At 70.2% G+C, this 57,671-nt stretch carries 46 protein-coding genes, 1 tRNA gene, 2 rRNA genes and 2 pseudogenes (2 of these 51 only partly in view); 15 read left to right on the top strand and 36 right to left on the bottom strand.

The annotated features are described in order from the left end of the window. The 6 genes from hflX to miaA form a co-directional block, all read right to left on the bottom strand. Nucleotides 1-1,493, bottom strand: partial view of a GTPase HflX gene (gene hflX / locus OHS57_RS28330; protein ID WP_041983474.1) — the 5' portion only. Its footprint begins 25 nt before the window's first position; the window shows 1,493 of its 1,518 coding nt (coding positions 1-1,493); the start codon lies at nucleotides 1,491-1,493; the stop codon falls past the left edge of the window. A 144-nt stretch (nucleotides 1,494-1,637) separates the two neighbouring features. Further along, entirely contained in the window at nucleotides 1,638-3,089 is a 1,452-nt protein-coding gene (locus tag OHS57_RS28325) for a M1 family metallopeptidase (protein ID WP_328583712.1), read from the bottom strand. 105 nt (nucleotides 3,090-3,194) lie between these two features. After that, nucleotides 3,195-5,270: a RelA/SpoT family protein gene (locus OHS57_RS28320; protein ID WP_041983478.1), complete on the bottom strand. Its 2,076-nt coding sequence runs from the start codon at nucleotides 5,268-5,270 to the stop codon at nucleotides 3,195-3,197. Nucleotides 5,271-5,407: 137 nt separating this feature from the next. Further along, nucleotides 5,408-6,319: a diaminopimelate epimerase gene (dapF, locus tag OHS57_RS28315; RefSeq protein ID WP_328583711.1), complete on the bottom strand. Its 912-nt coding sequence runs from the start codon at nucleotides 6,317-6,319 to the stop codon at nucleotides 5,408-5,410. Between the two features lie 35 nt (nucleotides 6,320-6,354). Further along, nucleotides 6,355-6,810, bottom strand: coding sequence for a hypothetical protein (locus OHS57_RS28310; RefSeq protein ID WP_041983481.1), 456 nt, complete (start codon nucleotides 6,808-6,810; stop codon nucleotides 6,355-6,357). A gap of 107 nt (nucleotides 6,811-6,917) precedes the next feature. Beyond that, the gene (gene miaA / locus OHS57_RS28305) at nucleotides 6,918-7,856 is read right to left on the bottom strand and encodes a tRNA (adenosine(37)-N6)-dimethylallyltransferase MiaA (RefSeq protein ID WP_041983484.1); all 939 of its coding nucleotides are present in this window, start codon (nucleotides 7,854-7,856) and stop codon (nucleotides 6,918-6,920) included. Nucleotides 7,857-8,016: 160 nt separating this feature from the next. On the opposite strand from miaA, the gene OHS57_RS28300 reads away from it, so the two are divergent. Beyond that, on the top strand, nucleotides 8,017-8,256 hold the full coding sequence (locus tag OHS57_RS28300) for an antitoxin (protein ID WP_041983486.1): 240 nt from the start codon (nucleotides 8,017-8,019) through the stop codon (nucleotides 8,254-8,256). A gap of 30 nt (nucleotides 8,257-8,286) precedes the next feature. On the opposite strand, the gene OHS57_RS28295 is transcribed toward OHS57_RS28300, so the two are convergent. After that, nucleotides 8,287-9,003, bottom strand: a complete 717-nt coding sequence (locus OHS57_RS28295) for a class III extradiol dioxygenase subunit B-like domain-containing protein (protein WP_328583710.1) — start codon at nucleotides 9,001-9,003, stop codon at nucleotides 8,287-8,289. 43 nt (nucleotides 9,004-9,046) lie between these two features. Next, nucleotides 9,047-10,537, bottom strand: coding sequence for a tRNA (N6-isopentenyl adenosine(37)-C2)-methylthiotransferase MiaB (miaB, locus tag OHS57_RS28290; RefSeq protein ID WP_328583709.1), 1,491 nt, complete (start codon nucleotides 10,535-10,537; stop codon nucleotides 9,047-9,049). A 77-nt stretch (nucleotides 10,538-10,614) separates the two neighbouring features. Here miaB and OHS57_RS28285 point away from each other — a divergent pair, with 77 nt between their 5' ends. Next, a complete protein-coding gene (locus tag OHS57_RS28285; RefSeq protein ID WP_041983493.1) occupies nucleotides 10,615-11,616 on the top strand; it encodes a TAXI family TRAP transporter solute-binding subunit in 1,002 nt (333 codons plus the stop codon). On the opposite strand, the gene OHS57_RS28280 is transcribed toward OHS57_RS28285, so the two are convergent. Together OHS57_RS28280 and OHS57_RS28275 are read right to left on the bottom strand one after the other, a co-directional pair. Next, nucleotides 11,606-12,997, bottom strand: coding sequence for a sensor histidine kinase (locus OHS57_RS28280; RefSeq protein ID WP_328583708.1), 1,392 nt, complete (start codon nucleotides 12,995-12,997; stop codon nucleotides 11,606-11,608). The two genes, OHS57_RS28285 and OHS57_RS28280, sit on opposite strands and share 11 nt — an antisense overlap. Before the next feature lie 6 nt (nucleotides 12,998-13,003). After that, a complete protein-coding gene (locus OHS57_RS28275; protein WP_041983498.1) occupies nucleotides 13,004-13,726 on the bottom strand; it encodes a response regulator transcription factor in 723 nt (240 codons plus the stop codon). Between the two features lie 256 nt (nucleotides 13,727-13,982). Here OHS57_RS28275 and OHS57_RS28270 point away from each other — a divergent pair, with 256 nt between their 5' ends. From OHS57_RS28270 to OHS57_RS28240, 8 genes are all read left to right on the top strand, one after another. Next, nucleotides 13,983-14,768: an amino acid ABC transporter ATP-binding protein gene (locus OHS57_RS28270; protein WP_041983501.1), complete on the top strand. Its 786-nt coding sequence runs from the start codon at nucleotides 13,983-13,985 to the stop codon at nucleotides 14,766-14,768. 86 nt (nucleotides 14,769-14,854) lie between these two features. Next, nucleotides 14,855-15,691, top strand: a complete 837-nt coding sequence (locus OHS57_RS28265; protein WP_041983503.1) for a glutamate ABC transporter substrate-binding protein — start codon at nucleotides 14,855-14,857, stop codon at nucleotides 15,689-15,691. A gap of 75 nt (nucleotides 15,692-15,766) precedes the next feature. Further along, complete coding sequence (locus OHS57_RS28260; protein WP_328583707.1) at nucleotides 15,767-16,441, top strand: amino acid ABC transporter permease; 675 nt, start codon at nucleotides 15,767-15,769, stop codon at nucleotides 16,439-16,441. Beyond that, the gene (locus tag OHS57_RS28255) at nucleotides 16,438-17,334 is read left to right on the top strand and encodes an amino acid ABC transporter permease (protein ID WP_041983509.1); all 897 of its coding nucleotides are present in this window, start codon (nucleotides 16,438-16,440) and stop codon (nucleotides 17,332-17,334) included. The genes OHS57_RS28260 and OHS57_RS28255 overlap by 4 nt, the downstream gene beginning before the upstream one ends. Nucleotides 17,335-17,498: 164 nt before the next feature. After that, nucleotides 17,499-19,109: an FAD-dependent monooxygenase gene (locus tag OHS57_RS28250; RefSeq protein ID WP_328583706.1), complete on the top strand. Its 1,611-nt coding sequence runs from the start codon at nucleotides 17,499-17,501 to the stop codon at nucleotides 19,107-19,109. A gap of 33 nt (nucleotides 19,110-19,142) precedes the next feature. After that, a complete protein-coding gene (locus OHS57_RS37805; protein WP_362549525.1) occupies nucleotides 19,143-19,229 on the top strand; it encodes a putative leader peptide in 87 nt (28 codons plus the stop codon). Between the two features lie 75 nt (nucleotides 19,230-19,304). After that, a complete protein-coding gene (locus OHS57_RS28245) occupies nucleotides 19,305-19,880 on the top strand; it encodes a cysteine dioxygenase (protein WP_078863870.1) in 576 nt (191 codons plus the stop codon). Beyond that, the gene (locus OHS57_RS28240; protein ID WP_328583705.1) at nucleotides 19,877-20,263 is read left to right on the top strand and encodes a rhodanese-like domain-containing protein; all 387 of its coding nucleotides are present in this window, start codon (nucleotides 19,877-19,879) and stop codon (nucleotides 20,261-20,263) included. The genes OHS57_RS28245 and OHS57_RS28240 overlap by 4 nt, the downstream gene beginning before the upstream one ends. 62 nt (nucleotides 20,264-20,325) lie before the next feature. Here OHS57_RS28240 and OHS57_RS28235 read toward each other — a convergent pair. From OHS57_RS28235 to OHS57_RS28190, 10 genes and pseudogenes are all read right to left on the bottom strand, one after another. After that, nucleotides 20,326-20,820: pseudogene (locus OHS57_RS28235) on the bottom strand (FtsX-like permease family protein); the annotation flags it as partial. A gap of 81 nt (nucleotides 20,821-20,901) precedes the next feature. Then, nucleotides 20,902-21,612: pseudogene (gene recX, locus OHS57_RS28230) on the bottom strand (recombination regulator RecX); the annotation flags it as partial. Beyond that, nucleotides 21,498-22,634, bottom strand: a complete 1,137-nt coding sequence (recA, locus tag OHS57_RS28225; protein WP_328583704.1) for a recombinase RecA — start codon at nucleotides 22,632-22,634, stop codon at nucleotides 21,498-21,500. The gene recA and the pseudogene recX, both read right to left, overlap by 115 nt. Nucleotides 22,635-22,827: 193 nt before the next feature. Further along, on the bottom strand, nucleotides 22,828-23,040 hold the full coding sequence (locus OHS57_RS28220; protein WP_041983520.1) for an EF-hand domain-containing protein: 213 nt from the start codon (nucleotides 23,038-23,040) through the stop codon (nucleotides 22,828-22,830). 46 nt (nucleotides 23,041-23,086) lie between these two features. Next, nucleotides 23,087-24,082 carry a dihydroxyacetone kinase subunit DhaK gene (dhaK, locus tag OHS57_RS28215; protein WP_041983521.1) on the bottom strand — a complete coding sequence of 332 codons (996 nt, stop codon included), beginning with the start codon at nucleotides 24,080-24,082 and terminating at the stop codon, nucleotides 23,087-23,089. 10 nt (nucleotides 24,083-24,092) lie between these two features. Beyond that, nucleotides 24,093-24,746 (bottom strand): dihydroxyacetone kinase subunit DhaL, encoded by a 654-nt coding sequence (dhaL, locus tag OHS57_RS28210; RefSeq protein WP_328583703.1) that lies wholly within the window; start codon nucleotides 24,744-24,746, stop codon nucleotides 24,093-24,095. After that, nucleotides 24,724-25,554: an HAD-IA family hydrolase gene (locus OHS57_RS28205; protein ID WP_041983523.1), complete on the bottom strand. Its 831-nt coding sequence runs from the start codon at nucleotides 25,552-25,554 to the stop codon at nucleotides 24,724-24,726. Before OHS57_RS28205 ends, dhaL begins: the two co-directional genes overlap by 23 nt. Nucleotides 25,555-25,559: 5 nt before the next feature. Continuing rightward, entirely contained in the window at nucleotides 25,560-26,420 is an 861-nt protein-coding gene (locus OHS57_RS28200; protein ID WP_052456977.1) for a class II fructose-bisphosphate aldolase, read from the bottom strand. Between the two features lie 101 nt (nucleotides 26,421-26,521). Further along, nucleotides 26,522-27,766: an AI-2E family transporter gene (locus OHS57_RS28195; protein ID WP_052456978.1), complete on the bottom strand. Its 1,245-nt coding sequence runs from the start codon at nucleotides 27,764-27,766 to the stop codon at nucleotides 26,522-26,524. Between the two features lie 72 nt (nucleotides 27,767-27,838). Then, on the bottom strand, nucleotides 27,839-28,033 hold the full coding sequence (locus OHS57_RS28190; protein WP_041983525.1) for a DUF3046 domain-containing protein: 195 nt from the start codon (nucleotides 28,031-28,033) through the stop codon (nucleotides 27,839-27,841). 79 nt (nucleotides 28,034-28,112) lie between these two features. On the opposite strand from OHS57_RS28190, the gene OHS57_RS28185 reads away from it, so the two are divergent. Beyond that, the gene (locus OHS57_RS28185; protein ID WP_328583702.1) at nucleotides 28,113-29,081 is read left to right on the top strand and encodes a hypothetical protein; all 969 of its coding nucleotides are present in this window, start codon (nucleotides 28,113-28,115) and stop codon (nucleotides 29,079-29,081) included. Between the two features lie 68 nt (nucleotides 29,082-29,149). Here the strand turns inward: OHS57_RS28185 and OHS57_RS28180 are convergent, their stop codons facing one another. Continuing rightward, nucleotides 29,150-29,458 (bottom strand): AzlD domain-containing protein, encoded by a 309-nt coding sequence (locus OHS57_RS28180; RefSeq protein WP_041983527.1) that lies wholly within the window; start codon nucleotides 29,456-29,458, stop codon nucleotides 29,150-29,152. Then, entirely contained in the window at nucleotides 29,455-30,198 is a 744-nt protein-coding gene (locus tag OHS57_RS28175; protein ID WP_041983528.1) for an AzlC family ABC transporter permease, read from the bottom strand. The genes OHS57_RS28180 and OHS57_RS28175 overlap by 4 nt, the downstream gene beginning before the upstream one ends. Nucleotides 30,199-30,336: 138 nt before the next feature. On the opposite strand from OHS57_RS28175, the gene OHS57_RS28170 reads away from it, so the two are divergent. The 3 genes from OHS57_RS28170 to OHS57_RS28160 all read left to right on the top strand — a co-directional run bounded on the left by OHS57_RS28170 (nucleotide 30,337) and on the right by OHS57_RS28160 (nucleotide 36,838). Beyond that, nucleotides 30,337-34,968, top strand: a complete 4,632-nt coding sequence (locus OHS57_RS28170; protein WP_328583701.1) for an ATP-dependent helicase — start codon at nucleotides 30,337-30,339, stop codon at nucleotides 34,966-34,968. A 72-nt stretch (nucleotides 34,969-35,040) separates the two neighbouring features. Beyond that, nucleotides 35,041-35,799, top strand: coding sequence for an Fpg/Nei family DNA glycosylase (locus OHS57_RS28165; RefSeq protein ID WP_041983530.1), 759 nt, complete (start codon nucleotides 35,041-35,043; stop codon nucleotides 35,797-35,799). Between the two features lie 79 nt (nucleotides 35,800-35,878). After that, on the top strand, nucleotides 35,879-36,838 hold the full coding sequence (locus tag OHS57_RS28160; protein WP_328583700.1) for an LLM class flavin-dependent oxidoreductase: 960 nt from the start codon (nucleotides 35,879-35,881) through the stop codon (nucleotides 36,836-36,838). 3 nt (nucleotides 36,839-36,841) lie between these two features. On the opposite strand, the gene OHS57_RS28155 is transcribed toward OHS57_RS28160, so the two are convergent. From OHS57_RS28155 to OHS57_RS28105, 11 genes are all read right to left on the bottom strand, one after another. After that, nucleotides 36,842-37,072, bottom strand: a complete 231-nt coding sequence (locus OHS57_RS28155) for a hypothetical protein (RefSeq protein WP_041983532.1) — start codon at nucleotides 37,070-37,072, stop codon at nucleotides 36,842-36,844. Between the two features lie 82 nt (nucleotides 37,073-37,154). Continuing rightward, entirely contained in the window at nucleotides 37,155-37,790 is a 636-nt protein-coding gene (locus OHS57_RS28150; protein ID WP_328583699.1) for a DUF4291 domain-containing protein, read from the bottom strand. 27 nt (nucleotides 37,791-37,817) lie between these two features. Further along, a complete protein-coding gene (locus OHS57_RS28145; protein WP_328583698.1) occupies nucleotides 37,818-38,288 on the bottom strand; it encodes a Dps family protein in 471 nt (156 codons plus the stop codon). A 165-nt stretch (nucleotides 38,289-38,453) separates the two neighbouring features. After that, nucleotides 38,454-38,837, bottom strand: a complete 384-nt coding sequence (locus tag OHS57_RS28140; protein WP_041983699.1) for a helix-turn-helix domain-containing protein — start codon at nucleotides 38,835-38,837, stop codon at nucleotides 38,454-38,456. 109 nt (nucleotides 38,838-38,946) lie between these two features. Next, nucleotides 38,947-39,501, bottom strand: a complete 555-nt coding sequence (locus OHS57_RS28135; RefSeq protein ID WP_328583697.1) for a CinA family protein — start codon at nucleotides 39,499-39,501, stop codon at nucleotides 38,947-38,949. Next, entirely contained in the window at nucleotides 39,498-40,202 is a 705-nt protein-coding gene (pgsA, locus tag OHS57_RS28130; RefSeq protein WP_041983701.1) for a CDP-diacylglycerol--glycerol-3-phosphate 3-phosphatidyltransferase, read from the bottom strand. The genes OHS57_RS28135 and pgsA overlap by 4 nt, the downstream gene beginning before the upstream one ends. Continuing rightward, on the bottom strand, nucleotides 40,199-41,746 hold the full coding sequence (rimO, locus tag OHS57_RS28125; RefSeq protein WP_041983703.1) for a 30S ribosomal protein S12 methylthiotransferase RimO: 1,548 nt from the start codon (nucleotides 41,744-41,746) through the stop codon (nucleotides 40,199-40,201). The genes pgsA and rimO overlap by 4 nt, the downstream gene beginning before the upstream one ends. Nucleotides 41,747-41,842: 96 nt before the next feature. Then, nucleotides 41,843-42,697, bottom strand: coding sequence for a helix-turn-helix domain-containing protein (locus OHS57_RS28120; protein ID WP_443042983.1), 855 nt, complete (start codon nucleotides 42,695-42,697; stop codon nucleotides 41,843-41,845). A 201-nt stretch (nucleotides 42,698-42,898) separates the two neighbouring features. Next, on the bottom strand, nucleotides 42,899-45,721 hold the full coding sequence (locus OHS57_RS28115) for an FtsK/SpoIIIE family DNA translocase (RefSeq protein ID WP_328583696.1): 2,823 nt from the start codon (nucleotides 45,719-45,721) through the stop codon (nucleotides 42,899-42,901). Nucleotides 45,722-45,831: 110 nt separating this feature from the next. After that, the gene (locus OHS57_RS28110) at nucleotides 45,832-46,500 is read right to left on the bottom strand and encodes a response regulator (protein ID WP_041983711.1); all 669 of its coding nucleotides are present in this window, start codon (nucleotides 46,498-46,500) and stop codon (nucleotides 45,832-45,834) included. Between the two features lie 276 nt (nucleotides 46,501-46,776). After that, nucleotides 46,777-52,209: a HAMP domain-containing protein gene (locus OHS57_RS28105; RefSeq protein WP_041983713.1), complete on the bottom strand. Its 5,433-nt coding sequence runs from the start codon at nucleotides 52,207-52,209 to the stop codon at nucleotides 46,777-46,779. Nucleotides 52,210-52,557: 348 nt separating this feature from the next. Here OHS57_RS28105 and OHS57_RS28100 point away from each other — a divergent pair, with 348 nt between their 5' ends. Next, entirely contained in the window at nucleotides 52,558-55,206 is a 2,649-nt protein-coding gene (locus tag OHS57_RS28100) for a SpoIIE family protein phosphatase (protein ID WP_041994987.1), read from the top strand. A 72-nt stretch (nucleotides 55,207-55,278) separates the two neighbouring features. On the opposite strand, the gene OHS57_RS28095 is transcribed toward OHS57_RS28100, so the two are convergent. The 3 genes from OHS57_RS28095 to OHS57_RS28085 all read right to left on the bottom strand — a co-directional run. Further along, nucleotides 55,279-55,351 (bottom strand) — tRNA-Thr (locus OHS57_RS28095). A gap of 142 nt (nucleotides 55,352-55,493) precedes the next feature. Then, a 5S ribosomal RNA gene (gene rrf / locus OHS57_RS28090) occupies nucleotides 55,494-55,610 on the bottom strand. A 77-nt stretch (nucleotides 55,611-55,687) separates the two neighbouring features. Beyond that, nucleotides 55,688-57,671, bottom strand: a 23S ribosomal RNA gene (locus OHS57_RS28085); it runs 1,138 nt beyond the window's last position.

Raw genomic sequence — 57,671 nt, 5'->3', positions numbered from 1 at the left:
GGGGCGTACGGCGCGAGCGCCGCAGCCAGCTCCTCATGGACCTGGGCCTTGAGCTGCGTGCCCTCCGGGGTGTGCTCCTCGGACAGCACCTCGCCCTCGGCGTGGATCCGCGAGACCAGCCCGCCGTGCGTGTACGGCACGAGCACCTCGACCTCGACCTGCGGCCTCGGCAGCTCCATGTCGAGCAGCGCGAGCAGCTCGGCGATGCCCTGTCCGGTGCGCGCCGACACGGCGATGGCGTGGCGCTCGGCGCTCAGCAGCCGCTGGAGCACCACCGGATCGGCCGCGTCGGCCTTGTTGATCACCACGATCTCGCGGACATTGACCGCGCCCACGTCGCGTACGACCTCGCGCACGGCGGCCAGCTGCTCCTCCGGTGCGGGATGCGAGCCGTCGACCACGTGCAGGATCAGGTCGGAGTCACCGACCTCCTCCATCGTGGAGCGGAACGCCTCGACCAGGTGGTGCGGCAGGTGCCGGACGAAGCCGACCGTGTCGGTCAGCGTGTAGAGCCGCCCGCCGGGTGTCTCGGCCCGGCGCACGGTCGGGTCCAGGGTGGCGAACAGCGCGTTCTCCACCAGGACACCCGCGCCGGTGAGCCGGTTGAGCAGGGACGACTTGCCCGCGTTGGTGTATCCGGCGATCGCGACCGACGGCACCTTGTGGCGGCGCCGCTCCTGCCGCTTGATCTCGCGGCCGGTCTTCATCTCCGCGATCTCCCGGCGCATCTTCGCCATCTTCTCGCGGATCCGCCGCCGGTCCGTCTCGATCTTGGTCTCACCGGGACCGCGTGTGGCCATGCCGCCACCGCCGCCGCCACCCATCTGCCGGGACAGCGACTGACCCCAGCCGCGCAGTCGCGGCAGCATGTACTGCATCTGCGCGAGCGCGACCTGCGCCTTGCCCTCACGGGACTTGGCGTGCTGGGCGAAGATGTCGAGGATCAGGGCGGTCCTGTCGACCACCTTGACCTTGACGACGTCTTCGAGGTGGATGAGCTGGCCGGGGCTGAGTTCACCGTCGCACACGACGGTGTCGGCGCCGGTCTCCAGGACGATGTCCCGCAGCTCGTTCGCCTTGCCGGAGCCGATGTACGTCGCGGCGTCCGGCTTGTCGCGGCGCTGGACGACACCGTCCAGCACGAGCGCACCGGCCGTCTCGGCGAGGGCGGCGAGCTCCGCGAGGGAGTTCTCCGCGTCCTGCGCCGTTCCCGACGTCCACACACCGACGAGCACCACGCGTTCGAGGCGGAGCTGGCGGTATTCGACCTCGGTGACGTCTTCGAGCTCGGTGGAGAGGCCGGCCACACGTCGCAGGGCGGCCCGGTCGGAACGGTCGAACTGGTCGCCGTCCCGCTCTCCGTCGATCTCGTGGCTCCAGGCGACGTCCTCTTCCATCAGGGCGTTCGCCCGAAGGCTGTCCGTGCGGGGATCCGTATTGCTGGCATCCGCGAAGCTCTGCGCGTCCTGGGAAGGGGAAGAAGAGGAGGTCATTTGATCCTTACGTCGAAATCAGAAACTACTGCTACAACCGTCACAACGCGTGACGGCCCGGATTGATTCCCGGCCGTACTGCCTTCCGGCCGCGTCGCCGACCCGTTGATGGTGACACGGCGGGACCCGGTCGTCACATGGGTTTCACGCACCGTTCTCGGCGGGTGGCCGGCTGTGCCAGTCCGGGTGTCCCGGCATGGGCGGGGTCTTCGTCCCGTACAGCCACGCCTGGAAGAAGCCGGACAGATCACGCCCGGCGACCTCCGAGGCCAGCCGCACGAAGTCGGCCGTGGTCGCGTTGCCGTCCTGGTGCTCGCGGACCCACTCGCGCTCCAGCCGGGAGAAGGCGTCCGTACCGATCTCCTCGCGCAGCGCGTAGAGGACCAGCGCACTGCCGTCGTACACGACCGGGCGGAACAGGCTGATCTGCTGTCCCGGCACCGGCGGCGCGGGCGCCGCAGGCGGGCCGCCGGCCGCCCGCCAGCCGTCGGAGAGGGCGTACGCGTCCTTCATCCGCGTCTCCATCGGCTTCTTGGCGTGCTCCTGCGCGTACAGCGCCTCGTACCAGGTGGCGTGCCCCTCGTTGAGCCACACGTCGGACCAGCTGTGCGGCGAGACGCTGTCGCCGAACCACTGGTGGGACAGCTCGTGGACCATGACCGACTCGACGTACCACGCGGGGTACTCGGGGCGGGTGAACAGCGAGCGCTCGAAGAGCGACAGCGTCTGGGTCTCCAGCTCGAAGCCGGTGTCGGCGCCGGCGATCAGCACCCCGTACGTCTCGAAGGGGTACGGGCCGATCTTCGACTCCAGCCAGCGGATCTGGTCCGGTGTCTTCGCCAGCCAGGGCTCCAGCTTCGCCTTGTCGGCCGCCGGCACCACGTCCCGTACGGGCAGGCCGTCCGGGCCTTCCCTGTGCAGGACGGCCGAGCCGCCGATGGAGACCTGGGCCAGCTCCGAGGCCATGGGGTGGCTGGTGCGGTACGTCCAGGTGGTGCTCGCGCCGTGGCGGCGGCTGTCCACGGGCAGTCCGTTGGCGACGACCGTCAGCTTCTGCGGCGCCGTGACGTGGAAGGTGTAGTACGCCTTGTCCGCCGGGTGGTCGTTGCTCGGGAAGACCCGGTGGGCGGCGTTCGCCTGATTGGCCATCACCAGACCGTCGGTGGTGCGCACCCAGCCGCCGGCCGTGCCGGTCGGATCGCTGGTGTGACCGACCGTGACCCACATCCGGGCGCCGGCCTCGACGGGCTCCGCCGGGGTGACGACCAGGTCCTCGCCCGCCGTCTCGAACTGCGCGGGTGCGCCGTTGACCTCGACGGAGCGGACGGTGCCGTGGGTGAAGTCGAGGTTGATCCGCTCCAGTCGCTCGGTCGCCACCGCGTGGATCTTGGTGACGGCGTCCAGCGGTTTGGTGTTGTCGCCGCCGTACGTGAAGTCGAGGTCGTAGGAGCGTACGTCGTAGCCGGGATTGCCGAGTTCGGGGAAGAGCGGATCGCCGATGCCCAGCGGCCCCGGCGCCGGCAGGGTCGCGGCGACGAGGGTGGCGGAGGCGATGGCCAGCAGGGCGGCGCGCAGCCGGCGGGAGGTGAGCAGCATGGACCACCGCTACCAGTGGCCGCCGGGTGCGCGGGGGCGGCGCGCTCCGTTCCCACTCGAAAGGGGCAGCCGGGCGCGCGCCCGGCTGCCGCTCGCCGGCCTGTCTCAGCCGGTCGTCGAGTGCTGCGCCCGGCTGACGTCGTACACGCCCGGTACGTCCCGCATGGCACGCATCAGCCCCGGCAGACTCGCGGCGTCGGGGAGCTGCAGGGTGTACGTGTGCCGTACGCGCTGTCGGCTGGGCGGCTCCACGGTCGCCGAGACGATGCCGGCGCCCGCGGTCGCGATGGCCTCCGTGAGGTCGGCGAGCAGCCGGGGCCGCCCGAAGGACTCCGCGTACAGCGTGACCCGGCACTCCGCCGCGTCCGTCCAGCTCACCTCGACCGGGTTACGGCCTAATGCCTCCATCCGCGCCACGGCGGAGCATTCCACCCGGTGCACGGTGACGGCGCCGCCGCGCACGGCGAAGGCCGTGATCTCGTCGGGCGGTACGGGCGTACAGCACCCGGCGAGCCGTACGGTCGCGTTCGGCAGCCCCACGACGGCGTTGGCGGCGCCGCGCTGGCCGGCGCTCTGGGCGGCCGGCGGGCGGGGAGCGGCGTCGGGGAGTTTCACCGCCTCGGGGTGCGCGGCGAGCCAGCCGTTGATCGCGATCCGGGCGGCCGGGGTCTTGGCGTGGTCGAGCCATTCGGGCGAGGGTCCTGAGGTGGCGTCCTGGGCGAGCAGCAGCTGGACCGTGTCGCCGTCGCTCAGCACGGTGCTCAGCGGCGCGAGCCGGCCGTTGACCCGGGCGCCGAGACAGCCGTGGGCCGCCTCGCCGTGCTGCGCGTACGCGGCGTCCACGCAGGTCGCGCCGGCCGGCAGTCCGAGCATGCCGCCCTCGGCGCGGAAGACGGTGATCTCCCGGTCCTGCGCCAGGTCGTCGCGGAGCGTCGTCCAGAACGTGTCGGGGTCGGTCGCCGCCTCCTGCCACTCCAGCAGCCGGGAGAGCCAGCCCGGCCTGGTGGGGTCGGCGCGCTCGCCGGCCGGCTCCTCGGCCGCTTCGACCGAGGCGTACGGGTTGCCGAGCGCGACGACACCGGCCTCGGCGACCTTGTGCATCTGGTGCGTACGGATGAGGACTTCGGCGACCGCGCCGTCGGGTCCCGCGACGGCGGTGTGCAGCGACTGGTACAGGTTGAACTTGGGCGCCGCGATGAAGTCCTTGAACTCGGAGATCACCGGCGTGAAGCAGGTGTGCAGTTCGCCGAGGACCGCGTAACAGTCGGCGTCCTCACCGACCAGCACCAGCAGCCTGCCGAAGTCCGAGCCGCGCAGTTCGCCGCGTTTGAGTTTCGACCGGTGGACGGAGACGAAGTGGCGTGGCCTGACGAGGACTTCGGCGGTGATGCCCGCCTCGCGCAGCGCGCTCCTGACGTCCTCGGAGATGGCGGCGAGCGCGTCGCCCGCCGTCGCGTTGTCCGCGATGAGGGCGCGGGTCTCCTCGTACTCCTCGGGGCGCAGGATCGCGAAGACCAGGTCCTCCAGCTCGGTCTTGAGCGCCTGGACACCGAGCCGTTCGGCGAGCGGGATCAGCACGTCGCGGGTGACCTTGGCGATGCGGGCCTGCTTGTCGGGGCGCATCACCCCGAGCGTGCGCATGTTGTGCAGCCGGTCGGCCAGCTTGATCGACATCACCCGGACGTCGTTGCCGGTGGCGACGAGCATCTTGCGGAAGGTCTCCGGCTCGGCCGCCGCGCCGTAGTCGACCTTCTCCAGCTTGGTCACGCCGTCGACCAGATAACAGACCTCGTCGCCGAACTCCGCCCGCACCTGATCGAGCGTCACTTCCGTGTCCTCGACGGTGTCGTGGAGCAGGGACGCGGTCAGCGTGGTGGTCTCGGCGCCCAGTTCGGCGAGGATCAGCGTCACCGCGAGCGGGTGGGTGATGTACGGGTCGCCGCTCTTGCGGTACTGGCCGCGGTGGGACGCCTCGGCCAGTACGTACGCCTTGTGCAGGACCGCGAGATCGGCGTCGGGATGATGCGCCCGATGGGCCTCGGCGACATGGCCCATGGCGTCGGGCAGCCGGTCTCTGGAGGCAGGGCCGAGCAGGGCGGCCCTGCCGATTCTGCGGAGGTCGATCCTGGGCAGGCCGCGTTTGCGACTGTGGGCACCAGGGCTGGTGGCCTCTGCACTCATGGGCACCTCCGGCAGCTTCGACCGGCGGTGGAGGAGCAGGAGCGCCCTCGGGGCCGGTGCTTGATGCTATCGAGCCCACCACGTGGACCAGACCAGCTCTTGCCCAGCGTGAAACTGATCACCCATTCGAGCGAGTTTCAGGCAATGACCGATTCAAGCCACACCGGGTCGAAGTGCCCTTCGGCGACAATCACGGCGGGCCCGGTCATCTCGATCTCGCCGTCCGTACGCTCGGTGACGACCAGTCGGCCGCCGGGCAGGTCGACGGTGTACGTGACGGGTGCTCCGGTGCTGGCCGGGTCCTGGCCGTCCCTGCGGGCGGCCGCGACGGCCACGGCGCAGGCGCCGGTCCCGCAGGAGCGGGTCTCGCCCGAGCCGCGCTCATGGACGCGCATGGCCACGTGGCGCGGGCCCCTGTCGACGACGAACTCGACGTTGACCCCGTCGGGGTAGGCGGACGCCGGGGTGACGGACGGTGCCGTGTACAGCTCGCCGGCCCGCGTCAGGTCGTCGACGAAGGTGACCGCGTGCGGATTGCCCATGTTGACGTTGCGCGCGGGCCACTCGTGGTCGCCGACCGCGACCCGTACCTCGGTGCCGGGAAGCGTGGCGCTCCCCATCTCGACGGTGATGTCCCCCGTCCCGGCCGCGCCGGAGCCGCCCGCGGTGTCCTTGGCGAGATGGACCCGCTTGACGCCGGCCCGGGTGGCGATCCGCAGATCGCCCGCCTCGACATGGCCCGCCCGCGCGAGGTAGCGCGCGAAGACCCGGATGCCGTTGCCGCACATCTCGGCGACGGACCCGTCGGCGTTGCGGTAGTCCATGAACCAGTCGGCCTCGGCCGCCATGTCCTGCGCCTCGGGGTGCGCGGCGGACCGCACGACATGCAGCAGGCCGTCGCCGCCGACCCCGGCCCTGCGGTCGCAGAGCGTGGCCACGGCGCGGACGGGCAGGTCGATGGCGTTGTCCGGGTCGGGGACGATCACGAAGTCGTTCTCGGTCCCGTGGCCCTTGAGGAAGGCGATCGGGGAGATCTGCGAGGTGCTCACGGCTCCATCGTACGAGCTGGGGCCCGGCGTACGGATCAGCGGAGCCGCGCGACGCGCCAGACCGCGAGGGCGACCACGGCCGCGGCGACCACCAGGTACAGGGCGACGAACCGCCAGTCGGCGCGCTCTCCGGAGGCCCTGGAGGGCAGCCCCGGCCAGGTGTAGCCGACCTTGCGGGCGGCCATCATGCCCCAGCCCGCGGCGCAGCAGCTGATCAGCAGTCCGAGCATCGCGACGACGGCTCCGCCGTCCCCGGTGCCGAAGGCGAGCGGGAAGGCGAACATCAGGGAGCCGACACCGGCGAGCGCCACGATCGGGGCGAGCTGCCAGATCCGGAGCTTGCGCTGCGGGCGCAGCTCCACCTCGACCTCGGGAGCCACGTCCTCCTCGTCAGGACCGTCCGGGCTGAGCCGCGGCGCGTCGTCCTGGGGGCGCCGCGTGTCCTCGGGCCGCTCGGTCGCGGAATCGCTGTTTCGAGGGCCGGCCTCCATCGCCACGCGCCCTCCCAACTCGGACTCCACCTGTCGATCGATGCTCGATGATGGCACGCTCCCGGGCGCCGAATTGACGGCCGGAGCGTCCCGATGCCATCACGTGATCAGGCTGTGACCGCTCGTTCGACCAACGCCAGCGCACGGTCGGGGAGTTCCTCCCGATGCTCGGCTCCGCCGCCCAGCCAGTGCACCCGCGGGTCGCGCCGGAACCAGGAGTCCTGACGCCTCGCGAAGCGCTTGGTGGCGCGTACGGTCTCGGCGCGCGCCTCCTCGTCGGTCGAGTCCCCGGCGAGCGCGGCGAGCACCTGCTGGTAGCCGAGGGCGCGGGAGGCCGTACGCCCTTCTCGCAGGCCGGCCGCTTCCAGCGCGCGCACCTCGTCCACCAGACCCGCCTCCCACATCCGGTCGACCCGCAGGGCGATCCGTGCGTCGAGTTCGGGGCGGGCGACGTCGACCCCGATCTGGAGGGTGTCGTACACGGCGTCATGACCCGGCAGATTGGCGGTGAACGGCTTGCCGGTGATCTCGATCACTTCGAGCGCGCGCACGATCCGGCGGCCGTTGCTGGGCAGGATCGCGCGGCCCGCCTGCGGGTCGGCCGCCGACAGCCTGGCGTGCAGCGCGCCCGAGCCGCGCAGCGTCAGCTCGGCCTCCAGCCTGGCGCGCACCTCGGGGTCGGTGCCGGGGAAGTCCAGGGCGTCGATGGCGCCGCGTACGTAGAGCCCGGAGCCGCCGACGAGTACCGGGGTGCGGCCTGCCGCGAGCAGCCGGTCGATCTCGATCCGGGCCAGCTTCTGGTACTCGGCGACACTGGCGGCTTCCGTGACCTCCCAGATGTCCAGCAGGTGGTGCGGGACACCGGCGCGTTCCTCCGCTGTCAGCTTGGCCGTTCCGATGTCCATTCCGCGGTACAGCTGCATGGAGTCTGCGTTGACTACCTCACCGTCGAGTTGCCGGGCGAGATGAACGCCCAGATCGGACTTGCCTGCCGCGGTGGGACCGACGACGGCGATGACCCGCGGTGCGGGAGCTGCGGTTCTCACCTCCCCAGTCTCGCAAACGCGCGGGCCGCGCCCCACACGCGTTGTCGACGGGGCGGAATTTGCCGGCGGAGCGGAATCCGGCGCCCCTGAGTACGCTGAGAAGGAGATGGGGCGATTGTCCCTGCCAGTTGATGTGCAGTTGATCGAGAGAAGGTGGCCCATGGGCTTCATGGATTCTTTCAAGGCCAAACTCTCGCCGGCCAAGGACAAGGTCTCCGACCTCGCGCAGCAGCACGGGGACAAGATCGGTCAGGGCCTGGACAAGGCCGCCAGGACCGTGGACGAGAAGACCAAGGGCAAGTACAGCGGCAAGATCGAGACCGGCACGGGCAAGGCCAAGGACGCGCTCGACCGGATCTCCCAGAAGGACGACGGCACTCCCCCGCCGCCCGCCGCCTGATTCTCCTCCGCCGCCGGGTGGTCTGCCCGGTCACGACCAGGCGGCCACCAGATATCCGACGCCGTAGGGCGCCTCGTCGTACAGCAGCGCGCCGCCCAGGGCTGTGCCCTCGGCGGCGCCCGCGAGGATCTGCCAGGGCGCCCGGCCCACCGCTTTGAGTTCTTGTGCCAGCTCCGCGTCGAGCGCCGCGAGCGCGGCGATGTCCGCAGCTCCCAGGGCGCGTGCCACCTCCGCGTCGAACCCGGCCGCCCGCTCGTCGAGATAACCCGGCGCCTTGACGGTGCGGCACGCGCTGGCGTCCCCCATCACCAGCAGTGCGGTACGGCCTGGCTGCGCGGCGATGTCCCGTCCGGTCCGCAGGCACCGCTCGGCGGCCAGCGGTTCCCCGACTCCCAGACCCTCGACCGGGGAAGCGGACCAGCGGACACTCTCCAGCAGCCAGGACGCCACCGCGAGGGAAGTGGGCAGCGGGCGCTCACCGGCTGTGCCGCCGGTGGCGCTCCCCAGCGTCACGTCGGCCTCGACGCCGAAGCCGCGGAACGATCCCGTGGTGCCCTGCGGATACGGTCCGCGCTGCGCCTGCTCGGCGGGTCCGACGACCAGCAGCCGGTCGGGGCGGGCGGCTGCCAGCACCCCCAGGGCGTCCGCGCAGCAGGCGCGCAGCGCGTCGAGTTCGGCTGCGGCGCCCGCGGCCACGGCGGGTACGAGCAGCGGCGGACAGGGGCAGACGGCAGCGGCGACCAGCATGTCCCGCACCTTAGACGAGGACCCGGGGCGCCGGGCGAGGAGCCTACGGCTCGACGGAGCAGCCGCCCGTCACGGCGGGCAGCGGCGCCGGTACGCCGACGGTGGGCAGCCCCAGCAGGACACCCGCCGGCTTCTCGCTCGCGGCCGACTCGCGCCGCTCCCAGGCGTCCCCCGCGCGCGTCCTGCGCACCGTGAGCGTCGGGCCCTCGGCCAGCAGGTGGTGCGGGGCCGCGTAGGTGATGTCGACGGTCACCACGTCGCCGGGCCGTACCGGCGCCTCCGGGGCGGTGAAGTGGACCAGCCGGTTGTCGGGGGCGCGGCCGGACAGCCGGTGGGTCGCGCCGTCCTTGCGTCCCTCGCCCTCGGCGACCATCACGTCGACCGTCCGGCCGAGCTGCGTCTTGTTCTGCTCCCAGGAGATCTCCTCCTGGAGGGCGGAGAGCCGCATGTACCGCTCCTGGACGATCTCCTTGGGGATCTGTCCCGGCATGTCGGCCGCCGGCGTGCCGGGCCGCTTGGAGTACTGGAAGGTGAAGGCCTGCGCGAACCGCGCCTCGCGTACGACGTGCATCGTCTGCTCGAAGTCCGCCTCGGTCTCGCCGGGGAAGCCCACGATGATGTCCGTCGAGATGGCGGCGTGCGGGATGGCGGCGCGGACCTTCTCGATGATGCCGAGGTAGCGGTCCTGCCGGTACGAGCGGCGCATCGCGCGCAGGATCGTGTCGGAGCCCGACTGGAGCGGCATGTGGAGCTGCGGCATCACGTTCGGCGTCTCGGCCATGGCGGCGATCACGTCGTCGGTGAAGTCACGGGGGTGCGGAGAGGTGAAGCGGACGCGCTCCAGGCCCTCGACGGCCCCGCAGGCGCGCAGCAGCTTGGAGAACGCCTGCCGGTCGCCTATGTCCGAGCCGTACGCGTTGACGTTCTGGCCGAGCAGGGTGATCTCGCTGACGCCCTCGGCGACCAGCGCCTCGATCTCGGCCAGGATGTCGCCGGGCCTGCGGTCCTTCTCCTTGCCGCGCAGCGCGGGCACGATGCAGAAGGTGCAGGTGTTGTTGCAGCCCACGGAGATGGAGACCCAGGCGGCGTAGGCGGACTCGCGGCGCGTGGGCAGCGTGGAGGGGAACGCCTCCAGGGACTCGGCGATCTCGATCTGCGCCTCTTCCTGGACGCGGGCGCGTTCCAGGAGGACCGGCAGCTTGCCGATGTTGTGCGTACCGAAGACGACGTCGACCCAGGGCGCCCTGCGCACGATGGTCTCGCGGTCCTTCTGCGCGAGACAGCCGCCGACGGCGATCTGCATACCGGGCCGCTTGGTCTTCATCGGCGCGAGCCGGCCGAGGTTGCCGTACAGCTTGTTGTCGGCGTTCTCCCGCACCGCGCAGGTGTTGAAGACGACGACATCGGCGTCACCGTCGGCGTCTTCCGGGGCGCGGACATACCCCGCGCCCTCCAGCAGGCCCGACAGCCGCTCGGAGTCGTGGACATTCATCTGGCACCCGTAGGTGCGCACTTCGTAAGTCTTCGCGCTCATCTCGCCCACCAGGGTACGGGGTCGCGGTACGGGGCGGGCCCTGGCCATCGCGGGGAGGGAGCTGACAGGATCGCGCCATGTTCACCGCCGTCTCCCGGATGAGCCGCAACCGCGCCGTGCAGGGCGGTGCGGCGGTGCTGGTGGTGCTCGGAGTGCTGGTGTGGTGGCTGGTACCGATCAGGGAGTCATCCCCGAGCGGATCGGTCACGTTCAGCACCGGCGTGAACCGGGGCGTCTACCAGCGGTACGGCGAGCTGCTCAGCCCGTACCTCGACCGCGACCTGCCGGACGTGTCGATAAAGCTGGCGACCAGCGAGGGCTCGCAGCAGAACCTGGCGCGGGTGGCGAGCGGCGAGGCCCAGTTCACCATCGCCACCGCCGACGCAGTGGCGAAGTACCAGAAGGACCGCGACGTCGGCTACCAGCGGCTGCGGGGCTGCGCGCGGCTGTACGACGACTACGTGCAGCTCGTCGTCCCGAAGGGGTCGGCCGTGCGCACCACGGCCGACCTGCGCGGCCTTCGGGTGGGTGTCGGGCAGGACGGCTCGGGCGTACGGCTGATCGCCGACCGGCTGCTGAAGGCGGCGGGACTCGATCCGCAGCGCGACATCAAGGCCGTGCCGGACGGGATCGACACCATGCCGGAGAGCCTGGAGCACCACCGGCTCGACGCCTTCTTCTGGTCCGGCGGGCTGCCCACCGCCGCCGTGGAACAGCTGTCGGAGCGCTTCGCCGTCCGGCTGGTACCGCTGGAGCCCGCGCTCATCTCGAAGCTGCACGCCACGGGCGAGAGCGCGTCGCACTACTACCGGTCGGCGGAGATGCCGGCCGACGCGTACCGCGACGCGCAGGACGGCGAGGCGGTGCCGACGGTCGCGGTGGCGAACCTGCTGGTCACCACGGATCAGACGGACCCGGCGCTGGCGGAGGGCTTCACCCGGACCGTGATCGACAGCCGGGACCGCATCGGCAAGGAGGTGCACCCCGCGCAGCTGGTGGACCTGCGGACGGCGATCTACACGGACCCCCTGCCGCTGCACGAGGGTGCCAAGCGCTACTACCGGTCGGTCAAGCCGTAGGGGACGAGCGCGGCACGCTCAGGGTGACGCGCAGGCCGCTCGGCTCGCCGTGCGCGTAGCTGATCGAGCCGCCGCCCGCGCTCAGCAACGCACGGGAGATCGACAGGCCGAGGCCGGAGCCCTTGACGTTCTGGTGGCGGTTGCTGCGCCAGAACCGGTCGCCGATGCGGGCCAGTTCGTCGTCCGCGAGTCCTGGACCGCCGTCGTTGACGACCACCGTGGAGGTCTCACCGCCGCGTCCCACCGTGACGGTCACCGTCTCGCCCGCCGGGGTGAACTTGAGCGCGTTGTCCAGCACCGCGTCCAGCGCGCTGGAGAGCGCGACGGGATCGGCCCACGCGGTGACAGCGGCGCCCCGCTCCGACAGCCGTACGCCCTTCTCCTCAGCGACGGCCCGCCAGGCGTCGACCCGTTCGGCCACCAGCTCGCCGATGTCGGTGAGCCGCAGATCGGCCTCGGCGTGCTCGGCCAGCGCCAGGTCCAGCAGGTCGTCCAGCACCTGGCCGAGCCGCTTGCCCTCCGTGCGCACCGAAGCGATCTCCGCGTTCCCCTCGGGCAGTTCGAGGGCGAGGAGTTCGATACGCAGCAGCAGGGCGGCGAGCGGGTTGCGCAACTGGTGGGAGGCGTCGGCGACGAAGGCGCGCTGCTGCTCCAGCACGTCCTCGACGTTGTCGGCCATCTCGTTGAAGGAGATGGCCAGGCGCCGCAGTTCGGGCGGTCCGCCGCCGGCGGCCACACGTGACTTCATCCGCCCGGTGGCGATGTCGTGGGTGGCCGCGTCGAGCACCCGTACCGGCAGGAGGACCCAGCCCGTCAGCCGGAACGCCGCCCCGACGGCCACGAGCATCGCCACCACCTCGCCCGCGCCGATGACCAGCCAGCCGCGCAGAATCCGCGAACGCATCTGTCCGGTGGGCGAGTCGGTCACCACGACGGCGACGACATCACCGTCCCTGACGACCGGTGAGGCGACGATCAGCCGGCCGTCCTGCCACGGCCAGACCTGTTCCGGATCGTCGCTGCGGCGGCCGAGCAGCGCCTCCTCGAACGCCTGCCTGCCCTCGCCCTCCTTGGGGACCGTCCAGTTCTGCGGGGCGCGCGCCATCGGCCGGTTGTCGCGGTAGAAGACACCGGCCCTGATGCCGTAGACCGAGTAGTACCGGGCCAGTTCTCCCGCCAGCACGCGGCGCCTGTCCTGGGACCCGGTGGTGCTCTCCGTGACGAACTGCGCGAGCGCGGCGACCCGCGCCGTGTCGTCGATCCGGTCCACCACGACGTCCTGCTGCTGCCCGGCGGCGCGGCTGACGGCCAGCGGGAAGCCGAGGGCGAGGAGCACGGCCGCCATGAGGATGATGAGCAGCGGGAGAAGTCGGGTGCGCACGAGGCGTTACTGGCCTTGCTTGCCCGGGTGCGCGGCAGGCACGACCAACCGGTAGCCGACGCCCCGTACCGTCTCGATCAGCGACGGCATGCCGAGTTTGTGGCGCAGGGACGCCACGTGCACTTCGAGGGTCCGCCCGGTCCCCTCCCAGCTGGTCAGCCACACCTCGCTGATGATCTGCTCCCTGCGGAAGACCACCCCGGGCCGCTGGGCGAGCAGCGCCAGCAGGTCGAACTCCTTGCGGGTCAGCGGTACGGGGGTGCCGTCGACGCTGACCTGGCGGTTGGCGAGTTCCAGCGTGACCCGCCCGAGCCCGGGGGCGGGCCGCTCGGCCCCGGCGGACTCCTCAGCCGTGCTGCCGCGCCGGCTCACCGCGTGGATACGGGCGAGCAGTTCACCGGTGTCGTAGGGCTTGGTCACGTAGTCGTCGGCGCCGAGGTTGAGGCCGTGGATCCGGGAGCGTACGTCGGCGCGGGCCGTCACCATGATCACCGGGGTCGAGGTGATCTTCCGGATCTTGCCGCAGACCTGGTAACCGTCCTGGTCGGGCAGGCCGAGGTCGAGCAGCACCACCCCGAAGGGCGCCTTGCCCGCGTTGGCGGCGGGCAGCAGCGCCCGTAGCGCCTCCTCGCCGCTCCTGGCGTGCACGACGTCGAAGCCGTGCCGGGCGAGCACGGCCGCCAGAGCAGCGGCGACGTGGTCGTCGTCCTCGACGAGCAGCAGTCTCATGGCGCCCCCCTGGCTGTGGCACTTCCTGTGGTATTTCCCCTCCCGGCATCCACGCCCATGACACCGCAGGCGTCAAGGGCCGGTCCGGCTCCCCGTGCTTTCCGTTACCCACCCGGTACGCCCCGCACCGCCCCCTCACGCGGCGTGTCCGTCCGCTGCCCGATCGTTATGCTCAAGTTCCGCTCAGATGTAATGACGCTGGTCGCGGCCCGTGCCTATGGTCCTTCCCAACCGAGGAGGACGGAGCAATAAGCCGATGAGCGGAGTGTCAGTGACCAAGGGCACCGAGGACGCCGTGCCGGCGGCCGGCGACCTGGTCGTACTGAGCAACGTCAACAAGCACTTCGGCGCGCTGCATGTGCTCCAGGACATCGATCTGACCATCGCCCGTGGCGAGGTCGTGGTCGTCATCGGCCCCTCCGGGTCCGGTAAGTCCACACTGTGCCGCACCATCAACCGCCTGGAGACGATCGATTCAGGTTCGATCACCGTCGACGGCAAGCCGCTGCCGGACGAAGGCAGGGAGCTCGCCCGGCTGCGGGCCGATGTCGGCATGGTCTTCCAGTCGTTCAACCTTTTCGCGCACAAGACCGTGCTGGAGAACGTCACTCTGGGCCAGACGAAGGTCCGCAAGCTCGGCAAGCAGGAGGCGGAGGAGAAGGCGCACTCCCTCCTCGACCGGGTGGGCGTGGGCTCGCAGGCCGACAAGTACCCGGCTCAGCTCTCCGGCGGACAGCAGCAACGCGTGGCCATCGCACGGGCGTTGGCGATGGACCCCAAGGTCATGCTCTTCGACGAACCGACCTCAGCGCTCGACCCCGAGATGATCAACGAGGTCCTTGAGGTCATGCAGCAGCTGGCACGCGAGGGAATGACGATGGTCGTCGTCACCCACGAGATGGGCTTCGCGCGCTCGGCGGCGAACAGGGTCGTCTTCATGGCGGACGGAAAGATCGTCGAGGAGACGACCCCTGACGAGTTCTTCAACAACCCGCGCAGTGACCGTGCCAAGGACTTCCTCTCGAAGATCCTGCACCACTGACCGGTCTGTCCCACAGCCTGTCTGTTCCACAGCCTGCCTCTTCCACGACCTGTCTCTTCCACGTCTCACCCGAGGGAAGTTCAACGATGAAGCTCCACAAGACAAGCGCGGCAGCGGCTGCCGTACTCGTCCTCTCGCTGACGGCCACCGCGTGTGGCGGCGACAGCAAGGACAGCGACAGCGCCGACGGCGGCGGCAAGATCGCCATCGGGATCAAGTACGACCAGCCGGGTCTCGGCCTGAAGACGCCGGACGGCAGCTTCACCGGCTTCGACGTCGACGTCGCCACGTACGTGGCCAAGGAACTGGGCTACGACGCCAAGGACATCGAGTGGAAGGAGTCGCCGAGCGCCGAGCGCGAGAACCTCATCGCCAACGGCGACGTGAAGCTCGTCGTCGCCAGCTACTCGATCAACGACGAGCGCAAGCAGCGCGTCGACTTCGCGGGCCCCTACCTGCTGGCCCACCAGGACCTGCTGGTGCGCGCCGACGACAGCAGCATCACCAAGGCCGAGGACCTCAACTCCAAGAAGCTCTGCTCCGTGACCGGTTCGACCTCGGCGCAGAACATCCAGAAGGAACTGGCGCCCAAGGCCGACCTCCAGCAGGTCGGCGGCTACTCCGAGTGCCTGACCGGCCTGGAGAGCAAGACGGTCGACGCGCTCACCACGGACGACTCCATCCTCGCCGGCTACGCCGCGCAGAAGGAGCACCAGGGCAAGTTCAAGCTGACCGGCCTGAAGCTGAGCGACGAGAACTACGGCATCGGTCTCAAGAAGGGCGACACCGACCTGCTCAACAAGGTCAACGCCGCGCTCAAGAAGATGGAGTCGGACGGCTCCTGGGAGAAGGCCGTGAAGAAGAACTTCGGCCCCGCCAACTACAAGAACGAGCCTGCCCCGCAGATCGCCGCGGCCAGCTGAGACACGCAGTGACGCGCCGCCGGCCCAGCCGGCGGCGCGTACCGACCAGCCAACCAGGGGAGAGCGCGGGGCATCGTGTTCGACTTTCTTGATTCCGGGCAGTACGACCTGCTCGGCGCCTTCTGGGTGACGGTGCAGCTCACCCTCTACTCCGCAGCCGGCTCCCTCATATGGGGAACGCTGCTGGCCGGGATGCGGGTCAGTCCCGTACCGCTGATGCGGGCGTTCAGCACCGCCTACATCAACATCGTCCGCAACACGCCGCTGACGGTGATCATCGTCGCGTGTTCGCTCGGACTCAACCAGACCCTCCGGATCACGCTCGGCGGCGAGACCTTCAAGGACATCGGCTTCCGGATGGCGGTGCTCGGGCTCATCGCCTACACCGGCACCTTCGTCTGCGAGGCCCTGCGCTCCGGTATCAACACCGTGCCCGTCGGACAGGCGGAGGCGGCCCGTGCGCTGGGCCTGAGCTTCTTCCAGGTGCTGAGGCTGGTGGTGCTCCCCCAGGCGTTCCGGTCCGTGGTCGGCCCGCTCGCCAACGTACTGATCGCGCTCACCAAGAACACCACGGTGGCGGCGGCGATCAGCGTCGCCGAGGCGGCGGCACTGATGAAGACCATGATCGAGAACGAGGCCGACTCGCTCTTCGCCGTCTTCGCGGTCTTCGCGTTCGGGTTCATCGTTCTCACCCTCCCGGTCGGCCTGCTGCTGGGCTGGGTGGCCAAGCGAGTGGCGGTGAAGCGATGAGTACCGAGTCCGTCCTGTACGACGCGCCCGGCAGCCGTGCCAAGCGGCGCAACATTCTCTACACGATCGTGTTCCTGATCCTCCTCGCGCTGGCCGTCTGGTGGGTCATCTCCGCGCTGCTTGACCACGGTCAGCTGGCCTCGGAGAAGTGGAGTCCGTTCGTCGACGACTCCAAGGTCTGGACGACCTATCTGCTGCCCGGCCTCGGGGAGACCCTGAAGGCGGCGGCACTGGCGATCGTGATCGCCCTGCCGGTGGGCGCACTGCTCGGCATCGGCCGTCTTTCGGACCACCGGTGGGTCAGGGTTCCGGTCGGCGTCGTGGTGGAGCTCTTCCGCTCCATCCCCGTACTGATCATGATGATCTTCGCGTATCAGCTGTACGTGCAGTTCACGGACGTCTCCTCCGACAGCAGGCCGCTGTTCGCCGTGGTCACCGGCCTGGTGCTCTACAACTCCTCGGTCATGGCCGAGATCGTGCGGGCCGGGATCCTCTCCCTGCCCAGCGGCCAGACCGACGCCGCGAAGGCGATCGGGATGCGCAAGGGCCAGGTCATGTCGTCCGTGCTGCTGCCGCAGGCGGTGACAGCCATGCTGCCGGCCCTGGTCAGCCAGCTGGTGGTGATCGTCAAGGACACCGCGCTCGGCGGCGCCGTCCTCGGTCTGCAGGAGCTGCTCTCGCAGAACCGGACGATCACGGCGAACTACGGTGCCAACGTCATCGCGGCCTTCACCGTCATCGCCCTGATCTACATCGTGCTGAACTTCGCGCTCACCACCTTCGCCGGCTGGCTGGAGCGCAAGCTCCGCAAGGCGCGCAAGAGCACGGGCGCGGTCCTCGGGGCGGGCGACGCGGAGGAAGCGGGCGTCGTCGGGGGTGGAGACACCCTCTGAGGCGCACGTGGCACACGGTGTACGCGCCGCCGTGGGCGTCACTTGACGGCGGCACCCCCAGTGGGTTGCATACGTTCTGTGATCACGCATCGGGCTCCCAGGGCCTGTCCGACAGGCTCAAGCGCCACTGAAAGCACGACCGTACGGGCCGGAGAGGGCGCGACGTGGACCCGGTGATCGTGGTCGGCGCCGGCCCTGTCGGGCTGGCGCTGTCCCTCGCCCTCGCCGCGCAGGACGTCCCTGTCGTCCTGCTGGACGAGGGCAGCGGCACGGACGACCCCCGCCCCGCCCGTACGGTCGTGCTGCGCCCCGACACCGCGGCGCTGGTGGCCCGGATCGGCTGCACCACCCTCGCCGACGAGGCGACGCACTGGCAGGGCTGGCGCTCGATGCGGCGCAAGCAGCTGATGCGGCAGGTACCGCTCGGCGACGACGGCGGTCCTGCCCCGCTGCACATCCCGCAGCACGCCCTGTCGCGCGGGCTGCGTGAGGCGATCGCCGGGCAGAAGCTGATCCAGGTGGCGACGGGCAGCCGGCTGGACTCGCTGGAGCAGGACGCGCACGGCGTCACCGTGCACACCCGCGGCCCCGAGGCGACCTGGTGGCGGGCCAGCCATCTGGTGGGCTGCGACGGCGCCAGGTCGACCGTCCGCAAACTGCTCGGCGTGCGGTTCCCCGGCCGTACGGCGGTCGAGCGGCACGCCGTGGCCGCGCTGCGCGCCGAACTGCCCTGGCCGGGCGAGGCGGTGCTGCACCGTCAGCCGCCGTGGCGCGGCGGCGGCGACGAGGTGTCGGCGAGGCCGCTGCCGGACGACGTGTGGCGGCTGGACTGGCTGCTGCCCGCCCGGGGTGAGCTGGTCACACCCGACGCGCTGGTGGCGCGGCTGCGGGACACCCTGGCCGGCTGGTGCGGCGAGACACCCCCGTACGAACTGCTCGACACCGGTGTCTACACGCTGCACCACCGGCTGGCCAGGCGGTGGCGGGTGGGCCGTGCCTTCCTCGCGGGGGACGCCGCCCATCTGCTGGGCGCCGTGGGCACCCAGGGGCTCGACGAGGGGCTGCGGGACGCCGACAACCTGGCCTGGAAGCTGGCACAGGCCTGGCACCACGGCGCGTCGCCCGCGCTGCTGGACAGCTACCAGGCGGAGCGGCGCACCGCCGTCGCCGGGCGGCTGCGCGCCGCCGACCAGTCCCTGCCGATACTGCGCGGCGGTGGCGGGCTGCGGACGTATCTGCCGGGTGCGGCGAGCGGTCACGACACCCTGCTCGCCGACGGGCATCTGGGGTACGGACCGCTGGGCGCGCCCCCCTCGTACCCGCACTCCCCCCTCGCGCCTCCGCACGCCCAGGGGAGCACGGCGGTCGGCACCGCCCCCGGCGGTCCCGTCGCCGACGTACGGGTGACGACGCCGGACGGTACGTCCGCGCGGCTCAGGGACCGGCTCGGCCGCGGGCAGCTGCTGGTGGTGCTGGTCGCGCCGGGGACCGGGGTGTGGGACCGGCGGCACTGGCTGACCGCCGGGGTGATGCCGCGGCTCGCCGCCGCCGTGACCGCGCTGCCCGTGCGGGCCGAGCTGCTGGTCACCGAGGCGTACCCGGGGGCGTCCGCGCACAACGTCCTGCTCGTACGGCCCGACGGGCATCTTGTCGACGCCTTCGGCGGGGTGCGTCCGGCCGATCTCTACGCGGCGGCCGACGCGGCGCGCGGCGGCTCTCCTTCGGCGGCCGACACGGATGCGGAACGGGGCGACCGCATTGTGAACATCAATTGACCGCGCTCGACCCCTCATGGTGTAGTACAGAGCGTGACTGACACCGATGTGCGCCTGTGGCGGAGGGTTCATGTGGACCTGCTCCGTTACGCGGGCTGCGTGTGTCGCCCGTCCTGCTGATTCGCCTTCGTTTCCGCGCGCGTGCCGTGTGACACCACGGCAGCGCATTTTCGCGAACTTCTCAGGACGGTCATGATGTCTACTCCCGTATCGCTCCCTGCCTCCGCCGCTGCCGTCGCCACACCCGCTCCCCCGGTGCCCGCGCCGGCCGTCGGGGCGGGCCCGACCGCGACCGAGCTTCTCGACTTCGTCCGCAGGACAGCGGCCGACAAGACCTTGATCGACTCACTCCCCCTCGACCCCGAGGGCCGTACGTGGATCCGGCTCGAAGGCCCGTCCGGCAGTGAGGCCTGGCTGATCGGCTGGCCGCCCGGCACGGGCACCGGCTGGCACGACCACGGCGGCTCGCACGGCGCCTTCGCCACGGCGGCGGGCGTGCTCCAGGAGGACTCCCTCGCCGCCCGGCTGCCCACCGAGGGGTGGAAGACCCTGGAGCTGGCCGAAGGGGTCGACCGGCACCGGGAGTTGACGGCGGGTGACGGCAAGGCGTTCGGTGAGCACCATGTCCACGAGGTGCGCAACGAGTCGGCGGGCGAGCACGCGGTCTCCGTGCACGCGTACTTCCCCCCGCTGCCGCTGATGCGGCGCTACAGCCGCACCGGCTCCGTACTCCGCCTTGAGCAGGTCGAGGTTCCCGAGGAGTGGCAGTGACCGAGCCGGTCGGCATCGACGAACTGCTGGAGCGGGTCCGCGAGGATCTGGACCGGGTCAGTGCCAAGGAGGCCTTCGACGAGGCCGCGCACGGGGCCCTGCTGGTCGACATCCGCTATCAGGAGCTGCGCGAGCGCGACGGACTGATCCCCGGCGCGCTGGTCGTGGAGCGCAACGAGCTGGAGTGGCGGCTCGACCCGCGGGGCAGCCACCGCGCCGCCGAGGCCACCAGCCACGACCTGCGGGTGGTGGTGGTCTGCAACGAGGGCTACGCGTCGAGTCTCGCCGCCGTGTCCCTGCGCCAGCTCGGGCTGCACCGCGCGACCGACCTGATCGGTGGCTTCCAGGCCTGGCAGTCCGAAGGGCTGCCGGTCACGCGGTGACCACTGCCGTACGGTGACCGTGCCCGCGCGGTGACCGCTGCCGTACGTGCCGGCCGTACCGCTCAGTGACGGGCGGCCGCGACCTCCACCGGGCGGGTCCTGAGCGCCGCCCTGCCCGGCAGGGCGGTGGCGACGAGCGCGAGCAGCCCGGCCGCTCCGACCACACCCGCGTACTCCAACGGCCGCACGGCCGGCTCCGCGCTGCCCGTCATGCCGACGCTGAAAGCGGTCAGGACGGCGAGGGCGATGCCCGTGCCGATGACGGCGGCCAGCAGGGCGAGCACCAGCGCCTCGGTCCGCAGCATCCGCAGCACCTGCCGGCGGGTCGCGCCGGCGAGCCGCATCATCGCGAACTCCCAGGACGGCTGCGGCGAGCGGATTGTCCATGTGCCGTGCCAACAGGTCGTGGCCAAGCGTCAGATCGCCGAATCCGAGACCCGCGCGTAGACGGCGCGCACGGTGACGGTGGCCGGTGTGCCGTCGCCGAGTTCTCGCCGAAGCCCTCGATCGATCCTCTGACGACGTCCATGACTACACAGTTGCTTGTGCACAACCGTCTGTGCACTGGAGTGGGCCTGCGTTTCCGGGGTGGGGCTACCCCGGTCATTCCCGGTCGTCCCCCGTGGCAGCAGGGCGTGTCAGTCGAAGTGCAGCCCCTCGTCGAGTCCTTCGGTGTCCTCGCCCTCCTCCTCCAGCGCCTGTTTGACCACCCGCAGGGCCATGCCCTGGGAGTAGCCCTTGCGGGCCAGCATGCCGACGAGCCTGCGCAGCCGTTTGTCGCGCTCCATACCGCGCGTGGTGCGGAGCTTGCGGGCGACCAGGTCGCGGGCGGTCGTCTCCTCCTGCTCCGGGTCGAGCCGGCCGACCGCCTCGTCGACCAGGGTCGAGTCCACGCCCTTGGTGCGCAGTTCACGGGCGAGGGCGCGGCGGGCCAGGCCCCGGCCGTGGTGCCGGGACTCCACCCAGGCGCCGGCGAACGCCGCGTCGTCGATCAGCCCCACGTCCACGAAACGGGACAGCACCTCCTCGGCGACATCCTCGGGGACGTCGCGTTTGGCCAGGGCCTCCGCCAGCTGTTTACGGGTGCGCGGCATGCCGGTGAGCAGGCGCAGGCAGATTGCCCGCGCCCGCTCGGCCGGGTCCTGGGGCGGCAGTTCCCGCTCGGCCCTCGACGAGCCCGAACTGCCGCCCTGCTCCTCCGCGCGCCGCCTCTTCGGATAAGGCACGGTGCGGACTAGCTCTTGGCCGCTGCCGCCTTGGCCGACTTGGCCTTGGCTGCAGGGGCCGGCACCGACTTCGCCGCGTCGTCGGCCGGGGAACCGGCCGGGGCCGGACCGCTCGCCGCGTCGGCGCCGGGCTCGGCCGGCGTCTCGGGCCTCACCCCGATGCCCAGCTTCTCCAGGATCTTCTTCTCGATCTCGTTGGCGAGATCGGGGTTGTCCTTGAGGAAGTTACGGGCGTTCTCCTTGCCCTGGCCGAGCTGGTCGCCCTCGTACGTGTACCAGGCGCCGGCCTTGCGCACGAAGCCCTCGTCCACGCCCATGTCGATCAGGCCGCCCTCGCGGCTGATGCCGTGGCCGTAGAGGATGTCGAACTCGGCCTGCTTGAAGGGCGGTGCGACCTTGTTCTTGACGACCTTGACCCGGGTGCGGTTGCCGACGGCGTCCGTCCCGTCCTTCAGGGTCTCGATCCGGCGGATGTCGAGCCGCACCGAGGCGTAGAACTTGAGCGCCCGGCCACCGGTGGTGGTCTCCGGCGAGCCGAACATCACACCGATCTTCTCGCGGAGCTGGTTGATGAAGATCGCGGTGGTCTTGGACTGGTTGAGCGCGCTGGTGATCTTCCGGAGTGCCTGGCTCATCAGCCTCGCCTGCAGGCCGACGTGCGAGTCGCCCATCTCGCCCTCGATCTCCGCGCGCGGCACCAGGGCCGCGACGGAGTCGATGACGATGAGGTCGAGCGCGCCCGAGCGGACCAGCATGTCCACGATTTCGAGCGCCTGCTCGCCGTTGTCCGGCTGGGACAGCAGCAGGTTGTCGATGTCGACGCCGAGCTTCTGCGCGTACTCGGGGTCGAGTGCGTGCTCCGCGTCGACGAAGGCCACCGTGCCGCCGAGTCGCTGCGCGTTCGCCACCGCGTGCAGGGTCAGGGTCGTCTTACCGGAGGATTCCGGTCCGTACACCTCCACCACACGGCCGCGCGGCAGGCCGCCGACGCCGAGCGCGACGTCGAGCGCGGTCGACCCGGTGGGGATGACCTCGATGGGCTCGTTCGGCCGCTCGCCGAGGCGCATCACCGCGCCCTTGCCGAATTGCCGTTCAATTTGGGCGAGAGCGGCGTCCAACGCCTTCTCGCGGTCGGTTCCTGCCATGGGTTCCACCCGATTTGCTTGAGTCGATCGCTTCACGTCACTGACGCTATCCCCTGCCACTGACAATGCGTCCTGACGTCCCGCCCGGCGCCCTCCGGCGGCGCCCGGCGACCGGTGCCCAATCAGAATGGATGTTCGATTTTCCTGTCAAGCGCACCACGCCGGCCAGGGACTTCCCTGGCCGGCCGTGGCGTCAGCGGGCGCGCGCCGCGAGAAACTCGTCCCAGGTCACCCGGCCGTCGCTGTCGGCGTCGGCGGCGCCGAGGAGCGACGCCGCCTGCTCCTCGGAGATGACGCCCGCGCCCAGCTCCGCCAGCACGCCGCGCAGTTCGGCCGCGGTGATCGCGCCGTCCTTGTCCACGTCGAACTGGTCGAATGCCGCCCTGAGTGCCGCTGTGTCCGCCATGAGGGGTCCCTCCCGGGTGTGTGACCGATGACGGCGGACCACTCTGTCAGAAGACGCGGATCGCGATCTCGGCCGGGTCGGCGAGGAGTTCGGCGATCTCGTCGTCCAGCCTGACCAGCGTGACGGAGGCGCCGGCCATGTCGAGCGAGGTGCAGTACTCCCCCACGTAACTGCGGCTGATCTCGATCCCGCGCTCGGTGACCTGCCGGTGCGCGAGCCCGTACGCCAGGTACAGCTCGCCGATCGGCGTGCCGCCGAGGCCGTTGAGCATCAGCGCCACCTTGTCGCCGGAGGCGAACGGCAGATCGTCCACGACGGTGGTGACGAGTTCCGCCACCATCTCGTTGGCCGGGCGCAGCTTCTCCCGCCGCCGGCCGGGCTCGCCGTGGATGCCCACGCCCATCTCGATCTCGTCGTCGGGCAGGTCGAAGAGCGGGGAGCCCTTGGCGGGCGGGGTGCAGGCGGTGAGCGCCATGCCCATCGTGCGGGTGACGGAGTTGACCTTCTCGCCGATCCGGTACAGCTCGTCGAGGTCGGCGCCCCGCTCGGCCGCCGCGCCGACTGCCTTCATCACGAAGAAGTTTCCGGCCACACCGCGCCTGCCGACGGTGTACGTCGAGTCCTGTACGGAGACGTCGTCGTCGATGAACAGCGTGCGGACGGTGACGCCGTCGGCCGCCGACAGCTCCTCCGCCATCTCGAAGGCCATCCGGTCGCCGGTGTAGTTGTTGACCAGCAACAGGACGCCCTTGGGCGAGGCGACGAGTTTGACCGTCTCGTACACGTAGTCGGTGGGCGGCGCCGAGAAGATGTCACCCGGACAGGCGGCGTCGAGCATTCCCTTGCCGACGGTCATGACATGGGACGGCTCGTGGCCCGACCCCGACCCCTGGACGATGGAGACCTTGCCGGCCTGCGGAGCGTCGGCACGCATGATCAGGTTGTACTCGGGGACGTACCGGAGGGTGCCGGGGTTGGCCAGGGCCAGCCCTTCCAGCATCTCCGGGACGAAGTTCTTCGGATCGTTCACGAATTTCTTCATGCGCTCGCTCCTAGCTCTCGTCCGTGCGGGAGTTCCATTCGGCCGCGACGCGCTCCGCCATGACGGCGACCGCGACGGCGCCCGGGTCGGGCGAGCCGATGCTGCGCTCCCCCGTGTAGCTCTGGCGGCCCCGCATGGCCTGCATCGGGGTGGTCGCGTCGGCTGCCTTACGGGCGGTGGACGCGGCGATCCCGGCCAGTTCGGCCGGTCCGCCGGCGCCGCCGGACAGCGCCTGCTCCAGCGCGTCGGTCATCGGCACCAGCGCGTCCAGCAGCGTCTTGTCCCCGACGTCGGACCTGCCGCGCGCCTTGATGCCCTCGGTCGCCGCCCGCAGCATCGCGACCGCGTCCTCCCCGCTCACATCGGTGCGCTCGCCCAGCGCCGTGGCCGCGCGGAGGAACGCGGTGCCCCACAGCGGGCCCGATGTCCCGCCCACCCGCTTGGAGATCACCATCGCCACCTTCTTCAGGAAGGTGGCGGGCGTTTCGCGGTCGAAGGTGTCCCAGTCGGCGAGGACGATCTCGAAGCCCCGGGCGAGCGAGTAGCCGAAGTCACCGTCGCCCGCCACGGCGTCGAGGTCCGAGAACGCGCGCTCGTTGTCGACGGCGGTACGCGCGATCGTCCTGACGACGAACTCCAGATCATCGGCTGTTGTCGTTGACATGGCTCTCCTGACTGGCTGCGAGCAGGAACTGGAGGTCCGCGAGCCGCACACAGGGCTCAGGGTGGGCGCCGAGCGGATCGTCCAGCACGCGCGTGACGGTCTCGTCCGGCGCCGGGTCGCCAAGGGACGTCACCACGAGCGCGGCTCCGGTGAAATCCTCCTGGCCGGTGTAGGCGCTGGTGGTGACGGCGCAGACGAGACCCGCGCCGAGTGCGGCGCGCAGTCCGTTGTGGCTGTCCTCGATCACCACGACCCGCGCCGGGTCGAGCCCGAGCCCGGCCACGGCGTAGTCGTAGATGTCGGGAGCCGGCTTCTTGTGCGGCACGATGTCCCCGGCGAAGACGCCGAAGCGGGCGGCCAGCCCGGCGCCGACGGCGAGTTCGAGCACACTGCGCACGGACGGTTCGGCCGAGGTGGAGGCGACCGCCAGGGTCCAGCCCGCCGCTGCCGCCTCCTCGGCGATCCGCCGCACGCCGGGCCGGGGCGGAATGGCCCCGCTCGCGATGATCCCCTGGTAGATCTCGGTCTTGCGCCGGTGCCAGCGCGCGACCTGCGCGTCGAGCGCGTCGGGGTCGCTGGGCAGTCCCGTCTCGGCGAGGAACTCGGGGGTGAGGAGCGTCTTCATCCGCTCCTTGCCGCCGCCGACCGTGACCTTCCGCGCGTACTCGGCGTCGCTCCAGCGCACGGGGAGGCCGAACTCCTCGAAGGTCCGGTTGAAGGCGGGCAGATGCCCGTAGCGCTCGGTGTCGGCGAGCACGCCGTCGCAGTCGAAGACGAGCGCATAGGCGGTGGAACGTGCGGCCGGCACGGCAGTCACCTCGCCCGGCCCGCGCTGCCGAACAGCGTCATCAGCGAGCCGGTCATCTCCATCACGTCGCCCCGTACGGAGCGGAACAGCGACGGCGGATCCCACTTCTGCCGCTCGGCCGCCGTTTCGAGGAAGGTGAGGCTCGACTTCATGAACTTCTCCTTGAGCGCGGTCGAGATGTTGACCTTCGCGCACCCCCGGGAGATCAGGTCGTGGAACTGCTCGTCGGAGAGTCCGCTGCCGCCGTGCAGGGCGATCGGCAGCGGATGGGCGGCGACGATGTCGCTGACCCGCTGGGCGTCCAGTACCGGTGCCTGTTTGTACGATCCGTGGGCGTTGCCGATCGCCGGTGCGAACACGTCGACCTGCGTCGTACGGAGGAAGCGCAGCGCGACATCCAGGTCCTGGCGCTCGGCCTCCGTGTCGCTGCCGACCCCGTCCTCGACGCCGGTGATCGACTCGATCTCGCCCTCGACCTGCGCGCCGAAGCTACGCGCCTCGGCGACGACCTCGACGGTCTGGCGCATGTTCTCCTCGACCGGCAGCCGCGACGCGTCGAAGAGCACGGAGTTCCAGCCCTGCCGCAGACACTCGCTGATCACGTCGCGCTCGGGACAGTGGTCCAGATGGAGCGTGACGGGCACCTCGATGCCGGCCGTCATCGCCGTCCACATCTGGTACAGCACGTCGCTGCCGATCGACTTCACCGTCTTCACCGACGTCTGCACGATCAGCGGCGAAGCGTGCTCCACGGCGGCGGCCAGCACGGCTTCCAGCGTCAGATCGTTGAAGATGTTGATGGCCGGCACGCCGTACCGCTCTTGGAACGCGTCGGAGAGGATGTCGGTCAGCGGCACGACAGGCACGTTGCCTCCAGAGTTCGGACTCGCCCCATCCATTCGACGCCAGCCGGTCCGGCTCCGCCACTCGACAGGGATCCGCCCGCCCTCAGGGGGCTGCCCGGGGGTTACCGCTGCGGCGGCACCCCGTCCTCGCGCCTGCGCAGCACACCGCGTATCCGGCTCGGCAGCGGTGGCCCGCCGCCCCGCCTGCGGCCGTGCACGCGCGGGTCGTCCATCACCGCGTAGCGCTTCACGTACGCGCCGAGGAAGGCCTGGAGCGTCGCGATGGCCGGGATGGCGATCAGCGCGCCCACGGCGCCGAGCAGAGCCGTACCGGCGATGACGGAGCCGAAGGCCATGGCGGGGTGGATGTCGACGGTCTTCGACGTGAGCTTGGGCTGCAGGACGTAGTTCTCGAACTGCTGGTAGACCACGACGAACCCGAGCACCCACACCGCGTACCAGGGGTCGACGGTGAAGGCGATCAGCATGGGCAGCGCGCCCGCGAGATACGTGCCGATGGTCGGGATGAACTGGGAGACGAGCCCCACCCACACGCCGAGCACCGGGGCGTACGGCACGCCCAGGATCTCCAGCAGGATGTAGTGCGCGACGCCGGAGATCAGCGCCATCAGGCCGCGCGAGTAGATGTAGCCACCGGTCTTGTCGACCGCGATCTCCCACGCGCGCAGCACCTCGGCCTGTTTGGCCGGGGGCAGCACCGAGCACAGCGCGCGCCGCAGCCGGGGGCCGTCGGCGGCGAAGTAGAACGAGAACAGGAAGATCGTCAACAGCCGGAAGAGACCGCCGAGCACCGTGGTGGACACGTCCAGCACACCGCTCGCGCTGTTCTGGACGTACTTCTGCAGCCAGTCCGAGTGCAGCAGGCTGTCCTGGACGTCGAACCGGGAGAGCTTCGTGTGGAAGGTGGTGTTGATCCAGTTGATCAGCGAGTCCAGGTACTGCGGGAAGTCCTCGACGAGATGGACGATCTGCCCGGCGAGCATGGAACCCAGCAGCACGACGAACCCGGCGGCCGCGACCAGCACGGCGAAGAAGACCAAAAAGGTGGCGAGTCCTCGCCGTACCCCTCTGGCTGCCATCCGGCTCACGGCCGGCTCGACGGCGAGCGCCAGGAAGAACGCGATCAGCACGTTCGTGAGCAGCCCGATCAGCTGATGGAACGCCCAATTGCCCAGCTGGAACCCGGCGAAGAGCAGCAGGGCGAGCACCAGGGCGCGCGGCAGCCAGCGGGGCATGCGTGCCTTGCCGTCGCCCTCGGCCGCCTCGGGAGGCGGGGTGACCGGGGGCGCGGTCGCTGGTGGTGAGTCCGGGGCTGTGCCGGTCACGGTCTCGTCAGTCGGTGCCACAGGGTCAGTCTCGCCTACCGGTAGGACATCCGGTCCCGCGGCTGCCGTGAGCGCCCCGCTGCGTACGGTCCGTCACCGTTTGTCGGCCGGGACGTCCATGACCGCGCACACCGCGCGCCAGACGTCCTTGGCCTCCCAGCCCGCGTCCAGCGCCTCGTTGACCGTACGGCCGCCCAGTTCGGTCATCACGTGGTCGCGGGCGAACGAGTCGGCGTACGCGGCGCCGAAGTGGTCGTTCATCCGTTCCCAGAAAATCGTCAACCGCATGACATCAGTATCCCGCTCCTGAGAGTGCAGCAGCGCCGGTCCGCCCCCGTCCACGGAGGTCGCGGCCTACGGTCGGTGCATGTCCGGAACCGGAGCGTCCACCGCGTCCCCTCTCGCCCGCGCCGAGCACTTCGTGTGGCTGACGGCCCGCGTGCTGGAACAGCGGCGGTTCGCCTACCACTTCCTGGAGAGCGCCGAGGCGGGTGGCGGTTCCGGCGGTTCCGAGAGCCGGGGCGCCGCCGTCGAGACCGCGCTCGCCGCCTACCGCAACGAGGACGGCGGATACGGCCATGCCCTGGAGCCCGATCTGCGCGGCCCGGTCAGCCAGCCGCTGCACACGGCGCACGCGCTGCGGGTGCTGGACTCCGTCCACCGCTGCGAGGGACCACGGATCGAGCGGGTCTGCCGCTATCTGACGTCGGTCTCGACGCCGGAGGGCGCACTGCCCGCGCTCCATCCCTCGCTGCGCGGCTATCCGTACGCGCCGTTCCTGCCGGTCGTCGACGAGCCGGCGGGGGAGCTGCTGGCGACGGGGCCGGTGGCCGGGCTGCTGCACCGCAACGGCGTCTGGCACGCGTGGCTGTTCCGGGCGACGGACTTCTGCTGGGCTGCCGTGGACGCGCTGGGCGAGACGAGGCAGTCGCATCCTTACGAGGTCGTCGCCGCCGTCGCCTTCCTGGACGGCGTCCCCGACCGGGCGAGAGCCGAGGCCGCCGCCGACCGGCTCGGCCGGCTGGTGCGCGACAACCGCATGGCGGTGCTGGATCCGCGGCGCCGCGCCGACTACCCGGTGCCGCCCGGCTACGCACCGGACGAGCACCACTTCCCGCACGACTACGCGCGCGTGCCCGGTTCGCTGGCCCGCCACTGGTTCACCGAAGCGGAGATGGCGCGGTCCCTCGACTTCCTCGCCGCCGAACAGGACGAGGACGGCGGCTGGCCGATCAGCTGGCGTGCGTGGGCGCCCGGTACGGCGCTGGAGTGGCGGCCGATCGTCACCATCGAGGCGCTGCGGACGCTACGGGCGCACGGCCGCGTCATCGACTGACAGCCCTCTGTCCCCGTCGTCCCCTGTCCCGGCGTCTCCGGTCGGCCTCCCCGGTCGGCGCTCGCAGGTCAGCCGCCGAGTGCCCGTACACCCGCCGTGACGACGACGGCAGCCGCCACGACCACCAGGAAGGGCGCGCGCAGGATCAGGGCGACCGCTGCCGCCGCGACCCCGGCGGCGCGGGCGTCCACGACGAGGGAACCGCCGGTGCTGAAGGTCTGCTGCGCGGTCAGCGCGGCGAGCAAGGCGACCGGGAGCAGCGCGGACAGCCGTTGCACGAGGGGACGCTCCAGCACCCCGGCCGGCACGAGCAGCCCCAGCAGTTTGACGAGGTAGCAGCCGACGGCGGTGGCACCGATCGCGATCCAGATGTTCAACGGTCCGTTCCTTTCCGGCGCTCGGCGGCCCTGCGGCCCTGGAGGAAGAGCACGGCGGGCGCCGCGAGTCCGGCGACCAGGACCGGAACACCGGCCGGCAGCACCGGCAGGAGGCCCAGCCCCAGGACGACGGCGACACCTGCCACGGTGCGCTCGGTCGTCGTACGGAGCATGGGCGCGAGCAGCGCGAGGAACACGGCGGGCCCTGCGGCGTCGAGACCCCAGCGGTCGGTGTCGCCGAGGGCCTCGGCCCCGAGCGCCCCGCCGAGGGTGGTGAGGTTCCACAGCACGTAGAGGGTGAGCCCGGTGACCGTGAACCCGAGCCTGGCGCCGCGCCGGTCGCGCTGGGCCAGGGCGACGGCGGTGGTCTCGTCGATGATCCAATGGGCCGCGAAGGGACGTACGGGCCCCGGCACGCGCAGCAGCTGGGACAGCCGCAGCCCGTAGAAGGTGTTGCGGACGCCGAGGAAGAACGCGCCGGCCGCCGCGGTGAGCGGGTTGCCTCCCCCGGCCAGTGCGCCGACCAGGGCGAACTGCGAGGCACCGGTGAAGACCAGCAGGCTGAGCGCGCAGGTCTGCAGGACGGTGAGTCCGGCGCCGGACGAGGTGACGCCGAAGGCGAACCCGGACAGGCCGACCGCGATGCCGACGCCGAGCGCGTCACGTACGACGGCCGAGTCGGGCCGTGCGGAGTCCGGCGGTATGTCCTTGTCGGAGCCGGCTGATGCTGTCTCTGTCACGTCGGGGACGTTACGCGGCGGCGCCCGACGATGTCGCGTCCGTTTCGCGCCGCCGCCCTCGGCTCGGGCTTCGCGCGGGCGGACGCCTGTTTCCCCAGGTCCAGGCGTTTGTCAGTGGTCGGGTGCACGATGGGAGGCATGGCACGGACTGCGCTCGACTCGTTCTCTCCCGCGACCCGCGGCTGGTTCACGGGAGCTTTCTCCGCGCCCACCGCGGCGCAGGAGGGTGCCTGGCGGGCCATCGAGCAGGGGTCCGACGTGCTGGTCGTGGCGCCGACCGGCTCGGGCAAGACGCTCGCCGCCTTCCTCGCCGCGCTGGACCAGCTCGCCTCGACGCCGCCGCCCGCCGACGCGAAGAAGCGCTGCCGGGTGCTGTACGTGTCGCCGCTGAAGGCCCTCGCCGTCGACGTGGAGCGCAATCTGCGCAGCCCGCTCACCGGCATCAGACAGGAGTCGGTCCGCCTCGGCCGCCCCGAGCCCGAGGTGCGGGTCGGCATCCGCTCCGGTGACACCCCGGCGGCCGAGCGGCGCTCGCTGGCGACGAAACCGCCCGACATCCTGATCACCACCCCCGAGTCGCTGTTCCTGATGCTGACGTCCGCCACGCGCGACGCGCTCGCGGGGATCGAGACGGTGATCCTCGACGAGGTGCATGCCGTCGCGGGGACGAAGCGCGGCGCGCATCTCGCCGTCTCACTGGAGCGTCTTGACGAGCTGCTGCCGCGCCCCGCCCGCCGCATCGGCCTTTCGGCGACGGTCCGCCCGGTGGAGGAAGTGGCGCGCTACCTGTCGCCGCAGCGCCGGGTGGAGATCGTCCAGCCGCCGTCGGGCAAGGAGTTCGATCTCTCCGTCGTCGTCCCCGTCGAGGATCTGGGTGAGCTGGGCGGCTCGCCCGCCTCCGAGACGGACAGCGGCGAGAAGCCGTCGATCTGGCCGCATGTGGAGGAGCGCATCGCCGATCTCGTCCAGGCGCACCGCTCCACGATCGTCTTCGCCAACTCCCGCAGACTCGCCGAGCGGCTGTGCAACCGGCTCAACGAGATCGCGTACGAACGGGCGACGGGCGAGCCGATGCCGCAGGAGCACTCTCCCGCCGAGGTGATGGCCCAGTCCGGCGCCGCCGCGGGTGCGCCGCCGCTGCTCGCCCGTGCCCACCACGGCTCGGTCTCCAAGGAGCAGCGCGCGCAGGTCGAGGAGGATCTGAAGGCCGGCCGGCTGCCGGCCGTCGTGGCGACGTCCAGTCTGGAGCTGGGCATCGACATGGGGGCGGTGGATCTGGTCATCCAGGTCGAGTCGCCGCCGTCGGTCGCCTCCGGTCTGCAGCGGGTCGGCCGTGCGGGACACCAGGTCGGGGCGGTCTCCACGGGTGTCGTGTTCCCCAAGTACCGCGGCGATCTGGTGCAGGCGGCCGTCGTCACCGAGCGGATGCGCACCGGCTCCATCGAGGCGCTGCGTGTCCCCGCCAATCCGCTGGACGTGCTGGCCCAGCAGCTGGTCGCGATGGTCGCCCTGGACAGCAGACAGGCCGACGACCTGCTGGCGCTGGCCCGCCGCGCGGCGCCGTTCGCCTCGCTGCCCGACTCGGCCTTCAACGGTGTGCTGGACATGCTCGCCGGGCGGTATCCGTCGGACGCGTTCGCCGAGCTGCGCCCCCGGGTGGTGTGGGACCGCGTCGCGGGCACGGTCACCGGCCGGCCCGGCGCGCAGCGGCTGGCCGTCACGTCCGGCGGGACCATCCCCGACCGCGGCCTGTTCGGCGTCTTCCTGGTCGGCTCCGACCCCAAGAAGGGCGGCGGCCGGGTCGGTGAGCTGGACGAGGAGATGGTCTACGAGTCCCGGGTCGGCGATGTCTTCACCCTCGGTACGACGTCGTGGCGGATCGAGGACATCACCCGTGACCAGGTCCTGGTCACCCCCGCCCCCGGCACCCCGGGGCGGCTGCCGTTCTGGAAGGGCGACCAGCTGGGCCGCCCGCTGGAGCTGGGCCGCGCGGTGGGCGCGTTCCTGCGTGAGGTGGGCGCCCTCTCCGCCGAGGACGCCCGGCTGCGGCTGCTGACCGCGGGTCTCGACGCGTGGGCCGCCGAGAACGTGATCTCGTACCTGGACGAGCAGCGCAAAGCCTGCGGTCATGTCCCCGACGACCGCACGATCCTGGTCGAGCGCTTCCGCGACGAGCTGGGTGACTGGCGCGTCGTCATCCACTCCCCGTTCGGGGCCCAGGTGCACGCCCCGTGGGCGCTGGCCCTCGGCGCCCGGCTCGCCGAGCGGTACGGGATGGACGCGCAGGTCATGCACGCGGACGACGGCATCGTGCTGCGGCTGCCCGACGCCGATCTGATGGGTCTCGACCTCCTCGACGAGGAGCCGTCCCGTCTCGACACCACGCTCGACACGACCTTCGACAGCGAACAGGCGCCCGTCGGGGCGGGTGACGTCGCCTTCGACCGGGGCGAGATCGCCGGGATCGTCACCGACCAGGTCGGCGGCTCTGCCCTGTTCGCCGCCCGGTTCCGCGAGTGCGCCGCGCGCGCCCTGCTGCTGCCGCGCCGCAGCCCCGGCAAGCGCACCCCGCTGTGGCAGCAGCGCCAGCGCGCCGCCCAACTGCTCCAGGTGGCCAGCGAGTTCGGTTCCTTCCCGATCGTGCTGGAAGCCGTCAGGGAATGCCTCCAGGACGTGTTCGACGTGCCGGGGCTCACGGAGCTGATGGGTGACATCGAGTCCCGCCGCGTCCGGCTGGTGGAGGTCACCACGACCGAGCCCTCCCCGTTCGCCCGCTCCCTGCTGTTCGGTTACGTCGCACAGTTCCTGTACGAGGGGGACTCACCGCTGGCCGAGCGGCGCGCCGCCGCGCTCTCGCTGGACTCGCGGCTGCTCGCCGAGCTGCTCGGCCAGGCCGAGCTGCGCGAGCTGCTCGACCCCGAAGTCCTCACCGAACTGGAGCAGGAGCTCCAGTGGCTCGTGGAGGACCGGCGGATCAAGGACGTCGAAGGCGTCGCCGACCTGCTGCGCGTCCTCGGCCCGCTCACCGACGCCGAGCTGGCGGAGCGCGGCGCGCAACCGCCCTGGGCCGAGGAGCTGGCCGCCGCCCGGCGCGCCATCAAGGTGCGCGTCGGCGGCGCCGACCACTGGGCGGCGATCGAGGACGCGGGCCGGCTGCGGGACGCGCTGGGCACGGCGCTGCCGGTCGGGATCCCCGAGGCGTTCATGGAGCCCGTCAAGGACCCGCTCGGCGACCTGCTCGCCCGCTACGCCCGTACACACGGCCCGTTCACCTCGTCGGCGGCGGCCGAGCGGTTCGGGCTCGGCGCCGCCGTCACCGACGGCGCGCTGCAACGGCTCGCCACCACGGGCCGCGTCGTACAGGGCGAGTTCCATCCGTCCGGCATCGGCCAGGAGTGGTGCGACGCCACGGTGCTGCGCAGACTGCGCCGCCGCTCCCTCGCCGCGCTGCGCCAGGAGCTGGAGCCGGTCGCGCCGGCCGCGCTCGCCTCGTTCCTCCCCCAGTGGCAGCATCTGGGAGCCAGCAGTCTGCGCGGGATCGACGGACTCGCCCGCGCCGTCGAGCAGTTGCAGGGCGCCTCGGTACCGGCATCGGCGCTGGAGCGGCTGGTCCTGCCGTCGCGGGTCTCCGGCTACTCCCCCGCCATGCTGGACGAACTGACCACCACGGGCGAGGTGGTGTGGGCCGGCGCCGGGGCGCTGCCCGGCAAGGACGGCTGGGTCTCGCTCTATCTCGCCGACAACGCGCCGCTGTTGCTGCCCGAGCCGCATCCGCTGGAGCTGACGGCGGTGCACGAGTCGGTGCTGACCGCGCTCGCCGGTGGCTACGGGCTGTTCTTCCGGCAGATCGCCGATCAGGTCCGGGCGACCACCCATCCCGACGCGACCGACTCCCAACTGGCCGACGCCGTCTGGGACCTGGCCTGGTCGGGCCGGCTCACCAACGACACCCTCGCCCCGCTCCGGTCGCTGCTCGGCTCGGGCAGAACCGCCGGGTCCACGGCGCACCGCGCCCGCCGTCCGGTGCCGCGCGGCCGGTACGGCACCCTCACGGCGGCGGCCAGGCCCGCGTCCCGTACGGGACCGCCGACGGTCAGCGGCCGCTGGTCGCTGGTCCCCGGCCGCGAGCAGGACGCCACGCATCGCGCCCACGCCCTGGCCCGGACTCTCCTGGACCGGCACGGCGTCGTGACCAGGGGCGCGGTCGCGGCCGAGGGGGTGAGCGGCGGCTTCTCCGCCGTCTACCGCGTGCTCTCCGCCTTCGAGGACAGCGGCCAGGCACGGCGCGGCTATGTCGTGGAGGGGCTGGGCGCCGCCCAGTTCGCCATGGACGGCGCGGTCGACCGGCTGCGCGCCGCCTCCACCGCCCGGGACCGCGCCGAGGCCCATCCGTCGCCGCGCGCCGTGGTCCTGGCCGCGGCCGACCCGGCCAACGCTTACGGGGCGGCGCTGTCCTGGCCGGAGCCCCCGGCGGGCGCGGGACACAAACCCGGCCGTAAGGCGGGCTCGCTGGTCGTCCTCGTCGACGGTGAGCTGACGCTGTACCTGGAGCGCGGCGGCAAGACGCTGCTGGCCTGGCCGACCGACCCGCAGGACCCGGCGCTCCAGGCGGCGGCCGAGGCGCTGGCGAACGCGGCGCGGGCCGGTGCGCTCGGCAGCCTCACGGTGGAGCGGGCCAACGGCACCCCGGCCCTGACCTCGCCGCTGGGCGGGGCGCTGGAGAAGGCGGGCTTCAACGCCACCCCGAGAGGCCTGCGACTGCGCCCCTGACCGGCGGGGCGCCGCCCGCGCCCCGCTCCCACCTGTCCGCGTCCGCGTCCCGCCTCACGCATGATGGATGACATGCCCGAAGGAGACACCGTCTGGCAGACCGCCCGCCGTCTGCACACCGCACTCGCCGGGCAGCTGCTCACCCGCTCCGACCTGCGCGTGCCCCGGTTCGCCACGGCCGACCTCACCGGCCGCGCGGTCCTCGACGTGACCCCGCGCGGAAAGCACCTGCTCACCCGGGTCGAGGGCGGTCTGACCCTGCACTCGCATCTGCGGATGGAGGGCGCCTGGAAGGTGTACGCGCCGGGCGAGCGCTGGCGCGGTGGCGCGGGGCACCAGATCAGGGCGGTCCTCGGCACGGCCGAGCGCACGGCGGTCGGCTACCGCCTCCAGGTCCTGGAGCTGCTGCGTACCGCCGACGAGGAGCGGGTGGTGGGCCATCTCGGTCCCGATCTCCTCGGCCCGGACTGGGACCCGGACACCGCCCTGCGCAATCTGCTGTCCGATCCGGCGCGCCCCGTCGGCGAGGCCCTGCTGGACCAGCGCAATCTCGCGGGGGTCGGCAACATCTTCAAGTCCGAGACCTGTTTCCTCGCCCGGGTCACGCCCTGGCTCCCCGTCGGTCAGGTCCCCTCGCCCGAGCGCCTGGTGACGGCGGCGAAGAAGCTCCTGGAGGCGAACAGGGAACGCCCCGGCGGCGACCGGCGGATCTACCTCTACGGCAGGGCCGGCCGCCCCTGCGCGCGCTGCGGCGCGACCATCCGCAAGGCCGACCAGGCCGACCGCCCGACGTACTGGTGCCCGAACTGCCAGACGGGCCCGACACCCTGACCGCGTCCCGCTCCGCGCCGAAGCCGCCATACCCGGCAGGGAATTGTTCCGGCTCCGCCCCGGTCGCACGATGCGTCACATGACTGACGACATCCGCATCGGCGTCCTGCTCGACACCACCGTCCGGGGCAGCGACGACGACCCCCGGGAGCTGATCGCGTTCGCCGTACGCGCCGAACGTCTCGGCTTCGACTCGGTATGGGTCAACGACACGCTCCTGTCGCCCCAAATCGAACCGCTGACGCTGCTGGCCGCGCTGGCGCCGGCGACCGAGCGGGTCACCCTCGGCACCGCGGTCCTGATGCCGGTACTACGCAGACCCCTGACGGCGGCGCGCGCCCTGGCCTCGGTCGACCTGCTCTCCGGCGGACGGCTGATCGCGGGCCTGGGCGCGGGTTTCCCCGGCCGGTTCGGCCGGCCGCTGTACGACCTGTCCGAGGTGCCCTGGGAGCGACGGTTCGCCCGCCTGGACGAGACGGTCGCCCTGTGGCGCCACCTCTGGAGCGGCGAGCCGTCCGGTTCGTTCCACGGGGAATTCCTGCACCTCGACGCCCTGCCCGAGCCCACCAGGACCTACCGGCCCGGCGGCCCGCCACTCTGGCTGGGCGGCGCCTCACCCACGGCGCTCGCCCGCACGGGCCGCGACTACGACGGCTGGCTGCCCTACCCGCCGGAGCCGGCGGAGTACGAAAACGGTCTCGTCCAGATACGAAGCGCCTCGTCAGCCGCCGGACGCGCCCCGGGCGCGGTGACTCCCGCGCTGTACGTGACGGTACTCATCGCCAAGGACGCGGAGCGTGGCCGTGCGGAACTGGCCCCGTACATCAAGGGCACCTACGGGCTCTCGCTCGAAGAACTGTCGAAGATCCAACTGCTGCTCGCCGGCACACCCGAGGACGTGACATCGGGACTCCGGGACTACCTAGCGGCGGGTGCGCGGCACATCGTCTGCCGCATAGGCACCACCGACCCCGGCAAGCGTATCGACCAACTGGAGCACATCGCCGAGCTGATCCCCGGCCTGACGCTCTCCCCCTGAGAACTACGAATGTTCGACGCCGCCGGGTATTCGGGCCGCCTTCTCGGCTGCCTCCGCCTGCATCGCGGCCCGCGAAGCCACATGCACCGGCAGCAGACTCAACCCCCACCCACCGACCACCACGGCCCCCTCGAAGGCCCCGGCCTGCCCGGGTATCAGCGCCAGCCGCAACGCGGCCCACCACCACAGGCCGCCAAGAGCGAGCGCGGGAAGCAGCACTATTCGCTTCGCCATGGCCACCTCCTAGGACCGACGCAGACCGCCGTCCCCCGAAGTCTCCCCCGCCGGGCCCCACCCCGCATCCAGAGGCACCGCCTCACCACCGCAGATGCGCCAGCAGTCCGTCGTCCACGGGATAAGGGCTCTCCACGGGCAGCAGCCGCCGAGCACCCTCCAGATCCCCGCCCCGCACCCGCGCGTGCACCTCGTGCGCGAGCGGGGTGACATCGGTGATCGAGACCGTCCATTCGTCCGCGTACAGACGCGCCGCGTCGCCGGCGAGACCGAGCTGAAGCGACCGGTACGCCAGCGCCTGGAGGTGCAGATCCCGCTCGGGATCCCACTGCACCCGCGCGGGAGCCTGCCTCAGCTCACGCTTCCACGCGGCCTGATCGGCATGCAGCCCCGGCTGGTAATGCGCCAGACAGGCACGTTCGATCGCCCACTCGAACCCCTCGCGAGCGATCTCAACGGCCAGCACGGTCTCTTGCCCCTCTTTGGCCCCCCACCCGCAGCGATACATCATCCAGAGGAACGACGGCTTGATCCACGTCATCCGGTCCCGCTTCCAAGCAGCGGGAAACCGCCCCTCCCGAACGGCCGCCAGCCCGATCTCCGGCCGGTACGCCTGGTACACGGTCACGGTCGAACCGGTATGAGCTGCGCGAATCTGGTATCTGGGTACGTCCACAGACCCCAGAATCAATCCCGAGCCGCCCCGGGCACCACCCATTTTCGGCGGCCCGTGGCCCGGCGCCGCTCAGGCGCTCTCCGCCTGGAACATCCACGCGTGCTTCTCCAGGTCCGCCGTCACCTGGATCAGGATGTCCTGCGTCACCGGGTCCGGTTCGTCCGTCGACTGGACTCGCTCGCGCATGCGGGTGATCACCGCGCCGAGGGCGTCCACCAGCGTGCGTACCGCGTCCTCGTCCTTGATCCAGCCGTCCGTGACCGGGGCGATGGCGCTCTGGGATGCCACCGTCGCTGCTCGGCCGTCCGGGGTTACGCCGATCGCCGCCGCGCGTTCGGCGACCGTGTCGGAGTGGCCGCGGGCCGTCGTCACGACCTCGTCGAGCTGGAGGTGTACGGAGCGGAAGCGGGGGCCCACGATGTTCCAGTGGACCTGTTTGGCGATCAGGGAGAGGTCGATCAGGTCCACGAGGGCACCCTGGAGCGCCTCCCCGACCAGCTTGAGGTCTTCCTCGGGCAGCGCGCTCTTCACCACAGACATGTGGTCCTCCTGGTCACGTGGATGGTGGCGGCGCTGTGATCGGCCGCCCTTCCCACCATGACACAAATGCCACAAAGCGGGCATTCAGGATCGAAGAAGGCCCCGGCCGGTACGCGCGCGTACCGGCCGGGGCCTCTTCCGAACGTCAGGGATGGCTCGCCACCGTCAGGCGGCGGCGACGCCCACCGCCTCTTTTGGCGTCTTGATCGTCACCCGCTCCGTCGGCACCCCGGCCACCGACGTCACAGGGACAGAATTGAGCATTGGGCGTACTGGCGCAGGCACCGGCTCGTTCGCCGCTGCCGACGCTGCCAGCTCGGCCAACGACAGTTCGTCGCTCACTTCTCGCATGAGCTCGGACATCCGTACGTCAAGCGCGTCGCAGATCGCGGAGAGCAGCTCGGAGGATGCCTCCTTCTGCCCCCGCTCCACCTCGGAGAGATAGCCGAGTGAGACCCGGGCGGACGAGGAGACTTCGCGCAGAGTACGGCCCTGGCGCTGGCGCTGCCGACGCAGCACGTCACCCAGCAGGCGACGGAGCAGAATCATCGGTGGCTCCCTCCTCGGACCGCGTAGCCGCATCCTTCACGCCCCACCGTACCGCCTCGCGCCGCGGCCGTGCGGGGAGCGATGTCGTGTTCACTCAGGGCTGCAAACATCAATTCCCCCCGTTCTGTTCCGTATCCTGTGCCCGCCCGTTCCCCAGGAGTTCGTCGGCGAGCAGTGCGAGAAGGCTCCGTACACTCTCTTTACGGATTTCCGTCCGACCGCCGTTCAACCGCAATGCGGCCACTTTCCCGTTGCCTTCCGGGCCCATGACCGCCACGTAAACGGTCCCCACGGGCTGCCTGTCCTGGGGATCGGGTCCCGCGACGCCGGTGGTCGCCGCGCCCCAGTCCGCCCGCAGATGGCCGCGCACGCCCGCGGCCATCTGAAGGGCCACCTCCGGGTCCACAGCTCCGCGCTCGTCCAGAAGGGTCGCGTCCACGCCCAGGACGTCCCGCTTCAGGTCCGTCGCATAGGCCGTCACGGACCCGCGGAAGGTCCGGGAGGCGCCGGGGACCGACGTCAGCTCCGCGGCCACCAGACCGCCCGTGAGGGATTCGGCGACGGCCAGCGTGCCGCCACGCTCGTCCAGCAGCGCCAGCACCCGCGCCGCCCCGGTCGGCTCCCCGCCGGTCGGCTCCCCGGTCCGCTCCCCGCCGGTGGTCATTGCTTCGTTTCCGCGGCCCTCGCGGGCTCCACGCCGGCGGCCGAGGCCGCCGCCGCGCGCTCCCGCGCCAGCCCCTGGCGCCGCAGGACCACGGCCTGGCGCACATAGTCCAGTCCGGTCACCACGGTCAGCACGACGGCGATCACCATTACCCAGAACCGCAGCGTGGCCAGCGGCCCGGTCAGCGCCAGCACGTACATCCCGACGGCCGTGCCCTGGGCCAGCGTCTTCATCTTGCCGCCGCGGCTCGCCGGGATCACCGCGTGTCTGATCACCCAGAACCGCATCAGCGTGATCCCCAGCTCGCGGAAGAGGATGACGCCGGTCACCCACCACGGCAGGTCACCCAGCGACGAGAGACAGACCAGCGCCGCGCCCATGATCGCCTTGTCCGCGATCGGGTCGGCGATCTTGCCGAAGTCGGTGACGAGGTTGTACGTACGGGCCAGATGACCGTCGAAGATGTCGGTGATCATGGCGACGGCGAAGGCCGCCCACGCCCAGGCCCGCCAGACCGGGTCGTACCCGCCGTCCTGGAGCATCAGCATCACGAAGCCCGGCACGAGCAGCAGCCGCACCATGGTCAGGATGTTCGCGATGTTCCACAGGCTTGCCTGATCGAGCGCCGGAGCACCCCGCTTGGCGTCGGGCGCCGGCTTCGCGCCGGTACCGCCCGCCGCGGACGCCGGGACTCCGGTCATCTGGCCGCCTCCTCACCCGGGGTCCGGAGGACTTCCTCCGGAAGGTCGTCGTAGTCGGCCACGTACTCAGCCACCAGGTCGACGCCCTCGGTGCCGACCACCTTCGCCTCGACCATACGGCCGGGACGCAGACCTTCGCGTGACGTGAACAGCACCTGGCCGTCCGTCTCCGGGGCCTGGTGCGCCGCCCTGCCGACCGCCACAGCCTCCTCGCCGTCCTCGGAGTACTCCGAGGAGTCCTCGGAGCCCGTGGACTCGACGAGCACCACCAGGGCCTCGCCCAGCCGCTCCTCGGCCCGCTGCGAGGTCAGCTCCTCCGCCAGCCGGGACAGGTGCGAGAGCCGCTCGGCGACGAGATCGGGGTCGAGCTTGTTCTCGTACGTCGCCGCTTCCGTACCGTCCTCGTCCGAATAGCCGAAGACCCCGATCGCGTCGAGCCGCGCGTGGGTGAGGAAGCGTTCCAGCTCGGCGAAGTCGGCCTCGCTCTCGCCGGGGAAGCCGACGATGAAGTTGGAGCGCACACCGGCCTGCGGCGCCTTGCCCCTGATGGTCTCCAGCAGTTCGAGGAAGCGGTCGGTGTCGCCGAAGCGCCGCATGGAGCGCAGCACCGACGCCGACGAGTGCTGGAACGACAGGTCGAAGTACGGCGCCACCTTCGGCGTCGAGGTGAGGACGTCGATCAGCCCCGGGCGCATCTCGGCGGGCTGCAGGTAGCTGACCCGGATCCGCTCGATGCCGTCCACGGCCGCCAGCTCGGGCAGCAGCGTCTCCAGCAGCCGGATGTCACCGAGGTCCTTGCCGTACGAGGTGTTGTTCTCGGAGACGAGCATGACCTCCTTGACGCCCTGCTCGGCGAGCCAGCGGGTCTCGGTCAGCACGTCGCTCGGCCGGCGGGAGATGAAGGACCCGCGGAACGAGGGGATGGCGCAGAAGGTGCAGCGGCGGTCGCAGCCCGAGGCGAGCTTCACCGAGGCGACGGGGCTGCGGTCCAGCCGGCGGCGCAGCGGCGCACGCGGTCCTGACGCGGGGGCGACGCCGTCCGGCAGGTCGGCGGGGGCGGGCGCGGTCAGGAGGTCGCCGTGCCCGGGGAGGGCCACTCCGCCGGCGTCCTGCCGCTGCGCCGGGCTGAGCGGCAGCAGTTTGCGGCGGTCGCGGGGGGTGTGCGAGGCGTGGATGCCGCCGTTCAGGATGGTCTGCAGCCGATCGGAGATGTCGGCGTAGTCGTCGAAGCCGAGCACTCCGTCCGCCTCGGGCAGCGATTCGGCGAGTTCCTTGCCGTACCGCTCGGCCATGCAGCCGACGGCCACGACGGCCTGGGTTCTGCCTTGATCCTTCAGATCGTTGGCTTCCAGCAGGGCGTCGACGGAGTCCTTCTTGGCGGCCTCGACGAATCCACAGGTGTTGACGACTGCGACGTCCGCGTCCGAGGCGTCCTGGACGAGCTCCCAGCCGTCCGCTGCCAAGCGGCCTGCAAGCTCCTCCGAGTCCACCTCGTTACGGGCGCAGCCAAGAGTGACAAGGGCGACGGTACGGCGTTCGGGCATGGGCTCAAGACTACTTTGTCCTGGCCCTGCCCTTGCCGTTCAGGGTTGCCCGGGTGGCCGAGCGGTGGCCGGAGCCACCGCGCGCCCCGGTCTTCGTCAGCCCGCCTCGGGGTCACCCTGCGTGTACGAGAGCCGCTCGACCTGGCCGGACTCGAACTCGTCCGAGACCTTCTTGCCGTTGACGAACAGCTCTATGGCGCCGGCGTTCCCGAGGATGAGATTGACCTTCTCGTCGTCCTGGAAGGTCTTGGACTCACCCTTGGGGAGGATGCCGTCGAACAGCAGCTTGCCGTTGTGCGCCTTGGCGGAGATCCAGCTCTTGGCATCGACGGCGGTGAGTTTCACCGTCACCTTGTCGCGCGGGGCGGCCGCGATGGCGCTGTCCGAAGGGGCGGGCTTGGGGTCGGCCGTCTTGGTCGGGCTGGCCTTGACCGCCGACTTGTCGGGCTTGGGTCCCTCGGCAGCCGACTTCGAAGCGCCGCTGTCGTCGGAGCCGTTGAACGCGGTGAATCCGACGAAGCCGACCACGGCGACGATCGCCGCGACCATGGCCGCCGTCCAGTTCGGCCGGCGCCGCTCGGGGCGGATGCGCTCCGCCTCGAACATCGGCGCCGCCGGTGTGGGCGCGGGACGACCGCCGTGTTCGGCGTCGAACCGCTCGATGAGCGGGTCGGGGTCGATCCCCGCCTGCTGGGCGAGCATCCGGATATGACCGCGTGCGTAGACGTCGCCGCCGCTGCGCGAGAAGTCGTCCTGCTCGATCGCGTGCACGATGGGGATGCGCACCCGGGTGGAGGCACTGACCTCGTCGACCGTCAGATTCGCTGCGACGCGCGCCTGCTGGAGGGTCTGGCCGATGGAGGGCCGGTTGTCTTCGGTCGAAGGCGGTTCTTCTGTCGAAGGCGTTTCTTCTTCTGGGGATTTGCCGTCGGGTGATTTGCCGATGGACACGGGGGCGCCTTTCGAGCGTGTAGCCACCTGCTGGACGTTCAGTCTATGGGTGGTACGAAAGGGTGGGGCAAGCGGAGCATCAGGTTTGTACGCCATCAGAATGGCCGGACGGCACGGCGGAGGCTCAGGACGTGATCCCTCTGTCCAACTTGACGCCCGACCAAGGGAAACGGTTGCCCGCGGAGACTGTCCGGTCCCCTCTTATTCAGCCTTCCCCCGGATCACGTCGAGCACCCCGTCCAATTCATCCGCCTTCACCAGGACATCGCGGGCTTTGGAGCCCTCGCTCGGCCCGACGATGTTCCTCGACTCCATCAGGTCCATCAGCCGGCCGGCCTTCGCGAAGCCGACGCGCAGCTTGCGCTGGAGCATCGAGGTGGAGCCGAACTGGGTGGAGACGACCAGTTCGGCAGCCTGGCAGAGCAGATCGAGGTCGTCGCCGATGTCCTCGTCGATCTCCTTCTTCTTGGCCGTGCCGACCACCACGTCCTCGCGGAAGACGGGGGCCATCTGGTCCTTGCAGTGCTGGACGACGGCGGCGACCTCGGCCTCGGTGACGAACGCGCCCTGCATACGGACGGGTTTGTTGGCACCCATCGGCAGGAACAGTCCGTCACCCTTTCCGATGAGCTTTTCGGCGCCGGGCTGGTCGAGGATGACCCGGCTGTCGGCGAGCGAGGAGGTCGCGAAGGCGAGCCGGGACGGCACGTTCGCCTTGATCAGGCCGGTCACGACGTCGACCGAGGGGCGCTGGGTGGCGAGCACCAGATGGATACCGGCGGCGCGGGCCAACTGGGTGATGCGGACGATGGAGTCCTCGACGTCGCGCGGCGCGACCATCATCAGGTCGGCCAGCTCGTCGACGATCACCAGCAGGTACGGGTACGGCGACAGCTCGCGCTCACTGCCCTCGGGCAGCTTGATCTTGCCCTGCCGGACGGCCTGGTTGAAGTCGTCGATGTGGCGGTAGCCGTACGCGGCGAGGTCGTCGTAGCGCAGGTCCATCTCGCGCACGACCCACTGCAGCGCCTCCGCCGCCCGCTTGGGGTTGGTGATGATCGGTGTGATCAGGTGCGGGATGCCCTCGTACGCGGTGAGCTCCACGCGCTTGGGGTCGACCAGCACCATCCGGACGTCCTCGGGGGTCGCCCTTATCATCACGGACGTGATCAGGCAGTTGATGCAGGACGACTTGCCGGAGCCGGTCGCGCCCGCCACCAGGACGTGCGGCATCTTGGCGAGGTTCGCCATCTCGTAGCCGCCTTCGACGTTCTTGCCGAGGGCGACCAGCATCGGATGGTCGTCCTCGGCCGCGGCGGCGAGGCGCAGCACGTCGCCGAGGTTGACCATCTCGCGGTCGGAGTTGGGGATCTCGATGCCGACGGCCGACTTGCCGGGGATCGGCGAGATGATCCGTACGTCAGGACTGGCCACGGCGTAGGCGATGTTCTTGGCGAGCGCCGTGATGCGCTCGACCTTCACCGCCGGGCCGAGCTGGACCTCGTAGCGGGTGACCGTCGGGCCGCGGGTGAAGCCGGTGACCTTCGCGTCGACCTTGAACTCGCGGAAGACGTTGGTCAGCGAGTCGACGACCGCGTCGTTGGCGGCGCTGCGGGTCTTGCCGGGCCCGCCGCGCTCCAGGAGGTCGAGCGACGGCAGGGAGTAGGTGATGTCGCCCGCGAGCTGCAACTGCTCGGCCCTGGGCGGCAGCGGCCGGTCCTCCGGCGGCGTGGGCTTCGTCAGGTCGGCCACGGCCCCCGCGGGGGTGCCGCGCCGCCCGGCTTCGCGCGCCGACGGCACCGGTACGGAGTGCTCCCGCGACGTGTCGTCGCCGCTCTCCCCGCCGTCCGACCGGTCGTCCGCCCGCTCGTCCTCGCGGTCTTCGGGCCGCTTGCGCATCCGGTCGACACCCTGGGTGAGTCCGGCGACGACGGGCGAGGGCGGCAGCCCGTTGAGTACGGCGCCGTCCAGCGCGGCAGCGGCAGCGGCCGCCACGTCGACGGCGTCCATCGGACGGCCGAAGCCGGACTGCGCCGCGGGCCTGCGCGGCGGCCTGCGCCGGTTGGAGAGCGCCTCGGCCTCGGCCTGTTCGCGATCGTCCTCGGGGTCGAACCGCTCGGCGCGCGGTGCGCGGCGGCGGCCCGCCGGGCGCCGCTCGTCGTCGGGCAGCGCCTCGCGCCACTGGTCCTCGTACCGTTCGTCGTCGCTGTCGTGCTCCGCCGGCTCGACGGGGGGCTCGATGAGCCGCAGCTTGGCCGCGAGGAGCCGCAGCCGCTGCGGGATGGCGTTGACGGGGGTGGCGGTGACGACGAGCAGTCCGAAGACGGTGACCAGCAGCAGCAGCGGTACGGCGAGGACGTCGCCCACGGTGAAGATCAGCGGCTTGGAGACGGCCCAGCCGATGAGGCCGCCCGCGTCCTGCATGGCCTCGGTCCCCTCCCCGCGCCCGGGGGCTCCGCAGGCGATGTGGACGAGCCCGAGCACCCCGAGGACCAGCGCCGAGAGGCCGATGACGATGCGTCCGTTGGCCTCGGGCTTCTCCGGATACAGGATCAGCCGTACGGCGACGGCGCCCAGCAGTATCGGTACGAGCAGGTCGAGCCGGCCGAAGGCGCCGGTGATGAGCATCTCGACCAGGTCGCCGACGGGGCCCTGCAGATTCGACCAGGTGCCGGCGGCGACGACCAGCGCGATTCCCAGCAGCAACAGCGCGACGCCGTCCTTGCGGTGCGCCGGGTCGAGGCCCTTGGCGCCGCGCCCTATCCCCCGGAACATCGCACCCACGCCGTGCGCGGCACCGAGCCATACGGCGCGGGCGAGCCGGTACACGCCGTTCGTCGGTGACGGGGCGGGCCTGGGCGCCGCTTTGGCCGCCGCCTTCTTCGCGGCCGCCTTCTTCGCGGGCGCGGATTTGCCCGGCGCCGCCTTCTTGCCGGGAGCCGCCTTCTGCGGGGCGCCAGTTGTACGCCCGGCGCGCGGCTTCGCGGTGCCCTGGGAACCCTTGCCGGACGTACGTGAGGCCATGGTGCTGAGGTTACCGGTGTGGGCGGTCGCGGACACGTGTGCGCCCCGCTTCACCCGTTCGTGTCGCCCCCGACCGGCCGGGAAGTGACGGTCCGGCCGGGAACTGACGGTCAGTTCTGGGAGGGAAGCGAACCCGGACCGCCACCGCTGCCGGGTTCCAGGGCGTCAAGCGCCCGGCGCAGCCCGGTGAGTTTGCGCTCCAGATGGGCGGCGGTCGCCACCGCCGACGCGTCGGCCGAGTCGTCGTCCAGCTGCTTGGAGAGGGCTTCGGCCTGCTCCTCAACTGCCGCGAGCCGCGCGGACAGTTCGGCCAGCAGCCCGGCGGGCTCCTTCGCCTCGCCCGCTCCGGCCAGTTGCAGCCTGAGCAGTTCGGCCTGCTCCTTCAGCTGGCAGTTCTTCATGTACAGCTCGACGAAGACCGAGACCTTGGCGCGCAGCACCCACGGGTCGAACGGCTTGGAGATGTAGTCGACCGCACCGGCCGCGTATCCCCGGAAGGTGTGGTGCGGGCCGTGGTTGATGGCCGTGAGAAAGATGATGGGGATGTCGCGCGTACGCTCCCGGCGCTTGATGTGCGCCGCCGTCTCGAAGCCGTCCATTCCCGGCATCTGGACATCCAGCAGAATGACCGCGAAGTCGTCCGTCAGAAGCGCTTTGAGCGCCTCTTCCCCTGACGATGCCCGCACCAGCGTCTGATCGAGCGCAGAGAGGATCGCCTCCAGCGCCAGCAGATTCTCCGGCCGGTCATCGACCAGGAGGATCTTGGCCTTCTGCACCATGGCCACCCGCCCTCCTCGCCCCGGCATGGGGCGTCCCCTGTCGGCAGTACCCCTGCTGTTGCCGGGTGTCGCCCCTGGAGACGGCTCCCTTACGCCGTCCGTCCTTGTGCCGGTCATGGTAGCCGCACCCCGCCTGTCGCCACACCCTGTCACCGTGATGTCACTGTGCACGAAGCAAAAACGTAGCGGGAGACCAGAACGTTCCCCGCACACGCCGCCTCACACCCGGCCGACCGCAGCCAACCGGCCCGTCACGATGAATCGTGCACCCTGCGGCTACTTCCCCCGCATCCACCCCTCCATCACCGAGAGCAGATAGTCGGGATCGACCGGCTTCGTCACGTAATCGGAGGCTCCCGCCTCCAGTGCCTTCTCCCGGTCGCCCTTCATCGCCTTCGCGGTGAGCGCGATGATCGGCAGCTCGGCGAACTGCGGCATCCTGCGGATCGCCGACGTCGTCGCGTACCCGTCCATCTCCGGCATCATGATGTCCATCAGCACGACCGTCACATCGTCGTGCTGCTCCAGGACTTCGATGCCCTCGCGGCCGTTCTCCGCGTACAGCACGGAGAGACCGTGCTGCTCCAGCACGCTCGTCAGCGCGAAGACGTTCCGCACGTCGTCGTCGACGATCAGCACCTTCTCCGCCGAGAACGAGTACGTACGACGCTCCTGCGGCGCCTCCTGGGAGCCCTGATCACCTTCCGCGTTGACCCAGCTCGCCGGGGCGCTCCCGGAGCCCTCAGCGACCACCGAGGACGGCTGGGCCGCCTGCTCCGCAGGCGCCGGACCCTGCTCGACCGCGGCCGAACTCTTGCGCCGGCGCCGGAACAGCGCGGCGGGACCCGGCGGCAGCTCCGCCGGCGTCGACGCCTGGAGCTGCGCGTGCCCGCCCATCTCCGCGTCGGAGGCGCGCACCTGCGGATCCACCAGACCGCCGGGCGACAGCTGCGGATAGCCCTGCGGCGGCAGCTCGCTGGGGTGCAGCGGCAGATACAGCGTGAACGTCGAACCGCGGCCCGGCTCGCTCGCCGCGTGGATCTCACCGCCGAGCAGCCGCGCGATCTCGCGGCTGATCGACAGACCGAGGCCCGTACCGCCGTACTTGCGGCTGGTCGTGCCGTCCGCCTGCTTGAACGCCTCGAAGATCACCCGCATCTTGCTCGCCGCGATACCGATGCCGGTGTCCGTGACGGAGAAGGCGATCAGATCGCCGTCGGCCTCGCGCAGCGACCGCGCTTCGAGCATCTGCTCCCTGATCGCGTTCGGCACGTCGGCGCCCGCCGGCCTGATCACCAGCTCCACCGCACCGCCGTCGGTGAACTTCACCGCGTTCGACAGGAGGTTGCGCAGCACCTGCAACAGCCGCTGCTCGTCGGTGTGCAGCGTGGCGGGCAGCTCAGGCGACACCCGTACGGAGAAGTCGAGCCCCTTCTCCGCGGTCAGCGGCCGGAAGGTCGCCTCCACGTAGTCGACGAGCTGGACCAGCGCGATACGGGTCGGGCTGACGTCCATCTTGCCCGCCTCGACCTTCGACAGGTCCAGGATGTCGTTGATCAGCTGCAGCAGGTCGGAGCCCGCGCCATGGATCGTCTCGGCGAACTCCACCTGCTTCGGCGAGAGATTCGACTCGGCGTTGTCCGCGAGCAGCTTCGCCAGGATCAGCAGCGAGTTGAGCGGCGTCCGCAGCTCGTGCGACATGTTCGCCAGGAACTCCGACTTGTACCGCATCGAGACGGCCAACTGCTCGGCGCGCTCCTCCAGGACCTGCCTGGCCTCCTCGATCTCGGTGTTCTTCACCTCGATGTCGCGGTTCTGCCTGGCCAGCAGCTCGGCCTTCTCCTCCAGTTCGGCGTTGGAGGCCTGGAGCGCCTTCTGCCGGTTCTCCAGCTCGGCCGACCGCTCCCGCAGCTGCTCCGTCAGCTCCTGCGACTGCTTCAGCAGCACCTCCGTCTTGGAGTTGACGCTGATGGTGTTGACGCTCGTCGCGATCATCTCGGCGATCTGGCTCAGGAAGTCCCGCTGGATCTGCGTGAACGGCTGGAACGACGCCAGCTCGATCACACCGAGCACCTTGCCCTCGAACAGCACCGGCAGCACGATCACATGCGCAGGTGACGCCTCACCGAGCCCGGACGAGATCTTCAGATAGCCCGGCGGCACATTGAGCTGGATCGTCCGCTTCTCCTCGGCCGCCGTCCCGATCAGCGTCTCGCCCGGCCGGAACGACGTCGGCATCGAACCGGCCGAGTAGCCGTAACTCCCGCGCATGCACAGCTCGTACGAACCGTCCCTGCTGACCTCCCTGCCCAGCTCGGGCAGGGTGCCCGTCTGCATGGCGAGGAAGAAGGCGCCGTGCTGCGCCGAGACGACCGGGGTCAGCTCGCTCATGATGAGCGACGCCACGTCGTCGAGGTCGCGGCGGCCCTGCATCAGACCGGAGATACGGGCGAGGTTGCCCTTGAGCCAGTCCTGCTCCTCGTTGGCGAGGGTGGTGTCACGCAGGTTGGCGATCATCGTGTTGATGTTGTCCTGGAGGACCTGGATCTCGCCCGCCGCGTCCACGTCGATCTTCAGATTCAGATCGCCGCGGGTCACCGCGGTGGCGACGGCCGCGATGGCGCGGACCTGCCGGGTCAGATTCCCGGCCATCTCGTTCACCGACTCGGTGAGGTCACGCCAGGTGCCGTCCACGTCCCGCACCCGGGCCTGGCCGCCCAGCATCCCGTCGGTGCCCACCTCGCGGGCCACCCGCGTCACCTGGTCGGCGAAGGACGACAGCTGGTCGACCATGGTGTTGATGGTGTTCTTCAGTTCCAGGATCTCGCCGCGGGCGTCGATGTCGATCTTCTTGGTGAGATCACCCTTGGCGATGGCGGTGGTGACCGTGGCGATCTGCCGCACCTGCCCCGTCAGGTTGGACGCCATCGAGTTCACCGACTCGGTGAGGTCCTTCCACGTACCGGAGACGCCCGGCACCCGCGCCTGACCGCCCAGCTCGCCCTCGGTGCCCACCTCGCGGGCCACCCGGGTCACCTCGTCGGCGAACGACGACAGCGTCGTCACCATGATGTTGACCGTGTCGGCGAGTTCGGCGACCTCGCCGCGCGCCTCGACCGTCACCTTCTTCGTCAGGTCACCGTTGGCGACCGCCGAGGAGACCCGCGAGATGTTCCGCACCTGACTGGTCAGGTTGTTGGCCATCGTGTTGACGTTGTCGCTGAGGTCCTTCCAGATACCGGTGACCCCGCGCACCCGCGCCTGGCCGCCGAGGATGCCTTCCGTACCCACCTCGCGGGCGACCCGCGTCACCTCGTCGGCGAAGTTGGACAGCTGGTCCACCATCGTGTTGACGGTGGTGACCAGGTCGAGGATCTCGCCCTTGGCGTCGACGGTGATCTTCTTCGACAGGTCGCCCTTGGCGACGGCCGTCGTGACCTCGGCGATGTTGCGGACCTGCGACGTCAGGTTGTTGGCCATGAAGTTGACGGACTGGGTGAGGTCCTTCCACGTACCGGACACACCCTGCACCTCGGCCTGGCCGCCCAGCATGCCCTCGGTGCCCACCTCGCGGGCCACCCGGGTCACCTGCTCCGCGAAGTTGGACAGCTGGTCCACCATCGTGTTGAGGGTGTTCTTCAGCTCCAGGATCTCGCCCCGGGCGTCCACATCGATCTTCTGCGACAGGTCACCCCGCGCGACCGCCGTCGCGACCTGCGCGATGTTACGGACCTGCGAGGTCAGATTCCCCGCCATGCCGTTCACGGAATCGGTCAGATCGCGCCAGACACCCGCGACACCCGGCACCTGCGCCTGACCGCCCAGCCTGCCGTCCGTACCGACCTCACGGGCCACCCGCGTGACCTGGTCGGCGAAGGCGGACAGCTGGTCGACCATCGTGTTGATGGTGTTCTTCAGCTCCAGGATCTCGCCCCGGGCGTCCACATCGATCTTCTGCGACAGGTCACCCCGCGCGACCGCCGTCGTCACCTGCGCGATCTGCCGCACCTGGTCGGTCAGGTTCCCCGCCATGAAGTTGACGGAGTCGGTCAGTTCCTTCCAGGTCCCGGAGACACCGTCCACCCGCGCCTGGCCGCCCAGCATGCCCTCGGTGCCCACCTCACGGGCCATCCGGGTCACCTGCTCGGCGAACGACGACAGCTGCGCCACCATCGTGTTGACGGTGTTCTTCAGCTCCAGCATCTCGCCGGCCACATTGACCGTGACCTTCTGCGACAGGTCCCCGTTCGCGACCGCCGTCGTCACCTGCGCGATGTCCCGCACCTGGCCGGTGAGGTTACGGAACGCGGTGTTCACCGAGTCGGTGAGGTCCTTCCACGTACCCGCCGCGCCCGGCACCTCGGCCTGGCCGCCCAGCTGCCCCTCGACGCCGACCTCCCGCGCCACGCGCGTGACCTCGGAACCGAACGAGTTCAGCTGGCCCACCATCGTGTTGACGGTGTTCTTCAGCTCCAGCATCTCGCCCGCGACATCGACGGTGACCTTCTGCGACAGGTCCCCGTTCGCGACCGCCGTCGTCACCTGCGCGATGTCCCGCACCTGATTGGTCAGGTTGCCGAAGACCGTGTTGACCGAGTCCGTCAGGTCCTTCCACGTACCCGCGGCGCCCGGCACCTGCGCCTGGCCGCCCAGCACACCCTCGGCCCCGACCTCGTTCGCCACGCGCGTCACCTCGTCGGCGAACGTACGGAGCGTCTCGGTCATCTGGTTGATCGTCTCGGCCAGCTGCGCCACCTCACCGCGCGCGCTCACCGTCACCTTCTGCGACAGATCGCCGTTCGCGACCGCCGTCGTGACCTCCGCGATGCCGCGCACCTGGTTGGTCAGGTTGCCGGCCATCGTGTTCACCGAGTCGGTGAGGTCCTTCCAGACCCCGGCCACCCCCGGCACGGTCGCCTGGCCGCCCAGCTCCCCCTCGGTGCCCACCTCGCGGGCGACCCGGGTCACCTCCGAGGAGAACGACGACAGCTGGTCCACCATCGTGTTCACGGTGTTCTTCAGCTGAAGCATCTCGCCGGCCACATGGACCGTGACCTTGCGGGACAGATCACCCTTGGCGACGGCCGTCGTGACGAGAGCAATGTCACGTACCTGGGCCGTCAGCCGGTACGCCATCGTGTTGACCGAATCCGTGAGGTCCTTCCACGAACCGGACATACCGCGCACCTTGGCCTGGCCACCGAGCTTGCCCTCGGTACCGACCTCCAGCGCCACCCGTGTGACCTCGTCGGTGAACGCCGACAACTGGTCGACCAGGTTGTTGACGGTACGGGCCACCTTCAGGAACTCGCCCCGCAGCGGCCGCTCCGCACCCTCGGCCGAATGCGAGCGCAGCTCCATACGCTGCTCAAGATCACCCTCGGCGACCGCGGAGAGCACCCGGCCCACCTCGGAGACGGGCCGCGCCAGATCGTCCACCAGAGCGTTCGACGCGTCGATGGCGGTGGCCCAGGAACCCTCACAGGCCCCGGTCTCCAGCCGTTCGGTGAGCTTTCCCTCACGGCCCACCATGCGACGCACCCGGGCCAGCTCGCCCGTGAGATGAAGATTACGGTCGGCGACCTCGTTGAAGACGGCGGCGATCTCCGCCATCACGTCGTCGCCCGACACGGTCAGCCGCTTACGGAAATTCCCGTCCCGCATCGCCACGAGGGCCGTCAGCAGTCTGTTCAGGGCAGCGGCATCCACCTCGGCCGTCCCATTGTTCCGGGACCGTCCGCCTTTCGTGCGCGTGTGACCGCCACGCGTCTCCACGTCAGACTCCACCGTGTCCCTCCCGCAGGGGTTGACCGTACTGCCCGGACTCTCTCCGGAAGCCTGCCCAGTGTTTCACCCTGGCTGAACCAGGCGATAACAGTTCGGCAGCTTCGCATAGCGTCCCCACCCCAATAGGGCGGAAACAGTGCTGACCGGCATCCGCCAGGACCGCGAAGGTAAGTAACCTGGCATCCGGCTGTCCAACCGTCCCGGTCCGCCCGGCGGGGACGGAGCGGCAAAAGTACTACCGACGGGCATGTGAAGGGGCGGGGCCGATTCATGGCAGAGCCGGGTGTCGAAACGCGTACGAGGAGTTCTGTGATCACCGCGCGGGCCGCCGCCACCTTCGAGCCCGAAGGGCGCTCCGTGGCGACTGCCCGTGCCTTCGTCCGGGACACCCTCCAGGGCTGGGGCTACTCCGACGTCGTCGACGACGCCGTGGTCCTGACCAGCGAACTCGTCACCAATGCCGTCATCCATGCCGGAACCTCCGCCGACGTGCTCTGTCTGCGTACCGAGGACGGCGTCCGCGTCGAGGTCGCCGACCGCTACCCCGAGCGCGAGATCCCCATCCAGGGGACCGGCCGCCAGTTCGGCAATCCCGACAGCGAGAACGGCCGGGGACTGCTGCTCTGCGCGGCCCTCGCCTCACGCTGGGGCGTGGAGTACACCCCCACCAAGAAGCAGGTGTGGTTCCAGCTCGACATGCCCGACCGTCCGGTCGGCACCCGCTCGGCGGGACCCGCCCTCCCCACAAGTCTGCTCCCCGTCGCCGACGAGCGCGTACGCGTCGCCGTCGTCCAGGTCGACCCGGCGGGCGCCGTGGCGAACTGGAACGACGACGCCGAACACCTCTTCGGATACGCGGCCGACCAGGTCACCGGCAAACCCTTCACCGACTTCGCCGCCTGGCCGCACACCCCGGGCATCGGCATGGGCATCGCCGAAGCACTCCGGCTCTCCCGCTGGGAGGGCAGCTACGGCATCCGCTGCGCCGACGGCCGCGTCATCCCCGTCTACGCCGCGCACCTCCGGGTCCGCGACACCGACGGCGCCCCGTCCACGGTGTGCCTGCTGGTACGCGACTACGAGCGCGCCGTCATCCAGACCCCGCCACGCGCCCCGTCCACCGACAGCGCCGAGCACAGGGCCGCCGACCCCTTCGAGGTCTTCATCGGCTCCCCCGCCCCCGAAGACCTCGACGGCCTCCTCCAGCGGACCGTCGAACGCGCCCGCGACATGCTCGACGGCGACTCGGCCTTCCTGCTGCTCGCCACGGACGACGAGACAGAACTCGAAGTACGCGCCACGACCGGACTGCCCTCCGCCCGTCAGCGCTTCGCACGCGTCCCCGTGGAGGCCGGCACAGGGCGCTACGGCTCGGCGCGCATGCCGGCCGTCCACGACGACCTCACGGCCGTCCCCGGCGCCGTACCGCTCCTGAGCGACACCGGCATGCGCTCCGTCGTCACCGTCCCGCTCAAGGTCGAAGGCCGGCTCACCGGCTCCCTCGGCGTCGCCGCCGAAGGCTCGGCCCGCTTCAGCAACGAAGCCGCACTGCGCCTGCAGTTCGCCGCCGACCGCATCGCCCTGGCCGTCGAATCGGCCCGCCTCGGCGAACTGGAACGCCTGCGCCGAGGCTCGCTGTCCTTCCTCGTCGAGGCCTCCGACCTGCTCGCCGGAACCCTGGACCGCAACCAGACCCTGGCCCTGATGGCACAGATGACGGTCCCGACCCTGGCCACCTGGTGCGCGGTCTACACGATCGCCGACCAGTCGTCGGACCCCGAGCTGTCCTTCGTGCTGCACGAGGACGAGGAGCGCATCGACGGCCTGAAGGCCCTGCTGTCGAAGATCAACCCGCCGGAACCGGTCCCCACCCCCGGCGCCCGCATCTGGACGGCACCGTCGGAGGCCGCACACCAGTCGGCGCTGCGGACCTCCATGCGGGAGCTGGGCGGCGACGCGGCGCTCGCCGGATCGGGCGTCGGCCCCACGCTTGCCACGGCCGCAGCGGTGGGCGGCGAGACCGTGGTCCTGCCCCTGGTCGCCCGCAACCGCGTCATCGGCCTGCTCACCCTGGGCAAGCCCTCCGACGACCACTTCCGCCAGGAGATCCTGGAACTCGCCGAAGACCTCTCCCGCCGGGCGGCCCTCGCCCTCGACAACGCCCGGCTCTACTCGGAGCGCACGGCGATCAGCCAGTCCTTGCAACGCAGTCTGCTGCCGCCGGGGCTCCCGCAGATCCCGGGCGTCGAGGTCGAGGTCATCTACCGCGCGGCCGGCGAAGGCAACGAGGTCGGCGGCGACTTCTACGACCTGTTCCCCATCAAGGACGGTGCCTACGGCTTCGCCATCGGCGACGTCTGCGGTACGGGCCCGGAGGCAGCGGCCGTCACCGGCCTCGCCCGGCACGCCCTGCGCCTGCTGGCCAGGGAGGGCTTCAGCGGCCCGGCCGTGCTGGAGCGTCTGAACGCGGCGATCCTCGACGAAGGCGACCGCAGCCGCTTCCTCACCCTGCTCTACGGCGAGTTGTGGCCGCAGGAGGACGGCAGCGCGAACCTGAAGGTGGTCTGCGCCGGCCACCCGCTCCCCCTGCGGCTACGCCAGGACGGCACGGTCGAAGCGGCAGCCGAACCCCAGCCGCTGCTCGGCGTGATGGAGGACCTGGAGCTGTACGAGCAGATGATCACGCTCGACCCGGGAGACGTACTGCTGTGCGTCACCGACGGCGTGACAGAACGCAGGGAAGGCACCCGCATGCTGGGCGACGACGGCCTGGCGGACGTCCTGACGACCTGTACGGGACTCACGGCGGGAGCGGTCGCCTCACGCATCCTGCGCGCGGTGGAACGGTTCGCCGCGGAGCCGGCGTCGGACGACATGGCCATCCTGACGATGCGCATTCCGGAGCCGCAGCCCAACTAGCGGCGAGGTGCCGGCACATGACGGCACATGAGAAAGGCCCCCGCCGATGGCGGGGGCCTTTCTGCTGAACTGAGCCCCAATGCGGAATCGAACCGCAGACCTTCTCCTTACCATGGAGACGCTCTACCGACTGAGCTATTGGGGCGCGACAACAGGCAAAAGCATACCTGATGCGGGGCGGGCTCAGAAACCCCACGAGGCTTGCCACGGAGGGCGGTTGACCGTGAACGCAGAAAAGCCCCCGCACCGTGAAGGTGCAGGGGCTTCCCTGGTCTAACTGAAGAATTGTTCGGCGGCGTCCTACTCTCCCACAGGGTCCCCCCTGCAGTACCATCGGCGCAATGAGGCTTAGCTTCCGGGTTCGGAATGTAACCGGGCGTTTCCCTCACGCAATGACCACCGAAACACTATGAAGTTGAACCACCGGATATGGACACAGCTGTTCGTTACTTCAGAACTAACACAGTGGACGCGAGCAACTGAGGACAAGCCCTCGGCCTATTAGTACCAGTCAGCTCCAACCGTTACCGGTCTTCCACATCTGGCCTATCAACCCAGTCGTCTACTGGGAGCCTTAACCCCTCAAGGGGGTGGGAGTCCTCATCTCGAAGCAGGCTTCCCGCTTAGATGCTTTCAGCGGTTATCCCTCCCGAACGTAGCCAACCAGCCATGCCCTTGGCAGGACAACTGGCACACCAGAGGTTCGTCCGTCCCGGTCCTCTCGTACTAGGGACAGCCCTTCTCAAGACTCCTACGCGCACAGCGGATAGGGACCGAACTGTCTCACGACGTTCTAAACCCAGCTCGCGTACCGCTTTAATGGGCGAACAGCCCAACCCTTGGGACCGACTCCAGCCCCAGGATGCGACGAGCCGACATCGAGGTGCCAAACCATCCCGTCGATATGGACTCTTGGGGAAGATCAGCCTGTTATCCCCGGGGTACCTTTTATCCGTTGAGCGACGGCGCTTCCACAAGCCACCGCCGGATCACTAGTCCCGACTTTCGTCCCTGCTCGACCCGTCGGTCTCACAGTCAAGCTCCCTTGTGCACTTACACTCAACACCTGATTACCAACCAGGCTGAGGGAACCTTTGGGCGCCTCCGTTACTCTTTAGGAGGCAACCGCCCCAGTTAAACTACCCATCAGACACTGTCCCTGATCCGGATCACGGACCCAGGTTAGACATCCAGCACGACCAGAGTGGTATTTCAACGACGACTCCACCTGAACTGGCGTCCAAGCTTCACAGTCTCCCACCTATCCTACACAAGCCGAACCGAACACCAATATCAAACTGTAGTAAAGGTCCCGGGGTCTTTCCGTCCTGCTGCGCGAAACGAGCATCTTTACTCGTAGTGCAATTTCACCGGGCCTATGGTTGAGACAGTCGAGAAGTCGTTACGCCATTCGTGCAGGTCGGAACTTACCCGACAAGGAATTTCGCTACCTTAGGATGGTTATAGTTACCACCGCCGTTTACTGGCGCTTAAGTTCTCAGCTTCGCCACACCGAAATGTGACTAACCGGTCCCCTTAACGTTCCAGCACCGGGCAGGCGTCAGTCCGTATACATCGCCTTACGGCTTCGCACGGACCTGTGTTTTTAGTAAACAGTCGCTTCTCGCTGGTCTCTGCGGCCACCCCAAGCTCACACCGTAAAGATGATCACCAGGAATGGCCCCCTTCTCCCGAAGTTACGGGGGCATTTTGCCGAGTTCCTTAACCATAGTTCACCCGAACGCCTCGGTATTCTCTACCTGACCACCTGAGTCGGTTTAGGGTACGGGCCGCCATGAAACTCGCTAGAGGCTTTTCTCGACAGCATAGGATCATCCACTTCACCACAATCGGCTCGGCATCAGGTCTCAGACTTAATGTTGTGCGGATTTACCTACACAACGCCCTACACCCTTACCCCGGGACAACCACCGCCCGGGCTGGACTACCTTCCTGCGTCACCCCATCGCTTACCTACTACCACCTTGGACCGGCGGCTCCACCACTCCCCTTTGCCCGAAGGCTCCAGGACGGCTTCACGGCCTTAGCATTAATGGGTTCAGTACTGGGCGTTTCAAAGCGGGTACCGGAATATCAACCGGTTATCCATCGACTACGCCTGTCGGCCTCGCCTTAGGTCCCGACTTACCCTGGGCAGATCAGCTTGACCCAGGAACCCTTAGTCAATCGGCGCACACGTTTCCCACGTGTGTATCGCTACTCATGCCTGCATTCTCACTCGTGAACCGTCCACCCCTCGCTTCCGCGGAGGCTTCACCCGGCACACGACGCTCCCCTACCCATCCCAACGGGCGTTGGCCCTCATGCTGGAATGACACGACTTCGGCGGTACGCTTGAGCCCCGCTACATTGTCGGCGCGGAATCACTTGACCAGTGAGCTATTACGCACTCTTTCAAGGGTGGCTGCTTCTAAGCCAACCTCCTGGTTGTCTCTGCGACTCCA

The organism is Streptomyces sp. NBC_00370 (assembly GCF_036084755.1).
In the GTDB taxonomy this organism is placed as follows: domain Bacteria; phylum Actinomycetota; class Actinomycetes; order Streptomycetales; family Streptomycetaceae; genus Streptomyces.
The sequence above is the reverse complement of the archived record's forward strand: the minus strand, read 5'-3'. Positions and strand labels throughout refer to the sequence as shown.

Bases quoted from the DNA above. Each gene is read 5' to 3' on its own strand.
- OHS57_RS28190 (WP_041983525.1), bottom strand. From the start codon at position 28,033: ATGCGGTTGACGATTTTCTGGGAACGGATGAACGACCACTTCGGCGCC.
- pgsA (WP_041983701.1), bottom strand. From the start codon at position 40,202: ATGACCGGAGTCCCGGCGTCCGCGGCGGGCGGTACCGGCGCGAAGCCG.
- OHS57_RS28295 (WP_328583710.1), bottom strand. From the start codon at position 9,003: ATGCTGGTCGCCGCTGCCGTCTGCCCCTGTCCGCCGCTGCTCGTACCC.
- OHS57_RS28275 (WP_041983498.1), bottom strand. From the start codon at position 13,726: ATGAGACTGCTGCTCGTCGAGGACGACGACCACGTCGCCGCTGCTCTG.
- OHS57_RS28135 (WP_328583697.1), bottom strand. From the start codon at position 39,501: ATGACCACCGGCGGGGAGCGGACCGGGGAGCCGACCGGCGGGGAGCCG.
- OHS57_RS28245 (WP_078863870.1), top strand. From the start codon at position 19,305: ATGTCTACTCCCGTATCGCTCCCTGCCTCCGCCGCTGCCGTCGCCACA.
- OHS57_RS28325 (WP_328583712.1), bottom strand. From the start codon at position 3,089: ATGCTGCTCACCTCCCGCCGGCTGCGCGCCGCCCTGCTGGCCATCGCC.
- OHS57_RS28115 (WP_328583696.1), bottom strand. From the start codon at position 45,721: ATGGCCTCACGTACGTCCGGCAAGGGTTCCCAGGGCACCGCGAAGCCG.
- OHS57_RS28320 (WP_041983478.1), bottom strand. From the start codon at position 5,270: ATGAGTGCAGAGGCCACCAGCCCTGGTGCCCACAGTCGCAAACGCGGC.
- OHS57_RS28165 (WP_041983530.1), top strand. From the start codon at position 35,041: ATGCCCGAAGGAGACACCGTCTGGCAGACCGCCCGCCGTCTGCACACC.
- OHS57_RS28255 (WP_041983509.1), top strand. From the start codon at position 16,438: ATGAGTACCGAGTCCGTCCTGTACGACGCGCCCGGCAGCCGTGCCAAG.
- OHS57_RS28100 (WP_041994987.1), top strand. From the start codon at position 52,558: ATGGCAGAGCCGGGTGTCGAAACGCGTACGAGGAGTTCTGTGATCACC.
- OHS57_RS28185 (WP_328583702.1), top strand. From the start codon at position 28,113: ATGTCCGGAACCGGAGCGTCCACCGCGTCCCCTCTCGCCCGCGCCGAG.
- OHS57_RS28285 (WP_041983493.1), top strand. From the start codon at position 10,615: ATGTTCACCGCCGTCTCCCGGATGAGCCGCAACCGCGCCGTGCAGGGC.
- OHS57_RS28300 (WP_041983486.1), top strand. From the start codon at position 8,017: ATGGGCTTCATGGATTCTTTCAAGGCCAAACTCTCGCCGGCCAAGGAC.
- rimO (WP_041983703.1), bottom strand. From the start codon at position 41,746: ATGCCCGAACGCCGTACCGTCGCCCTTGTCACTCTTGGCTGCGCCCGT.
- OHS57_RS28310 (WP_041983481.1), bottom strand. From the start codon at position 6,810: ATGGAGGCCGGCCCTCGAAACAGCGATTCCGCGACCGAGCGGCCCGAG.
- recA (WP_328583704.1), bottom strand. From the start codon at position 22,634: ATGGCAGGAACCGACCGCGAGAAGGCGTTGGACGCCGCTCTCGCCCAA.
- miaB (WP_328583709.1), bottom strand. From the start codon at position 10,537: ATGAGCGCGAAGACTTACGAAGTGCGCACCTACGGGTGCCAGATGAAT.
- OHS57_RS28140 (WP_041983699.1), bottom strand. From the start codon at position 38,837: ATGATTCTGCTCCGTCGCCTGCTGGGTGACGTGCTGCGTCGGCAGCGC.
- OHS57_RS28170 (WP_328583701.1), top strand. From the start codon at position 30,337: ATGGCACGGACTGCGCTCGACTCGTTCTCTCCCGCGACCCGCGGCTGG.
- OHS57_RS28220 (WP_041983520.1), bottom strand. From the start codon at position 23,040: ATGGCGGACACAGCGGCACTCAGGGCGGCATTCGACCAGTTCGACGTG.
- OHS57_RS28270 (WP_041983501.1), top strand. From the start codon at position 13,983: ATGAGCGGAGTGTCAGTGACCAAGGGCACCGAGGACGCCGTGCCGGCG.
- OHS57_RS28155 (WP_041983532.1), bottom strand. From the start codon at position 37,072: ATGGCGAAGCGAATAGTGCTGCTTCCCGCGCTCGCTCTTGGCGGCCTG.
- dhaK (WP_041983521.1), bottom strand. From the start codon at position 24,082: ATGAAGAAATTCGTGAACGATCCGAAGAACTTCGTCCCGGAGATGCTG.
- OHS57_RS28145 (WP_328583698.1), bottom strand. From the start codon at position 38,288: ATGTCTGTGGTGAAGAGCGCGCTGCCCGAGGAAGACCTCAAGCTGGTC.
- dhaL (WP_328583703.1), bottom strand. From the start codon at position 24,746: ATGTCAACGACAACAGCCGATGATCTGGAGTTCGTCGTCAGGACGATC.
- OHS57_RS28265 (WP_041983503.1), top strand. From the start codon at position 14,855: ATGAAGCTCCACAAGACAAGCGCGGCAGCGGCTGCCGTACTCGTCCTC.
- OHS57_RS28110 (WP_041983711.1), bottom strand. From the start codon at position 46,500: ATGGTGCAGAAGGCCAAGATCCTCCTGGTCGATGACCGGCCGGAGAAT.
- OHS57_RS28160 (WP_328583700.1), top strand. From the start codon at position 35,879: ATGACTGACGACATCCGCATCGGCGTCCTGCTCGACACCACCGTCCGG.
- OHS57_RS28150 (WP_328583699.1), bottom strand. From the start codon at position 37,790: ATGGGTGGTGCCCGGGGCGGCTCGGGATTGATTCTGGGGTCTGTGGAC.